Below are 56,109 nucleotides of genomic sequence, written 5' to 3' on the forward strand. Positions count from 1 at the left end.
CCGGATGAAGTGACCCTTCCGCGTATCCGCCGACGGCCGGCTCCCCGCCCGGGGAGCCGGCCGTCAGTGTCGCGGCGGTGACCGGGACGGACCTCAGCCGGTCGCGGTGAGCACCCGGACGGCCTCGTGGACGTCGTCGGTGAGGTGGATGCTGGCGGACAGGTCACCGGCCGGCGACCCGGCGAACAGTGGGCGCAGCAGCGACTCGATCGGCAACTCCCGGGTCCAGTACGCCTGGTCGAGGAAGACGTACGCCCCGCTCGCGCCGTCCGTGCCGTAGTACGTCTTCGTCGCCGCCTGGAACACCTCCTGCACGGTGCCGGCCCGGCCGGGCGCGAAGACGATCCCGCCCCGGGCCAGCCGCAGGATAGTGTCCTCCCGGATGGCGTTGGAGAAGTACTTGGCGATCCGCCCGGCGAACAGGTTCGCCGGCTCGTGCCCGTACAACCAGGTGGGGATGGCCAGCCCGCCGGAGCGGGCCCAGTCCAGGCCGGGGCCGCGCTGCTGCGGCACGGTGGCGACGTAACGGTCCCGCACCGCCAACGCGGCGGCCGTGTACCGGTCGTGATCGGTGAAGTCGGGGGCCACCGCCAGCAGGTCGATCGCGGTGTCCAACTCCCGCGCCGGCCAGGCCGCCAGGAACGCGCCCAGGTTGGCCGCCTCCATCACCCCGGGGCCGCCGCCGGTCACCACCAGCCGGTCGGCCCGCGCCAGCTCCCAGCCCAGCACCGCCGCCATCCGGTACGGCACACTGCCGCGCGGCACCGCGTGCCCACCCATCACCCCCACCACCGACTGCGGCCCGTGGGTGGCGAGCCAGGTCCGGGTCGCGTCGGCCAGGGCGTTGTCCACCCCGTGGTCGTGCAACCGCTGCCCGAGCGCCTCCTTCACGTCCGGCAGCGCGCCACCGTGGGCGCGGAAGTGCTCGTAGACCCGGGTGTCGTACATCCCGGCGAACCCGCCGTCGGCGAACCCCTCGGCCAGGTCGGTCGGGGTGTACAGGTGGGCCGGCTGGGTCGGGTAGGGCAGACCGGAGAAGGGCGGCACCACGTTCGCCCCGCGCCGGACCAGGTCCGCGCCGACCTCCCGGCCGGCGAACCGGCAACCCACGAAGAGGGTCCCGGTCACCTCCGTGGCGGTCAGGTCGGGAACCGGATCGAGGTCGAGGCGCAGCCCCTGCACGGTCAACCCGGCGAGGCTGCCGGCGACCAGGTGCCGGTCGAACTCGGCCCGGGTCTCGATCTCGTCATGACTGGTGTCGTGCGGCGCGATGACGTCCGCGGGAGGTGGGGTCGGCACCCCGCCATCCTGCCTCCACCCCGCCACCCCCGCGCGGCGGCCGGGCCTGGCATCCGGCGGGGGCCGGGGCGTCCGCCGCGCGGCGGCCGGGGCACCGACGACAGGAGCCCGGCGACCGAGGTCGCCGGGCTCCTGCGTAACCGGGTCCTGGGGAGGCTCCGGACCAATAGTTGTAGTGGAAAATATCTTCGTGCGGCATGGGCCGCAGGGCCGACCGGCACGACCGCTGGGGTGGATCATCCGGGCCGCGCGGGTCGCCGGCACGACCGCAGGGCCGGTACGGTCGGCCGAGGGTTCACCCGACAGGGTCCCGGGCGTGACGTAGACCTCCACCGTTCAGCCACCGTATGCGTCCGACCCCCTCGCGCGGTGCAGGGCGAAGCGGGTTGAATGGGGCGATGCAGAACCTGTTGCCTGAGCCTCCGGCCACCCTCCTGCCCGCGCACGACGACGCGGACGCCGCGCTGGCCACCGCCGCCGAGCACGGCACCGACGAGGCGTACGCCGAGGTCGCGGCCCGCTTTCCCACCCACAGCGCGGCCTGGGCGGCCCTGGCCACCCGTGCCCTCGACGGCGGTCAGGTGATCGCCGCGTACGCGTACGCCCGCACCGGCTACCACCGTGGCCTGGACCAGTTGCGGCGCAGCGGCTGGAAGGGGCACGGCCCGGTCCCGTGGTCGCACGCCCCGAACCAGGGCTTCCTGCGCTGCCTCTACGTCCTGTCCCGGGCCGCCGGGGAGATCGGCGAGGCGGACGAGGCCGCCCGGTGCGCCCAGTTCCTCCGCGACTGCGACCCGGCGGCCGGGGACGCCCTCGCCAGCGCCTGACCGGCCGGTCGACGCCGGCCCGCCCCCGACAAGTCCGTTCGGGGTGGGCCGGTGCCGACGGTTACGGGCCGCTCAGAGCCCCTCGGCCACCGCTGCCGCGATCTTCAGCCAGGCGTCCCGGGTGGCCGAGGAGAGCCCGCCGTACCGGATCGGCTCACCGGTGTCGATCAGCCGCTCGTACGGTGCGAGCAGCACCGCCCTGGTCCGGGCGGCGAAGTGTTCCTGGATGGCCGGCAGGTCGATCTCCTTGCGTGACGGGGGCATCGACACCACCGTCACCGCCTGCCGGACGAGCCGGTGCCGGCCGCTCTGTTCCAGGTGGTCGAGCATCCGGGCGGCCGTCTCCGCCGAGTCGTTCCGGGCCGACATGGTGACCACCAACTGGTCGGTGGCGTCCATCGCGGCCTGCCAGTTCTGCGCCCGGACATTGTTCCCGGTGTCCACGAAGATCAGCTTGTAGAACCGGCTCACCACCTCGCGGATCTCGGCGAACGCCGCCGCCGTCAGCATCTCGCCCCCGGTGGCCGACTCGTCCGAGGCGAGCACGTCGAACATCCCCTCGCCCTGCGAGCGGACGTACTGCGACAGGTCCCCGATCCGGCCGTGCGGCCCCTGGAACTGCCCGAGGTCACGCAGCATGTCCCGGACCGTACGGGAGTGGAAGTCCTGCTGCGCCCGCATCCCCAGGGTGCCCTGGGTCTCGTTGTTGTCCCAGGCCAGCACGTAACCCCCGCGCTTCTGCCCGAAGGTCATCGCGAGCAGCAGGATGGCCACCGTCTTCCCGGCGCCGCCCTTGGGGTTGACCACGGTCACCTGGCGCAGCCCGCCGAAGTTGCGGCGCACCATCTCGATGTCCCGCTTCACCTCCTGCTCGTGCTGCCCCGGCGGGAGTTTCACCAGGCCGATCCGGTTGACCACGGCCCGCACGCCCATCGTGGCGATCGGGTCGGCCGGCCGGATCTGCCGACGGCGGGCGAAGTCCTCGGCGGTCGGCGCGATCCCGCTGTCCGGTGACCAGCCCAGCTCCGGGTAGCCCACCGGGTCGGGATAGGCCGCCGGGGGCCCGGCGGCCGGTGCCGTCCCGGCCGGCGGGGGCTGCTCCGGCCACGACGACCGGTGCCAGCCGCCGGGCACCTGCGGTCCGGGCAGCAGGCCGGATTCCCCGGGACCCGTCACCCCGGGCCGGGCCGGTCCGGGAGTTGCGGGTCCGGTCGGTTCGGGGCCGTGGGTGGCGGGTCCGGGAGTTGCGGGCCCGGTCGGTCCGGGGCCGTGGGCGGCCGGGCCGGTCGACCCTGGGCCGTGGGCGGCCGGTCCGGGCGTGGCCGGCGCGGAGGCGGTCGGGTCGAGCGCGTCCGGTCCGGCCTCGTCCGCCGCGTGGCGCTCCGGCCCGAGGCGTTCCGGGCCGGGATAGGTCGGGCCGGGATGGGTCGGGCTGAGGTGCTCCGGGTCGGGGTGGGCCGGATCGGATGCGGCGGTGTGGCCGGGTCCGGGTCCGGCGGGGCCGAGATCCGCGTCGGGGGCGGTGGGCCTCGGTGGCGGTCCGGCAGCGGTCGGGGCCGACTCCTCGACGCCGGCCGCGAGTCGCTGGGGCGGCAGCGCCCAGGGCGACTCGCCTCGGCCTGCGGGCTGTGCCGGCGCCGCCGCCACGACTGCCGCCGCCTCCGGTCCGGGCTCCTGGACCGGGGCGGATCTCGGCCGCTGGAGGGGCCCGAACCTGCCGAGATTCCACTCGGTCGGGTCAGTGCCGTGGGCCACGACGGTCGCGTTACGCGCAGGGGACGGCGGGGCGGGGTGGGGTGGGCCGTCGGGCGGGTCCGTGGGCGCCGACGGAGCAGCCCCCCGGGCCGGGCCGGGCGCCGGCACCGGTGGGCCGGCGAGCGACGGATCCAGCGAGAAGGGCAGGTCGATGTCCACCCGCCCGGCCCGGCCCGTCGCCGCCCGCCCGGGTGGGACGTCATACCTCGGTGGGTCGTACCCCGGGGGGACGTCGTACCCCGGGGGGAGGGCGGGGGTGGGGGTCGGTTCCGGGTGGGTGGGCGTCCAACCGTCGCCGGGTGGGGCCCAACCACCGTCGGCCGGCGTCGGCGTCACCTCCGCCGCGAGCGACGGGTACGCCGTCGGCGGGAAGACCGGCGGGGGTTCACCGGCCCAGTGCGGCACCGGCTCGGTCGGGTCGGGCGGCCAGAGCGGTTCGATGTCCCGCTCCGGCACCGGCGGCTGGCCGGGCAGTCCTGCCCGGTCGGCGTTGTCGTCCACCACGGCTCCTCCCCATTCCTCCCGCCGAGGATAGGCCGTCCCGTTGCCGTCACGCCGGGTGACGGACGCGGGTGGGTGGTCAGCCCGTGAAAACCGCCCAGGCCCCGGGCTCGGTCCACCAGGAACGCTTCCGGCTCAACTCGCCCTCGACCCCGTCGTCGAGGAACGGCACCCGTTCGTCACGGGGGATCACGGCCACCGCCCGGCCCCGGGCCCGACGTACCTCGTAGCGGATCTTCTTCTTCCTACCCAACGTGGAGCGGGTCGGCACGGGAACGGCCACCGCGACCTCCACCAGACCGTCGGTCGGGTCGCCGGCGGTGAGCAACGGCAGCGAGTCGAGGGTCGCGTACCCGCCGGCGTTGCCGATCGCGCAGGCCAGGATCGGGTCCGCGCCGTCGGTGAGCACCGCGTCGTCCACCTCCACCCGGCCACGCCAGTGCAGCGGCCGGCCCGCGTCGTCGGCAGCGCCGAGCAACGCACCGTCCAGGGTCACCGAGCCGCCGTCGTTGCGCAGCAGGTCGAGGCGGCGCACCCCGCCGTCGAGCACGGCCGCCGCCACCGCCGCCGGGTCCCGGGGCAGGCCGAGCTGCCCGGCCAGATCCCGGTGCGGGCCACCCCGGGCCGGATCGAGCGGGAGTACGCCGATCGGCGGCAGATCGGGCACCGTACGGTTGCCGGCCAGTTCGGCGGGGCGACGGCTCGGCGGTGGGGCGTACCGGCGGACCAGGCGGCGCACGACGGCGCGCAACTGGGCGTCGGTGGCGGTGGCGACGACCAGCCGGACCTTGCTGTCCGGGTCGGGCCAGGTGAGGCCGTCGGGGCGGGCCGGGGCGTCCAGCCGGGCCAGCACCTCGTCGACCTCGGCTTCGGAGCGGGCGACGACCGTCTCCACCCGGGCCCCCCGGGCGGTCAACGCGTCCGCACAGGCCAGCACCGGCACCCGGGGCGTCTCGCAACGCCCCTGATCCGTCCCGTGCCCCTCGGCCCCGGCCTGCTCGTGCCCACCGCCCCCGGCCTGCTCGTGCCCACCGGTCGGACGGCCCGTGGGGGTCTGCCCGGCGGTCGGGTCGGTCCGTTCTCCGGCCGGTTGCCCGGCGGCCTGCGGAGCACCCCCGCAGCAGCCGTCGCCGCTGCCGCAGCCCCCACCGGGAGCGTCCCGCTCCGAGCCGAGGGTGAGCAGCACCACGTCGTACAAACCGGGCCTCCTGACCTTCGACGCGAACCCCTGCTGGCCACGCCGTTCCTACTTGTTAGCCTGACACCCCGGGCTCGCCAACCGGTCGCCACCTGGCACCCGAGCCTTCTGGAGGCGGAAAAGATGCCAGCGATCGTGCTCATCGGCGCTCAGTGGGGCGACGAGGGCAAGGGCAAGGTTACCGACCTGCTGGGTGAGCGGGTCGACTACGTCGTGCGCTACTCCGGCGGCAACAACGCCGGCCACACCGTGATCACCCCGGACGGGCAGAAGTACGCGCTGCACCTGATGCCGTCAGGTGCGCTCTCCCCGAGCGCGATGATCGTCATCGGCAACGGGGTGGTGGTCGACCCGAAGGTGCTGCTCGCCGAGATCGACGGGCTCGCCGAGCGGGGGGTGGACGTGTCCCGGCTGCGGATCTCCGGCGACGCGCACCTGATCATGCCGCACCACCGGGCGCTGGACCGGGTGGTGGAGCGCTACCTCGGCTCGGCCCGGATCGGCACCACCGGGCGCGGCATCGGCCCGGCGTACGGCGACAAGGTCGCCCGGATGGGCATCCGGCTCCAGGACCTGCTCGACCCGGGCATCCTGCGCAAGAAGCTGGAACTCGCGCTGCGCGAGAAGAACCAGCTGCTGTTCAAGGTCTACAACCGCAAGGCGATCGACGTCGAGGAGACCGTCGAGGAGTACCTGCGGTACGCGGAGCGGCTGCGGCCGTACATCGCCGAGACCCGGGTGATGCTCTGGGACGCCCTCGACCGGGGCGAGACGGTGCTGCTGGAGGGTGCCCAGGCCACCATGCTCGACATGGACCACGGCACGTACCCCTTCGTGACCTCGTCGAACCCGACGGCCGGTGGGGCGTGCGTGGGTGCGGGCATCCCGCCGACCGCGATCACCGGGGTCATCGCGGTGAGCAAGGCGTACACCACCCGGGTGGGGTCCGGCCCGTTCCCGACCGAGCTGTTCGACGACAACGGCCAGCACCTGCGCAAGGTCGGCCACGAGTACGGCACCACCACCGGCCGGGAACGCCGCTGCGGCTGGTTCGACGCCGTCGTCGCCCGGTACTCGTGCCGCCTCAACGGCGTCACCGACCTGGTGATCACCAAGCTGGACGTGCTCACCGGCCTGCCCAAGGTCCCGCTCTGCATCGGGTACGAGATCAACGGCGAACGCTTCGACGACATGCCGATGACGCAGACCGACTTCCACCACGCCACCCCCATCTACGAAGAGCACGACGGTTGGTGGGAGGACATCAGTAAGGCCCGCACCGAGGACGAGCTGCCGGACAACGCCCGCCGCTACATCGCCCGCATCGAGGAACTCACCGGCACCCGCGTCAGCGTCGTAGGCGTAGGCCCTGGCCGCGAAGAAAACGTAGTCCGCCACCCCCTCCTCCCCTAACCCCGCCCCCTCCCTCCCCCCGTCGCGGTCCCGCTCTGCCCCCGGTGATCAAGAGGTTTGCGTCACGAATTGGCCTTTCGTTGACGTAAAGCTCTTGATCACCTGTGGAAACCCGGGGGTTGTCCACAGGGTTATCCACAGGGGTGGAAGTGGGGGTGGGTGGGGCGTGAGGGTGGCGGGGTGATGCCGCTCGAAACTCTCCGTCGGATCGCCTTCAGGCAGGACGGGATGGTCACCACGACGCAGGCCCTCGCGGCCGGGCTGACCCGGGACCATGTCCGGCAGCTCTGCCGCTCCGGCCGGTGGACGCGGCTGTCCCGTGGCTGCTACGCGCCCACCGGGCGGCCACCGGACGCGGTCGCCCGGCGGGCCCGCATCCGGGCGGCAGTGACGAGCCTCGGCCCCGACGCCTTCGCCGTCCTCGACAGCGCCCTCCTGCTGCACGACATCGCCGGGCCACGCCGACCCGCGGTCCACGTCTCGGTGCCGGTGGACCGACCCCGACCGCAACGGCACACCGACCCCACGCTCGTCGTCCACCAGTTCACTGTGGCCCCGGGCGACCTCGCCGAGGTGGATGGCATCCTCACGACCTCGCCGTTGCGCACCGTGACGGACATGATTCTCCGGCTCGACCGGTACCCGGCGGTGTCCGTGCTCGACTCGGCACTGAACCGCGGACTCGTCACCCCGGAGGACCTGGCCAGCGCGCCGACGCTCATCCGGGGCCGGCGAGGTGCCCCGGCGGCCCGCAGTCACCTCGCCGAGGTGGACGGACGCGCCCAGTCACCACTGGAGACCTGGTCACGCTTGCGTTGCGTGGACGGTGGAGTCCCGCCCGACACCCTGCAACAGGAGGTCCGGGACGAGGACGGGCACCTGCTCGGCATCGGTGACCTCGGCTGGCGGGCCGCGCGGCTGATCGCCGAGGCCGACGGTGCCGCCCCGCACGGCACCCCCGAGGCACTCTTCGCCGACCGTCGCCGGCAGAACCGTCTGATCAACGCGGGGTGGCGGATCCTCCGCTTCACCTGGTCCGACGCGCTCCGCCCGGACTACATTCCCCACACCGTCCGCCAGGCCATGTCCCTCACCCGCACCCCGCCCCACCCCGAATCCCCACACTGACCCCGCTCCACCCCGGATTCCACCCACCCCGGATTCCACCAACCCCGCCGAGCCCCACTCCGGATCCACACCTCCCTCCACCCCACCGAGCCACACCCCGTCGAGCCCTCACCCCATCGAGCCCTCACCCCATCGAGCCCCCACCCCGTCGAGCCCCAACCCACCCCGCTGCCCTCACCCCAAACCCTCACCCGCCCTACCCGCCCTAGCCGGTGATCAAGAGGTTTGCGTCAGCCGATCAAGAGGTTTGCGTCAAAGTTGATCTCTAATCTGACGCAAACCTCTTGATCACCGGGGCGAGGTGGGGGCGGGGCGGGGGCGGGGCGGGGCCGGGGTGGGGGCGAGGCACGGTGGGGTGGGGGAGGGGTGGGTAGGATTCGTCGCCGTGCGCGTACTTCTTCTGGGTGGTGGCGGGCGGGAGCATGCGCTCGCGCTGGGGTTGGTCGAGGATCCGGCTGTGGAGGTCCTGTTCGCGGCGCCCGGTAACCCGGGGATCGCGGGTGTGGCGGAGCTGCTGCAGGTCGATGCCGTCGATCCCGTCGCGGTGGCCGAGTTGGCGGTGGAGGTCGGTGCCGACCTGGTGGTGATCGGGCCGGAGGCACCGCTTGTCGCCGGGGTGGCCGACGCGGTAAGCGCCAAGGGCGTCCCCGTGTTCGGTCCGTCGGCCGAGGCGGCCCGGCTGGAGGGTTCCAAGACCTTCGCCAAGGAGATCATGACGGCGGCCGGGGTGCCGACCGCCCGCGCGTACACCTGCACGGATGCGGAGAGCGTCGGGCGGGCGCTGGACGAGTTCGGCACGCCGTACGTGGTGAAGAACGACGGGCTGGCCGCCGGCAAGGGCGTGGTGGTCACCGACGACCGGGACGTCGCGTTGCGGCACGCGCAGGAGTGCGGCCGGGTGGTGATCGAGGAGTACCTGTCCGGGCCCGAGGTCTCCCTGTTCGTGGTGACCGACGGTGAGGCGGCCCTGCCGTTGTTGCCGGCGCAGGATTTCAAGCGGGTCGGCGACGGCGATGCCGGCCCGAACACCGGCGGCATGGGGGCGTACGCGCCGCTGCCGTGGGCACCGCCGGGCCTGGTCGACGAGGTGCTGGCGGACGTGGTCCACCCGACGCTTGCCGAGATGCGCCGCCGGGGTACCCCGTTCGCCGGCCTGCTCTATGTCGGGTTGGCGCTGACCGCCGCCGGCCCCCGGGTGATCGAGTTCAACGCCCGCTTCGGTGACCCGGAGACCCAGGTGGTGCTGGCGTTGCTGGAGACCCCGCTCGGTGGGCTGTTGCACGCCGCCGCGACGGGCACGCTGGCCGCGCACCCGCCGCTGCGGTGGCGGGACGGTGCGGCCGTCACCGTGGTGGTGGCCGCCGAGGGTTACCCGGCGACCCCGCGTACCGGTGACGTGATCACCGGTGCCGACCACCCGGGCGTCATCCACGCCGGCACCGCCCGCCGGGCCGCCGACGGCGCGTTGGTCTCCGCCGGCGGCCGGGTCCTCTGCGGTACGGCCACCGGCCCGGACCTGACCGCCGCCCGCGATGCCGCCTACGCCCTGGTACGCGGCATCGAGTTGGCCGGCTCGCACCACCGTAACGACATCGCCGCCACCGCGATCGACGGCCGGATCACCGTCCCGGACTGATTTGCGGCCCGGGCGGTGGCCGGGGAGCCCGCCCGACGCTGAGCGCGGCGGATCGCTCCCGGGGCGGTGGTCGGCTCACCGCCCGACGCCAGACCGACGCCAGTGCGGCGACCAGTTCGCTGTCCCGGACCGACCGCCGCCAGTGAGGCGGCCCGGTCACCGTTGAGGGCGGCCCGTTCCCCGGCAGCGGCCGTCCCCGGACAGCAGCTGTTCCCGACCGGCGGCCGCCCCCTGGCAGCGCCGTCCCCGGACAGCAGCTGTTCCCGACCGGCGGCCGTCCCCAGGCAGCAGCTGTTCCCGACCGGCGGCCGTTCCCGAGCAGCGGTCGGTTCACCGTTGCGGCGAGGGGCCGTCGCCGGCGCAGTGGGCGGTCGCCGGGGCCACCGGGTTGTCCTGCGGGTCGGCCGTCAGAGCAGGGACAGGGCGGCGGCGATGACCCGTTGGGCGGTGGCGCTGAGTTCCTCGCCCTTGGCGTCGGTGCTGGTGATCGAGTATTCCACCCGGAAGCGGCCGTCCCGGGTGGAGGCGGTCCCGGCGAGGTAGCCGTACCGGGAGCCGGTCTTGATCCACAGGGTTTCGCCGTCGGGCAGCGGGAACGCGGTGAGCCCGGCGCTGTAGCGGGCCGGCCCACCGCTCACGTCCGGCACGCCGGGCAGGGTGAACATCGTGCTGAGCTGGGCCGCCGGCACCACCCGACCGGCGAAGAGCGCGGTGAGGAAGGTGTCCAGGTCGGTGAGACTGGAGATGATGTTGCCGGCGGCCGGGGTGAAGGTCTGGCTCCAGGTGGTCACGTCCACCAGTTCCGTCCGGCCGTCCCGGTCGACTGCCTGGTAGCCGTGGGCGTGCGGGCCCCGGATGTGGGGGTCGTCGCCCGGTGCGTAGGTGTCGCGCAGGCCGAGCGGTCGGGCGATGCGCCGGTCCAGTTCCGTCGCGTACGGGTGGCCGGTGACCTTCTCGATGAGCAGCCCGGCGACGATGTAGCCCATGTTGGTGTAGTGCTGCCTCGTGCCGGGGTCGAACTCGCGGGGGTTGTCGAGGCCGAGCCGGACCAGCTGTTGCGGGGTCCACCTGTCGTACCGGTGGGCGAGTTGCCACTCGATGTCGTCCGGCACGCTGGGGCTGGGTAGGCCGCTGGTGTGGTCGAGCAGCTGCCGGACGCTGACCGTCGGGTAGTCGGCGGGGAGCAGCCCCGGCAGGAGCCGCTGCACCGACGCGTCGAGGTCGAGCCGGCGTTCGGCCACGAGTTGCAGCACCATGGCCGCGGTGAAGGTCTTGGTGACGCTGCCGACCCGGAACCGGGCGTGTGGCGGTACGGGTTGCTGGCTGCGCAGGTCCCGTACGCCGGTGGTGCCGGTCCAGCAGCCGTCCGGCGTGGTGATCCTGACCTGGGCGCTGGTGGCGTCGGCGTCGGGCAGCCCGGCTATCGCCTGCCGGACGGGGGTCGGGTCGAGGGTGCCGGGCCGGCAGTCCGGAGCTGCGCGCCGGTCACCGACGGTGGAGGTGGGAGCGGCGAAGGCGAGCGTCCCGGGTGCCGTAACGCCGAGCAGGGCGCCGAGCGTGGTGGCGACGAGGACCGTACGCCGATTCATGATCTTCATGGTGTCGAGCCTGCCGGTCACGGGGAGCGACGGCATCGGGGACAGCCCCCCACGGCACCCGGATCGTCGGCTCGGGGAGACCACCCCGGGGCCGACGGCCCGCCGAGCGTCCACCGTGCCCGTGCCCGCGCCCGGAACCCGCCCGGCACCCAGGTCGACCCTGCCCGCAGACCGTCGCCCGACGAGGTCAGGGACAGGTCAGCCGTAGTAGCGGCGGAGTTCCCGGGTGAGCACCTTGCCGGTGGCGTTGCGCGGCAGGTACTTCACGAAGATCACATCCCGGGGTACGGAGAACCGGGCCAGGTAGTGCCGGACGTACTCGCGTACCGCCTCGGGGTCGAGGGTCTCGCCGGGGTGCAGGGCGAGGAACGCGGCGAGCCGTTGCCCGTACTCCGGATCGGGTACGCCGAGCACGGCGGCCTCGCGGACCTGCGGTAGCCGGGCGAGCAGGTCCTCCAACTCGGACGGGAACACGTTCTCCCCACCGGAGACGATCATGTCGTCGGCCCGGCCGTCGACGAAGACCAGCCCGTCGGCGTTGACCCGGCCGAGGTCGCCGGTGTCGAGCAGCCCGTCGTGGATCTCCCGGCGGGCCCCCGAGGTGTAGCCCTCGAACAGCATCTCGTTGCCGACGAAGATCCGGCCGACCCGCCCGGCCGGCACCGGCTTCCCGTCGTCGCCGAGGAGTTCCAGTCGGGTGCCGTGCGGGGGGCGACCGGCGGTGGTGGGTGCCTGGCGCAGCTCGGCGGGGCCGGCGATGGCGGCCCAGGAGACCTCCGTCGAGCCGTACAGGTTGTAGAGGACGTCGCCGTAGGTGTCCATGAACCGGGTGGTGAGGTTGCCGGGCAGCGCCGAGCCGCTGACCGCGACCACCTTCAGCGCCGGCCGGGGCTCCGGTGGCGGCACGTCGAGCAGGCGTTGCAGCATCACCGGTACGGCGAACAGCGCCTGGCACCGGTGGGTCACGAGCGCGTCCAGCGTGGCGGCCGGGTCGAACCGGCGGTGCAGCACGATGGTGGCGCGCAGCGCGAAGGCGACCTGGAGTGCCGCGTACCCCCAGGTGTGGAAGATCGGGGCGGCGATCAGCACGGTGTCGTGGGTGTGCAGCGGGATGCGGTCGATGATGGACACCAGCGGGCCGAAGCCGGTCGGGACGGGCCGGCGGGCGCCCTTGGGTGTGCCGGTGGTGCCGGAGGTCAGCACGATGGTCCGGCCGTCGTGGGCGGGCGGGGTGAGCCGGTCGGCGGGGAGCGCGGCGGCGATCAGGGCGTCGAGGCCGGCTTCGTCGACCCGGTGCACCTCGGCGGGGACGCCGAGGACCCGCTCGGCGAACTCGGTGTCGTGCACCAGCAGCCGCAGCCGTTGCTCGTCGGCGACGGTGGCGAGTTGCGCGGCGGACAGTCCGCTGTTGACCAGCACCGCGTCGGCGCCGAGCAGGGTGGCCGCGACGATGCCCTCGATGAGCCCGTGGTGGTTGCGGCACAGCAATCCGACCCGGTCCCCGGCCTGTACGCCGAGCACGCTGCGCATCGACCGGGCCAGTCGTTCGGCCCGGTCGAGCAGTTCCCGGTAGGTGAGTTCGTGGCCGTGCTCGTCGACGACGGCGACCCGGCCCGGGTCGCGGGCGGCGGCCTGCCGCAGTTCGCCGGCCATGCCCCAGCCCCACTGGCGCAGTGCGGCGAGTTGCGAGGCGACCCGGACGGGGTGCCCGGGGGTGAGCAGTCCCCGCCTGGTCAGTGTGGCCACGATGAACGGCAGGTCCATCCGGCGACCTCCTTCGGGGTACGACGTGGGGCCGGCCGGGGCCCTCACCAGGGATTCCTTTCCGATCATGCGTCGTCGCCGGCCGACCGCCCAGTCGACGTCGCCCGTGGTGGACGGGCGGTGACGGGGCGGTCGACCGGTGGCGACGGTCAGCGGATCTGGATGCCGGAGATGGCGCGGGAGATGACCAGCCGTTGGATCTCGGAGGTGCCCTCGAAGATGGTGTAGATCTTGGCGTCCCGGTACCAGCGTTCGACCGGGTGGTCGCGCAGGAAGCCGGCCCCGCCGAGGAGCTGCACGGCCCGGTCGGTCACCGAGACGGCCACCTCACCCGCCTTGAGTTTGGACATCGAGCCTTCGCCGGCGGTGAACGGCCGGTTGTTGCGGCCCATCCAGGAGGCCCGCCAGACCAGCAGCCGGGCGGCGTCGATCTCCATCTTCATGTCGGCCAGGGCGAACGCGACGGCCTGGTTGGCGATGATCGGCCGGCCGAACTGGACCCGGTCCTTGGCGTAGTCGAGGGCGTACTCGTAGGCGGCGCGGGCGACGCCGAGCGCCTGCGCGCCGACGGTCGGCCGGGACAGCTCGAAGGTGCGCATCGCGGCCTGGCCGCTGGACCGCTGGCCGGACCGGGCCCGCGCCAGCCGCTCGTCCAGCGCGTCCTTCCCGCCGAGCAGGCAGCGCCCCGGCACCCGGACGTCGTCGAGGAAGACGTCGGCGGTGTGCGAGGCGCGCAGGCCCAGTTTCTTGAGCTTGCGGGTCGCGTGCAGCCCGGCCGTCCCCGGCGGTACGACGAACGCGGCCTGCCCACGGGAGCCCAGCTCGGGGTCGACGGAGGCGGTGACCACGTGCACCCCGGCGATCCCGCCGTTGGTGGCGTACGCCTTCTGCCCGGTCAGCACCCACTCGTCGGTGGCCTCGTCGTAGACGGCTCTGCTGCGCATGGCGGAGACGTCGGAGCCGGCCTCCGGTTCGGTGGTGCAGAACGCGGCGACGGCGGGGGCGTCGACGGTGCCGAAGCACTGCGGCACCCATTCGACCATCTGGTCGGGGGTGCCGGTGCCGTAGATGGCGGCGACGGCGAGTGAACTGCCGAAGATGCTCAGCCCGATGCCGGCGTCGCCCCAGAAGAGTTCCTCACTGGCGATCGGCAGGGACAGCCCGGTGGGGTCGGCCCAGCAGGTGGCGAGGAACTCGAAGCCGTACAGGCCGATCTTCGCCGCCTCCTGGATGATCGGCCAGGGGGTCTCCTCCCGGGCGTCCCACTCGGCGGCGGCCGGGCGCACGACCTCGGCGGCGAAGCCGTGCACCCAGTCCCGCAGATCCCGCTGTTCCTCGTTCAGGTCGAGCGAGAACTCGGTCATCGTCAGGCCTTGGGGATGTCGAACAGGTTGGCGATGTTGGCGGCCAGGCCCAGGTCGCCCTTGGCCTTCAGCTTGCCGGTCATGAACATCATCACCGGGTTGGCCCCACCGGAGACGATCCTCAGGAACTCGACCGGGCCCATGGTGAGGGCGAGCTTGGGGTCGTGCTGCGGCGGCTCGTTGACGGTGCAGGTGCCGTCGGCGATGACGATCTCGTAGGTGTCGGTGCCACCGTCGGGCCGGCCGGTGATGTTCCAGTGGATGACGGCGCTGGTGGTGCCGGCGCGGTCGGCGCGGAAAATCTGCGGCATCCGACCGAAGACCTCGCTGAGCACCTTGCCGCGCAGGTCGCCGGACATCACCTCGGCGATCTTGTCGTCCGGGGTGGACTTGACCAGCTGGGCGAACTCCTTGGGGCCGAAGTTGGCGAAGTTGGCCGGGTCGAAGTCAGTCATGGGAGTGGCACCTCTCGGGGCGGACGATTTCGGTTACTCAAGCGTAACCTTACGCACGAGTAGGTATGCTCGCAAGAGTGTCCAGCACACCCAGCTTCAAGCGCCTCCCCCGGGCCGTACGCGAGCAGCAGATGCTCGACGCGGCCGTCAAGGTCTTCTCCCGACGCGGCTTCCACGCCGCCAGCATGGACGAGATCGCCGAGGACGCGGGCATCTCCAAGCCGATGGTCTACGCCTACCTCGGCACCAAGGAGGAGCTGTTCATCGCCTGCCTGCACCGGGAGACCGCCCGGATGATGCTGGCCATCGCGGGGGCCGCCGCCCCCGACCTCCCGCCCGACCAGCGGCTCTGGCGTGGGCTGCGGGCCTTCTTCGGCTTCGTCGGGGCGCACCGCGACGGCTGGGCGGTGCTCTACCGGCAGGCCCGGGGCTCCCAACCGTTCGCCACCGAACTGGCCGCGATGCGCGCCCGGCTGGTCGAGGTGGTCGCCGGGATGCTCGACCACGCGCTGCGCGCCCGGGGCCGGGAGGTCGCCGCGACCGAGCTGGAGGTCGTCGCGTACGCCCTGGTCGGCGCGAGCGAGTCGCTTGCCGACTGGCTGGCCGACCACCCCGAGGCCGAGCCGGAGAAGACCGCCACCCGGATGATGAACGTCGCCTGGCTCGGTGCGGCCCAACTCCTCGACGGCGTCACCTGGCGGCCCCCGACGGACTGACCGCCCCACCCGCCCACCCCGGACCCCCGGACTGACCGCCCCACCCGCCGACCCCGGACGCCTGGACCGACCGCCCCACCCGCCGGCCCCGGGCCGGTGCGTGGCCCGTTCCCGGCCCCACCTGGCCGGACTGGTCAGTGGTGGCCGGCGGCGCGGCGGCGGGCCCGCAGGCGCAACCAGCGGGCCAGCTCCATCAACCCGGTCACGGCCAGGGAGAGGCCGATGCCGACGATCAGCCCCCGGACCGGATCGCGTTCGAAGGCCAGCCCGCCGAAATAGCCGAGCAGCCCGCAGTACAGGCTCCAGATGACGGCGGCGACGGCGTCGAAGACCAGGAACCGGGAGAGCGGATACCGGACGGCACCCATGGTCAGGGTGACGGCGGTCCGGCCGCCGGGGACGAAGCGGGAGGTGGTGAGGATCGAGCCGCCCCGCCGGTCCACCGCCCGCCGGGCCCAGTCCGAGCCGCTCCGGCGGCGGCTGCCGTCGGGCAGCCGGGACAGCCGGTGCGCGCCGCCACCCCGACCGATGCCGTACGAGACGTGGTCGCCGCTGAGCGCGCCGAGGGCCGCCACCGCGATCACGGCGGTCAGGTTCGGCTCGCCGCTGGCCGCGAACACCCCGGCGGTGATCAGGACGGTCTCGCCGGGCACCGCCGGGAAGAAGGCGTCGACCGCGGTCACCACGAAGATCACCAGGTACACCCAGGGTGAGGTGACGGTGTGGTGGAGCAGGTCGAGCACCGACTGCATGCCCTCATGCTCGACGCTGCGCCGCCGGCCCGGGGCGGAGTCGCCGGATCAGGGCCGCCGGGCCGGGGCGGAGTCGCCTGGATCGGGCCGCCGGGCCGGGGCGGAGTTGCTGGATCAGGGCCGCCGGGCCGGGGCGGAGTCGCCTGGATCGGGCCGCCGGGTTGGTCCGGTGGATCAGGTCTTCTGCGGGACCTGGTCGCTGGTCGGGGCCGGGAGCGGATCGCCGGACGGCGGGGTGTGCTCCCGCTTGTCGGCGGCGGTGGGACCGTGCGAGGTGAGCACCACCGGGGCGGCCAGCGCCCCGGCCACCGCCGCCGGCCAGTCGGTGGGCGTGGGGTCGTACACCGGGCGGGTCCGCAGCAGACGGGCGGTGAGGGCCGCCTGCCGGTCCAGGTCGCCGGGTGGGCCGGGGTGCAACCGGTCGACACCGTCGTAGCGGCGGCAGATCCGCAGCGCCGGGCGGGTCGGGTCGGGGTGGGTCAGGTCGAGGTGGGTGAGGGCGAGGCCGTCCACCCCACCGGCCACGTCCAGGGCGTACCGGTGGGCGACGGCGTCGAAGTGGCCGAAGCGGAACCGGCCCTGCCACGGGTTGGTCGGGTTGTGCGGATCGGTCAACGGCAGGGCCCGGTCCTCGGTGACCAGCGGACCGGGCCCGTGCCGGGTGGTGACCGTCCGCACCACCCCCAGCCGGTACGCCGACCCGGCCGCCCCCGCCTCGGCGAGCAGCGCCTCGGCGTTGGCGAAGGTGGTGGTGCTCCACGTGGTGTACGGGTGGAAGCCGTGCCACTCGTCCAGCAGCACCCCCTGTGCCCCCTCGAAGACGCAGGTCCCCGCCCGCAGCACCCCGGCCAGGTATGACCGGTCGACGATCGCCACCCGGTCGGCGAAGCCGGTGAACGCCGGCAGGCAGTCCGCCACCGGTGGGGCGTCCAGCGGACCGAGTTCGGCGGTCAGCCGGTCCCGCAGCACGGTGAGCCGGCGGCGCAGCAGTTCCGGGTCCCGGCAGTCGGCCACCCGGGGCGCCTCGTCGGGGTGGGCGAGCCCGTACCGGACGGACTCGCCCACCCCCAGCCCGCAGGAGCCGTGCCGGGCGGCCCCCCGGGCGATCTCCCGGAGCCGGTTGGCGGCCCGGTGGTACGGCGTGGCCAGCAACGCCTCCCCGTCGACGGTGAGCCGGTCGAGGGCGTCGGGCACCCCGACCGAGGCGAGGTGGTCGGCCTCGGCGGCCAGCGCCAGCGGGTCCACCACCTGCTGCCGGGCCAGGTGGGTGCGTACCCCCGGGTGGAACGTCCCCGCCCCGAACTGGGCGAACGTGTGGTGCCGGCCGTCGGGCAGCACCACGTTGTGGGCGGCCTGCGCACCCCCGTTGAACCGCACCACGGTGTGCACGTGGCGGGTCGCGCAGAGCCAGTCCACGACGGTGCCCTTGCCGGCGTCGCCGTAACCGAGGTCGACCACGATCACGTGCCGGCCCGGTCCGGTCCCGTTCGGTCCCGACGGGACCGGACCCGGCCGCCGGGTCGCGGGGGCGGGGACGTCGGTCACAGCCGGGTCACCCCACCGGCGTGGCGCGACCCGGTCGGGGCCGGCAGCGTGGAGACCTCGGTACGCCGGCCGCCGGCCAGCGGGGCCAGCGCCTTCGACACCGTGCCGCCGGCGGTGGAGCCGGCCCGGTCCAGGTCGCGCAGCCCCTCGTCGAGGTCGATGGCCTGCTCGCCGAGGCCGACGGTGAGCGCGATGGTCTCGCAGACCGCGTCCAGGTCGTCGAGGACGACGGCGCGCTGCCCGAGCAGGTCCCGCCAGAAGTCGAGCACCTTGGCGTTGCCGGCGTAGTGGCTGCCGGCGGGGAGCAGGTAGTAGGTGTCCCAGCGGCGGGTCACCTCGTCGACGATCTGCCGCAGCGGCACGTCCTCGCCGAGGTCGTCGCCGATCAGCCGGCGCACCTCCCGCCGGCTCACCCGGGGGTACGCCAGCTCGTCGCCGATGATGAACAGGTAGCCGCGCCGCCCGCGCTTCTCCCAACTGTCGGTGACCGTGTGCCGGGCCATGAAGTACATCGCCAGCTCGTACGACTCGGTCATCTGACCGCCGCCGCCGCCCTCCAGCACGATCCGGCCGAGGTCGGCGTCCATCCGGTTGTCCGACTCGAACTGCCCCACCTGCAACGGCACCCGGTCGCAGGTGGCGTCGCCGATCGCGCCGAACATCACCTGCGGGTCGCGGGCGTAGCCCTGGCGCAGCAGCAGCCCGAGCAGCTGCGGCAGCTTGGCCTGGAGGGTACGGGGCACGTGCCCCATCGAGCCGGTCACGTCGAACAGCACCGCGATGGGTGTCGACTGCGGGTGCTCGGCGTTGTCGCGGCTCTCCCGCAGGGCGTCGCGCGGGTCGAGCGCCGGGTGCACGGTGCGGGCCCCGCTGTCGCTGTAGGAGAACGCGCTGGTGCCCTTCTTCTTCCGGTAGCGGTCGGCGGCGTCGTACACGTCGGTGGACCAGATTCCGCTGCCCATGGCAGCCTCCCTAGGGGTTGAGGGTGAACGGTCGGAAGGTGCGTGGCCCGTAGAGCCGGTCGAGCACCTCGTCGAGTTCGCCCAGCAGTCGCCAGGCGTCGTCGGGTCGGGCGGCCAGCGCCGGGCGGCGGCAACCGTCGGCGAAGGCGCGTAGTTCACGGGGGGCACGGTCGCCCATCAGCCAGCTCATGCATGCCGCGGCCATCGCCAGGTCGGTGCCGGGGCCGGCGGGCCGCCGCGCGGTGACCTCCGGCGGGTACCAGTCCTCGTGCCCGGGGACCAGCGCCGGGACGGTGCCGCCGTCGACGGCGGAGAAGCACCAGTCGACGATCACCACGCCGTGCGCGTCCGGCTCGATCAGCACGTGCCGGGGGAGCACCGCGCCGTGCACCACGCCGGCCCGGTGGGCCAGGCCGAGGGCGACCAGCAGCCGCCGCCACATCCAGGCCGCGTCCCGGGCGTCCAACCCGTCGGGGTACGCCCGGCGTACCGCGTCGAGGTCGTGCAGCCCGGGTACGGCGGCGAGCACGGTGATCCGGCGTTCGGCCCCGTTGGCGGCGTCCCGGTGTCGGAAGGTGTCGACCAGTCGGGGCACGTACGGCAGGTGGCGCGGGTCGCCGCGTTCCTCGATCTGCCGCAGGGCGTGCGCCTCGCGGGCCAGCAGGTCGTTGTCGGCCGGGTCGCGGGGCAGCTTGAGCAGGCGGTCGGCCCCCACGTCGTAGAGGTCGGCGAGGTCACCGACGTGGGCGAGCGCCCCGAGCCGGTATCCCCCGAGCACGACGGTGGCCGGGTCGGTGGCGGCGCGGCCGTCCGGTGCCTGTCGGCCGGCGGTGGCCGTCGGGTCGCCGGGGGTGCCGGTCGGGTCGCCGGGTGCCGGGGTCCGGGTGGCCTGCCAGCGGGTGGTGACCTGGATGAACGCGTCGGTGGCGGCGGCGCGTACCTGATGGTCGAGCGCGCCCAGCCGGTCGGGGTGCAGGGCCGCGACCAGCTCGCGGTAGCGCTGCGCCGGGGTGTCGACGCCGAACAGGTCGGCGTCGGTGCGGGCCGCCGTGACCAGCCGGATCGCCTCGTCGGTCCTCACCGGACGGTCTCCTCCCGGGCGGGGCGCAGCAGCGCCGGGTGCAGCAGCCGGGCGTCGCCGGCCCGGTAGAGCCGGGCCCGGGGGCCGCCCCGGGCGCCGCCGCGTTCGGTGTTGCCGCCGGTGCTCTCGACGAAGCCGGGGACGGAGAGCACCTTGCGGTGGAAGTTGCCGGCGTGCAGCGGGTGCCCCCAGACCGTCTCGTAGACGCCGCGCAGCTCGGCGATGGTGAACTCGGGGCCGAGGAAGCGGGTGGCCAGCGGGGTGTATTCGAGCTTGGAGCGGGCCCGTTCCAGCCCGTCGTCGACGATCCGGGCGTGGTCGAAGGCGAGCTGCCGGCTGGGCAGGGCGGTGACCGGCAGCCACCCGGCCTCGTCGGCGTCGCTGTCGGCGACCGGGTCGGGCAGGTCGGGGGCGAAGGCGAGGTGGGCGACGGAGACGATCCGCATCCGGGGGTCCCGGTCGGGGGCACCGTAGCTGGCGAGTTGTTCCAGGTGGACCCGGCGCAGCCGGTCGCCACCGAGGCCGGTCTCCTCGGCGAGTTCGCGGCGGGCCCCGGTGGTGAGGTCCTCGTCGGGCTGGACGAAGCCGCCGGGCAGCGCCCAATGCCCCTGGTAGGGGGGTTGGCCACGCCGGATCAGCAGCAGGTGCAGCGCGCCCTCGCGGATGGTCAGCGCCACCACGTCCACGGTGATCGCGGTCGAGGGGTAGGCGCTGGGGTCGTATCCGGCGAGGAAGTCCTGCTCGTTCACGGCGTCCCTCTCAGGTTGAGAATTACTCGATCTGAGAACAACCTAGCTCACGAAACGGCGGTGGGCAACCGCCGTGCGTCGTTCAGCGGACGGTGCCCACCAGGTGCGGGCGGCCGGTCCGGGTGTCGTGCAGGGCGAAGTCCCAGCCCGGGGCGGCGCTGAACGCCACCGTCGACGGCAGCGGCACCGGCAGCTTGAACCCCACCTCCACGGTGTACGCCTCCGGCAGCCGGCTCTCCAGGGCGGCCAGGCAGCGCGCCTTGCTCCACATGCCGTGCGCGATCGGCCGGGGGAACCCGAACAGCCGCGCCCCCAGCCGGGAGGTGTGGATCGGGTTGTGGTCCCCGGAGACCCGGGCGTACTCCGTACCGACGCGGGGGGTGAGCCGCCAGTGCGCGGTGGCGGCCGGCGGCGCGGGGCGCCCACCCGGGTCACGCCCGGCACCCCCGCCGGCCCCGCGCTTCCGACCGAGGTACGTCGACACCCCGCGCCACACCTCCTCGCCACCGACCGAGCCGACCAGGACGACGTCGACCTGCCGCCCCCGGGCGTGCGGCCGGAGATTCTCGGCGTACGCGACGAAGTCCCACGGTTCGTCGGTCCGGACCGGGCGGTGCACGGTGATCCGGTTGCCCACGTGCACCACCCCGGCCAGCGGGAACGGGAACTCCGGCAGGGTCATCAACCGCAACGCCAGCGGGAACCCCAGCACGTGCGGGTAGGTCGCCGGCAGCGTGTCGGCCAGCCGGAAACCGCACACCCGGTCGTACCCGGCGAGGTGGGCCCGGTCGACGGTGACCCCGGCGACGGCCAACTCGACCGGGGGTGCGGCGTCCGGCCGGCGGGACCTGCCGATGCCGGGCAGCGCGTCGCGCAACGCCCGCCGGTAGAGCGCGCCCGGTCGGGGCAGACCGGGCAACTCCACCCGGGCCCGCCCGGCCCGCGCCGCCAGGTCCCCGTCGGCGTGCCCCGCGGTCGGACCCGCCGGACCCCCGGTGGCGTACGCCGACAGGTCCGTGGTGGCGGGTGTCGTCGGATCCTCGGGTGCCGGCGGACCCCCGGAGGCGTACGCCGACAGGTCGTGGGTCTCGTCGACGCTGCGGTCGGGTCCCGGGCCGGCGGCGCGGGCGGCGGCCAGCGCGGCCGGTGAGATGACCTCCGTCGGCCCCTCGATCAGGTCGCCGACCGACAGTTCGCCGTCGCCGGACTCCTCGGGTCGGTTCCTGCGCCGCGCCATCACGCCCCCAGCAGACTCTGGCCGCAGACCCGGACCACGTTGCCGCTGACCGCGCCCGAGGCCGGCCAGGCCAGCCAGCCGATCGTCTCGGCGACGTCCACCGGCAGGCCGCCCTGCGCCAGGCTGTTCATCCGGCGACCCGCCTCCCGGACCACCAGCGGGATACGGGCGGTCAGCCGGGTCTCGATGAAGCCGGGGGCGACCGCGTTGACGCTGATCCCCCGCCCGGCCAGTGCCGGGGCGAGCGAGTCGACCAGGCCGATCACCCCGGCCTTGCTGGTCGCATAGTTGGTCTGGCCCCGGTTGCCGGCGATCCCGGCGATCGACGAGACGGCGACCAGCCGGCCGCCCTCGGGGATCAACTCCCGTTCCAACAGCACGTCGTTGATCCGTTCCTGACTGGAGAGGTTGACGTCGAGCACCGCGTCCCACCGGTCGGCGTCCATCCGACCCAGCGTCTTGTCGCGGGTGATGCCGGCATTGTGCACCACCACGTCGACCCGGCCGTGCCGCTCGGCCAGGTGGTCGGCGAGCCGGGTGGGGGCGTCCGCCGTGGTGAGATCGAGCTGTACGGCGGTGCCGCCGATCTCGTTGACGACCGCCGCGAGGGCGTCCCCGGCCGCCGGGACGTCCAGCGCGACGACCTGCGCGCCGTCGCGGGCGAGTACCCGGGCGACCGCCGCGCCGATGCCCCGGGCCGCGCCGGTGACCAGTACCACCTGCCCGGCCAGCGGCCGGTTCCAGTCCGCCGGTACGACGGCCGGCCCGGTGCCGACCCGGACCACCTGCCCCGAGACGTACGCGGAGCGGCCGGAGAGCAGGAACCGCAGGGTCGCCTCCAGGCTGGTCGGGGTGCCGGCGTCACCGGTCGCGGTGACGTGGACCAGTTGCGCGGTGACGCCCCGACCGAACTCCTTGCCGATGCTGCGGGTCAGCCCCTCCAGGGCCCGCTGGGCGGTGGCCTCCCGGGGTGAGCCGCACTCGGCCGGCGGGGTGCCCAGCACGATCACCCGACCGCTGGGCAGCACCGCACGGGCCTGCGGGTGGAAGAAGTCGTAGAGCTGGCGCAGGCCGGTGGAGTCGGTGATGCCGGTGGCGTCGTAGACCAGGGCCCCGAACCGGGCGGACGTCCCGCCCCCGGCCGGTGCGCCGCCGTTCCCCGCCCGCTCGTCCCGGCCTGCGGGTCCGTCGGCTGCGGCGGCGGCGTCGTCGTGCCCGGCGGTCGGCCCGTCGGCTGCGGCGGAGTCGTCGCGCCCGGCGGCGGGTGGGGCGGTGCCGGTGCCGGTGCGTACGTCGACCCCGGCGGCGGTGAGGATGGCGGCGACCGGGTCGGCGAGTCGGCCGCCGGTGGCCGCGCCGAGCAGGACCGGGCCGGGCAGCAGCGGGTCGCCGGGGCTGTGCCGGCGCAGTCGCGGTGGATCGGGCAGCCCGAGGCGCTTGACCAGCGCGCGGCCGGCCCCCGATTGGACGAAGCTCGCGTACCTGTCGGTCATGGGCGTAGCCTACTGGCCAGTAGGTTGTGGGCAAGTCCTGAAACGGAGGCGGGATCGTGCAGAGCATCCGGCGGGTCGCGGTCATCGGCGGCAACCGCATCCCCTTCGCCCGGTCCAACTCCCGGTACGCCAGCGCGTCCAACGCGGACCTGCTCGGCGCGGCGCTGGACGGGCTGATCGCCCGGTTCGGGCTGGCCGGGCAGCGGGTCGGTGAGGTGGTCGCCGGGGCGGTCCTCAAGCACTCGAAGGACTTCAACCTGACCCGCGAGGTGGTACTCGGCTCGAAGCTCGACCCGCACACCCCCGCGTACGACATCCAGCAGGCGTGCGGCACCGGCCTGGAGGCGGCGATCCTGGTCGCCAACAAGATCGCCCTCGGGCAGCTCGACGTGGGCATCGCCGGGGGCGTCGACACCACCTCCGACGCGCCGCTGGCGATCAACGAGGACATGCGCCGCACCCTGCTGAAGCTCAACAGCGCCCGAACCCTCGGCGAGCGGCTGAAGATCGCCGCGAAGCTCCGCCCGCACCAGCCGTTCCGGCCCGAGCTGCCGCGTAACGCCGAGCCCCGCACCGGGCTGTCGATGGGCGAGCACGCCGCCCGGACGGCGCTGCGCTGGCAGATCGACCGGCGCTCCCAGGACGAGTTGGCGCTGCGCTCGCACCAGCGCCTCGCCGCCGCGTACGACAGGGGCTTCTTCGACGACCTGATGACCCCCTATCTGGGGCTGACCCGGGACCAGAACCTCCGCCCCGACACCAGCCTGGAGAAGCTCGGCGCGCTCCGGCCGGTCTTCGGCACCCGGGGCCCGGACGCCGAACAGGCCACCATGACCGCCGGCAACTCGTCCCCGCTGACCGACGGCGCGTCCACCGTGCTGCTCGCCTCCGAGCAGTGGGCGCGCGAGCACCAACTGCCCGTACTGGCCTGGTTCTCCTGGTCGGAGACGGCGGCGGTGGACTTCGTGCACGGCGACGAGGGACTGCTGATGGCCCCCGCGTACGCGGTGCCCCGGATGCTGGACCGGGCCGGGCTGACCCTCCAGGACTTCGACTTCTATGAGATCCACGAGGCGTTCGCGTCGCAGGTGCTGGCCACCCTGACGGCCTGGGAGTCGGCGGAGTTCGGCAAGGACCGGTTGGGGCGGGACGCCCCGCTGGGCGCGATCGACCGGGACCGGCTCAACGTCACCGGCTCGTCGCTGGCCGCCGGGCACCCGTTCGCCGCCACCGGTGGCCGGATCGTGGCGACGCTGGCGAAGTTGCTCGCCGAGAAGGGCGGCGGTCGGGGACTGATCTCGATCTGCGCGGCCGGCGGGCAGGGCGTGACCGCCATCCTGGAGCGCTGACCGCAGGCTCCACCACCCGGCCGGGCCGCGGGATCGCCGCCGGGGCGGGACACGCACCCCATCGGGGGACGAACCACCCGAAGGCTCACTTTTACGTGCTGACCTCCGCAGGATGAGGGCGCTACTCGTCCCGTTCCAGGAGGTTTGTGGTGAAACGTAGCCGTTGGCTTCTCGCCGTGCTCTCCAGCGCGGCCCTGGCCCTCCTCCCCGGGGCCGCCCCGTCGGCCGGTACGCCGGGCGGCGCGGCCCGGACCGCCACGCTTGTCGACGACGCCTCCCGAGGGCCGGACGGCAACCGATCCGGCCACGGCGGGCAGCCCGCCACCCGCGCCGAGCAGCCCACCGCGCGCGCCGAGCACAGCCGGCCCCGCACCCCGCAGCCGCCGCCTGACACACCGGGCCTGTGCCGGCCCGGCCTGCCGCCGGACGCCCCGCAGACCACCCGGTTCTATGACGACAACCGGCTGCTCGGGCCGGCCGTACTGCCGACACAGTCCCCGGTCGGCCCGCTGCTCGCCGGCTACCGACGGTTCGGCGCGCAGAGCGAGTCCCAGTGGATCTCGAACTACACCCTCAACGGGGCCGGGACCACGCTGGTCTTCCCGCCGGAGAACGGTTTCTTCCTCGGCCCGGACGGCAAGCCGGTGAAGCAGCGGCAGACCATGCTGCCCGGTTACCGCCTCGACCGCTTCGGCTTCACCGGTGGCGCCTTCCTGGCCCCGCTCGGCACCCCGTTCAACTCCCGCTCCCTCGCCCCGCAGAGCCTGAACACCCCGCCCACGCCGCCGGCCACCACGCCGGCCGCACCGCTGGCGAACTACCACACCTACTGCGTACTCAAGCCGTTCGACGTCGACTCCGGCCCGATCGCCCCCTGGTTCGCGCAGCCCGGCATGGGCACCCAGTTCCAGCTCAACCCGGAGTACGTGCCGCAGGCCGGCAAGCTGCTGACCGTGCAGTGGTTGCTCGACCACCACGTCATCGTCGAGGAGTATCTGGGTGGGGACACCCCGCCCTGCCCGACCGACGCCGTGCCGCGTCAGGGTGGGGCGGGCGGCGGGCTGCGTGCCGCACCGGTCTGCTGATCCGTTGCCGTCCCTTCCCCGCCCCCTGGAGGTCACCGTGGACCGGCACGAGTTGCGTAACGCCCTCTTCGCGACCGGGATCTCCCCGGACGCCTTCGAGCTGGAGGGGGTGCACGAGCACGTTCCCCTGCCACCCGACTTCTGGTTCCTGCGCCGGTCCGCCGACGGGCGGTGGGAGATCGGGGCGTACGAACGCGGGGTGTACGACGTCCGCCTGGCCTACGACACCGAGCCGGAGGCGTGCGCGGGGCTGTGGCGGGCACTGACCGGTCGTCCCACCCCACCCTGACGTGCCGCCCGGCCCCGGCCTGGCCGGGGTGATCCCCTCATCGGGGGCGGAACAGCGGTGTACCGGCCCGCGCGATACCGCTGTTCCGCCTCGCGGGAGTCGATCAGTCCGCCCCGCTGGGATCGATCAGGTCGATCTCAGCGGACCGTGTTGTCGGGGCTTCCTACCGTGGTGTCAGCCCGCCCGGACGTCCTGGTGGCGGTGTCCCGTCGAGGAGTGTCATGCCCGGTCGTGCCCTGCTGCGTACCGCTGCCGTTGCCGTTGCCGTCGTGCTCGCGGCCGGCGGTTGTGCCCCCACCACGAGGGATGTCGAGGGACCCCCGGCGGTCGGGGCGGCCGGCGGCCCGGCGGGGTCGGGCCACGGGAGGACCGGCTCCGGCGACACCGGCACGGTCACCGACGGCGGGGCCCCGGGCGTGGGGATCAAGGAGGCCGACCCCACCGCCGGCCCTTCGACCGGCGGTCCCACCGGCAGCCCTTCGACCGGCGGTGGCGGGGACAGCGACGGCGTCAAGTCCGGTACGAAGGCGAACGGCCCCACCATCAGCTACTTCCGGGTCACCGACAAGCCGCGCTGCCCGGCCGGCACCACCGTCAATCCGATCGCCGGCGGCGGCGTGCTGATGGAGTGGCGGGTCGGCAACGTGACCTCGGTGGCCCTGTCGGTCGACGGCCCCGGCATCTACCGCGACGACTACCCGTCGGCCGGCAGCGAGGAGTTCACCTTTCCCTGCTCGGGCCGGGAGGGCGACATCCAGCGGCACACCTACACGTTGACGGCGCGCAACGCGTACGGCAAGCAGACCAAGACCATCGTGGTCACCGCACCGGTGCACGACATCCCGAAGGTCTGACGCTGATTTCCGTGGACCACGCGGCCCGGCCGGCTCCGCCCGCCGGAAAGGTACGGCCGAGGCGGCGACGCCGCTGGTAAAGTCCGGTCCGCACAGACCTTCATTGAGACACGTATTCCGACGGGGGAGTGGAGATGCGCCGACAGTCCGGAGCACCAGACGGGACGGTCATGTCGGCTATCTACCCCAGGGTGGCGTTCATCAATGGGCTCCCTCAATATCGGGATCGTCGCGCATGTTGATGCGGGAAAGACGAGCCTGACCGAGCGGCTTCTTCAGCACACCGGTGTCATCGACCAGGTCGGAAGCGTCGACGCCGGTAGCACCCAGACCGACTCCATGGAGATGGAGCGGCGTCGTGGGATCACCATCCGGTCGGCGGTGGTGTCGTTCACCGTTGACGGTCTTCCGGTCAATCTGATCGACACACCCGGGCATCCCGATTTCATCGCCGAGGTGGAGCGGGCGCTACGGGTGCTCGACGGCGCGATTCTGGTGGTCTCGGCCGTCGAGGGGGTGCAGGCCCAGACCCGGATTCTCATGCGGACGCTGGCCCGCCTGCGGATTCCCGTCCTCGCCTTCGCCAACAAGATCGACCGCGTCGGTGCCCGCTACCAGGAGTTGCTGGACGGCATCGGGGAGAAACTGACCCCTCGCCGGCTCGCGATGAGCACGGTGACCGGTCCCGGCACCGCCGGGGCGCGGGCGCTGCCCCTGCCGTTGTCCGCTGGCGGGCGGGCCGCGTCGGTGGCCGACCTGCTGGCCGAGGGGAGCGACGCGTTCCTTGAGTCCTACCTCGATGACACGACGCACCTCACCGAGGGCGACTACCGCGCGGAGCTGACCCGCCAGGTGCGGCAGGCGCGGGTGGTGCCGGTGTACTTCGGCTCGGCCATCACCGGCGAGGGCGTGGGCGAACTGCTGCGGGCCGTCCGGGAGTTCCTCCCACCGTCGGTCGGCGACCCGGTGGCGCGGTTGCGGGCGAGCATCTTCAAGATCGACTGGGCGCCCGGCGGCGAGAAGGTCGCCTACGCGCGGGTGTACTCCGGCCGGCTCACGGCCCGCGAACCGGTGGACACCTACCGCCGTGGCCGCACCGGCGAGGTGATCGGGGGAAACGGCAAGGTGACGTCGGTACGGGTCTTCGCCCAGGGCACCACCACCCACGAGACTTCCGCCGGGCCCGGCGACATCGCCAAGGTGTACGGGCTGGCACACGTGCAGGTCGGCGACCAGCTCGGTGCACCCGAAGGACTGCCATCCGGTGGCTTCTTCGCGCCGCCCAGCCTGGAGACCGTCGTCCGGGCCGCCCGACCCGCACAGAACGCGCAGTTCTACCAGCGCCTGCAACGGCTGGCCGAGGAGGACCCGCTGATCAACGTACGCCGCAACGAGGCGGACCGGACCGTCTCGGTGGCGCTCTACGGCGAGGTGCAACGCGAGGTCATCAAGGACCTGATGCTGGACCGGTACGGCATCGAGGTGGTCTTCGAGGAGACCACGACGGTGTACGTCGAGAAGGTGGTGGGCGTCGGCCACGGGCTGGAGGTGATCTGGCAGAACGAGTTCGCCGCCACCGTCGGCCTGCGGATCGCACCGGGCCCCACCGGCAGCGGAGTGCGGTACCGGATCGAGGTCGAGCCCGGTGGGCTGCCCGCCGCCTTCCACAGGGCGATCGAGGAGACCGTCCGGCAGACGTTGCAGCAGGGGTTGCACGGCTGGGAGGTCGTCGACTGCGTGGTCACGTTGACCGACACCGCGTACTGCAGCCCGATCACCTCGGCCGGCGACTTCCGCAAGCTCACCCCGCTGGTGCTGATGACGGCGCTGAGCGCGGCGGGGACAACGGTGCACGAGCCGGTCAACCAGTTCGAGGTGGAGGTGCCCGACGACTCGGTCCGCGCGGTCATGTCCCGGCTGACCGCCGCGCGGGCGATCGTGGACCAGTGCGACACCCACGGCCCGGTCAGCCGCCTGCACGGCACGATCCCCGCGAGCAGCGTCCACGACATCGAGCGGCAACTACCGGGCCTGTCCCACGGCGAGGGCGTCTTCGTCTCCGCGCTGAGCGGCCACCGCCGCACCACCGGCACCCCGCCGACCCGACGGCGCACCGACGGCAACCCGCTGCACCGCAGGGAGTACCTGGCACACGTACTCAAACGGGGGTGACCGGTCGCCCGGCTCGACGCGGACACCGGGTGGCACGCGACCGCCGCCCTGGTCGGCCCGACCAGGGCGGCGGTCGTCGGGTAGGCGAGAATGAGGTACGTGACGACGATCCCGAACGTGCTCGCCCACCGGTACGCCTCACCCGAACTGGTCGCCCTCTGGTCCCCGCAGGAGAAGGTCCGGATGGAGCGGCGGCTCTGGCTCGCCGTGCTCCGCGCCCAGCGGGACCTCGGCGTGGCGGTGCCCGACGGCGTGGTCGAGGCGTACGAGCGGGTGGTCGACCAGGTCGACCTGGCGTCGATCGCCGAGCGGGAGCGGGTCACCCGGCACGACGTGAAGGCCCGGATCGAGGAGTTCAGCGCGCTCGCCGGGCACGAGCACGTGCACAAGGGGATGACCTCCCGCGACCTGACCGAGAACGTCGAGCAGCTCCAGGTGCGCGCCTCGCTGGAGCTGATCCGCGACCGGGTGGTCGCGGCGCTGGCCCGGCTGGCCCGGCTCGCCCACGAGCACTCCGGCCTGGTGCTGACCGGTCGCTCGCACAACGTCGCCGCGCAGGCCACCACCCTGGGCAAGCGCTTCGCCTCGGCTGCCGAGGAACTGCTCATCGCGTACGAGCGGCTGGAAGACCTGATCGAGCGGTACCCGTTGCGCGGCATCAAGGGCCCGGTCGGCACCGCCGCCGACCAGCTCGACCTCTTCGACGGGGACGCGGAGAAGGTCGCCGAGCTGGAGCGTCGGGTCGCCGGTCACCTCGGTTTCGCCCGGGTGCTGGACAGCGTCGGGCAGGTCTACCCGCGTTCGCTGGACTTCGACGTGCTGTCCGCCCTGGCGCAGGTGGCTGCCGCGCCGTCGTCGCTGGCCACCACGATCCGGCTGATGGTCGGTCAGGAGTTGGCCACCGAGGGCTTCAAGCCGGGCCAGGTCGGCTCCAGCGCGATGCCGCACAAGATGAACACCCGGTCGTCGGAGCGGGTGAACGGCTTCGCGGTGATCATCCGGGGTTACCTGTCGATGGTCGGCGAGCTGGCCGGCGACCAGTGGAACGAGGGGGACGTCTCCTGCTCGGTGGTCCGCCGGGTGGCCCTGCCGGACGCCTTCTTCGCCGCCGACGGGTTGTTCCAGACCTTCCTCACCGTGCTCGACGAGTTCGGGGCGTACCCGGCGGTGATCAGCCGGGAGCTGGAGCGCTTCCTGCCCTTCCTGGCCACCACCAAGATCCTCGTCGCGGCGGTGCGCCGGGGCGTCGGCCGGGAGGTCGCCCACGAGGTGATCAAGGAGCACGCGGTCGCGGTCGCCCTCGCCATGCGGGAGAAGGGCGCCCCGGACAACGACCTGTTCGACCGGCTGGCCGCCGACTCCCGCCTCGGCCTCACCCGCAGCGAGATCGACACCCTCGTCGCCGACCCCGCCACCTTCACCGGTGCCGCCCAGGCCCAGGTGGACGCGATCACCCGCCGCATCACCACGGTCGTCACCGCCCACCCCGAAGCCGCCACCTACTCCCCACCCCCCATCCTCTAACCCCCCTTCCCCCTCCCCGCCCACCCCCCTTCCCCGCCCACCCGCCCTCCCCGCCCGCCTTCCCCGGTGATCAAGAGCTTTGCGTCACCAATAAAGATCAACCAGCCCCAAACCTCTTGATCACGCTCTCCGGGCCTGGCCAGGCGTCGGCTCTCCCCGGTGATCAAGAGGTTTGCGTCACTAATGGAGATCGAATTGGCGTAAACCTCTTGATCACCGGGGCGAAGGGGCGGGGCCGAGGGGGTGGGGGCAAGGGGGTGGGTTAGGGGGTGGGGGTTTCGGGGGCGGAGGTGAGGTTGGGGGCGCTCGCCGGTTCGGCGATGCCGCCGGGGGCTTCGGTGAAGCCGGGGTCGTGGGCGGTCTCGGCGGCGATGAGGGGCTGGTCGTGCGGCATCACGTCGGGGACCTTGGGTGCCACGATCACCGCGGTGCCGTAGGCGCAGATCTCCATCCACATCTCGCCGCAGTCGCGGCTGTCGAAGCGCATTCCCACCACGGCGTTCGCGCCGATGCGCAGGGCCTCCTCGCCGAGCCGGGCCACCGAGTCGGTACGCCAGCGGGTGAGGTTGTCGGGGGCCATCGGGTCGTACGCGCCGCCGCGCAGGTTCTTGACCCCCTCGCGGTACGGGTTCCGGGTCCGCGCCATCGACGACACCACTTCGCCGAGGATCTGGCGGATCTCGTAGCCGGGCAGTTGATCCGTCGTCACGACCAGCACGGTTCCGATGCTGTCAGTAGTCGCAGAGCGTCGGAGCGTGCCGTGTGTGGCTGGTCGGATGCTGCAAAACGAGGCGGCGCGGACGGCCGGCACGCGACCGGCCATCCGCACCGCCCGGGGTGGTAACCGTCAGACACCGGCCGTCGAGGTGATCCAGGCCCGGTTGTACGCGACGCTGCCGTAGTTCTGGATGCTGGACCCGTCGGCGGTGGAGGCGACGCCGACCTGCCTGCCGTCGTAGAACTGGGGGCCGCCGGAGTCGCCGCGCCACGCGTTGCCGTTGACCCGGGTGCTGCGGATCGCTTGGCCGCCGTACGCGTCGCTGGCGTTGGTGCTGGTCACCCGCACCGAGGCGGTCTTGAGCTGGCTGGACGCCCCGCAGCCGCTGTAGCAGGTCATGCCCCAGCCGTAGATGGTGTTGGTGGAGCCGACGGGCGGGTTGCTGCCGGCCAGGCTGACCGGGGTGTTGGTGACGGTGCTGGCGAGCCGCAGCAGGGCGAGGTCGTTGCGGGTGTAGGAGGCGCTGACCGTACGGGTGGTGCCGCCGGAGGCGTAGTAGACGCTGCCGACCCGGACGGACATGGTGCCGCTGACGCAGTGCCGCGCGGTGAGTACCCACTGGGCGGCGATGACGCTGCCGGAGCAGGTGAACGACCCGTTGCTGAAGACGGCGGCGGCCCAGGGGGCGGAGGAGACGGTGCTGCCGCCGATGATCGGCTGTGGGCCGGCCGGGGCGGCGGTGGCCCCGGAGGCGGCGACGAGGACACCGGCGAGGGCGGTGGTCAGCACCGCGAGCGTGGAGCGGAGGCGCATGTCGGGGGACTCCTTCGGCTCGGGCCCGGGATCGCCGGGCCGGGTCGGCCGCCGGGGCGGGGGTGGCCCGCCGGTACGGCGACCATGCATCGACACTTGGCGATAGAGGTTAGGGGTGGCCCGGCTCGTTCACAAGATTCTGATCTGGATCGGTCGATGTGACAGAGCTGACCCACGACGCGCTCGTCCCTGTTTGTCGGATACCGGTCGCAAATCTGGCGTTGGACCACGTATTGCCTGCTCAGGACGGGTGTGTGGAGGCGACGCGTCGACAATCGGCAACAAAACCGCATCAGAGCGGCAACGAACGGATCTCGGCCGCCCGTCCGGACGACCGGTAACGTCGATCACTGCCTGAACTGCGCCCGGCCGGTGCGTCCGGACCGGAATCTGCCAGGTACGCTGGCCTCGCTCGCCCGTAGTGGGCCGGCACCCAACTGCGTACACAGTCAGGAGTGCCCAGTGCCTCGCGTCGTCGTCGACGTCATGCTCAAGCCCGAGATCCTCGATCCTCAGGGCCAGGCCGTCGCAAACGCGCTGCCGCGGCTCGGCGTCAGTGACGTCGCCTCCGTCCGGATCGGCAGGCGGATCGAGATCGAGTTCACCGGCGAACCGGACCTGGACCGGGCCCGGGAGATCGCCGACAAGCTGCTCGCCAACCCCGTCATCGAGGACTTCACGGTCCGGGTCGAGGCCGACGAGACCGCGGACGCGCACTCGTGACCGCCCGGGTCGGAGTGGTGACCTTCCCCGGCTCGCTGGACGACGGGGACGCCGCCCGCGCCGTGCGGATCGCCGGCGCGGAGCCGGTCCGGCTCTGGCACGGTGACCCGGAGCTGCACGGGGTGGACGCCGTCGTCCTCCCGGGTGGCTTCTCCTACGGCGACTACCTGCGTTGCGGGGCCATCGCCCGGTTCGCCCCGGTGATGGAGACCCTGGTCGACGCCGCCCGGGGCGGCCTGCCGGTGCTCGGCATCTGCAACGGCTTCCAGATCCTCTGCGAGGCCCACCTGCTGCCCGGCGCGCTCACCCGCAACCAGCACCTGCACTTCCGCAACCGGGACCAGGTCCTCCGGATCGAGGCGGTCGGCACCGCCTGGACGAACACCTTCCAGTCCGGCCAGGAGATCCTCATCCCGGTCAAGAACGGCGAGGGCTGCTACGTCGCGGACACCGCCACCCTCGACGCACTGGAGGCCGAGGGGCGGGTCGTCGCCCGTTACGTCGGCGGCAACCCGAACGGTTCGCAGCGGGACATCGCCGCGATCACCAACGCTGCCGGCAACGTGGTCGGCATCATGCCCCATCCGGAGCACGCGGTCGAGGCGCTCACCGGCCCCTCGCTGGACGGCCTCGGCTTCTTCACCTCCGTGCTCAAGCACCTGGTGGGGACGCCGGCGTGACGGTGCGCGGCGGGAACATCGGTCGGCTCCACCGCCCCACGGGCGGGTACGAGCGCAGCGAGGAGAGGTCATGACCACCCACCAGGACCCGGCCGTTCGGGCAGCCGCGGGCTCCGGCCCGGCGGAGCCGCACGCGGCTGTCGCGCCCCCGGCCGGCACAGCCGCAGCCGGCCGGCACAGCGGTCCGGCACCGGCCATCGACTGGACGGACGGCGTGGACACCGTGCAGCGGGCCACCACCACCGGCGACGAGCTCCAGCCGTACGCCGAGCTCGGCCTGCGCGACGACGAGTACGACCGGATCCGGCACATCCTCGGCCGCCGCCCCACCCAGGCCGAGCTGGCCATGTACTCGATCATGTGGAGCGAGCACTGCTCCTACAAGTCGAGCAAGGTGCACCTGCGCCAGTTCGGCGAGAAGGCCCCGCCCAGCGACCGGCTGCTCGCCGGCATCGGGGAGAACGCGGGCGTCGTCCGGGTCTCCGACACGCTGGCCGTCACCTTCAAGGTCGAGTCGCACAACCACCCGAGCTTCGTCGAGCCCTACCAGGGTGCGGCGACCGGTGTCGGTGGCATCGTCCGGGACATCCTGGCGATGGGCGCCCGCCCGGTCGCGGTGATGGACCCGCTGCGCTTCGGCGCGGCCGACCACCCGGACACCGCCCGGGTACTGCCCGGCGTGGTGGCCGGCGTCGGCGGCTACGGCAACTGCCTCGGCCTGCCCAACATCGGCGGTGAGCTGGTCTTCGACCCCTGCTACCAGGGCAACCCGCTGCTCAACGCGCTCTGCCTGGGCGTGCTGCCGGTCGACCGGTTGCAGAAGAAGGACGCCGCCGGCCCCGGCAACATCGTGGTGCTGCTCGGCGCGAAGACCGGCCGGGACGGCATCGGCGGCGTGTCGGTGCTGGCCAGCGCCACCTTCGACGAGGGCAGCGAGCAGCGCCGCCCGTCGGTGCAGGTCGGTGACCCGTTCATCGAGAAGCTGCTGATCGAGGCGTGCCTGGAGCTGTACGACGCCGAGCTGGTCGTCGGCATCCAGGATCTCGGCGGCGCGGGCCTGACCTGCGCGCTCACCGAGACCGCCGCGTCGGCCGGCACCGGGATGCGGGTCTGGCTGGAGCGGGTCCCGCTGCGCGAGCCGTCGATGGAGCCGCACGAGATCCTGGCCAGCGAGTCCCAGGAGCGGATGCTGCTGGTCGTCACGCCGGACAAGCTGGAGCCGGTGCTCAAGACCGCCGAGAAGTGGGGCGTGCTCGCCACCGCGATCGGCGAGGTCACCGCCCCCGCTCCCGACGGCCGGCCGGGCCGGCTGCTGGTCACCTGGAACGACCACGTGGTGGTCGACGTGCCGCCGGGCTCGCTGGTCGACGACGGTCCGGTCTACGCCCGCCCGATGCGGGAGCCGGCCGACCTGATCCTGCTCCAGGCCGACCGGGCCGAGACGCTGCCCCGGCCGAGCACCCCGGAGGCGCTGCGGGAGACCCTGCTGCGCATGATCGCCTCGCCGAACCTGGCCGACAAGACCTGGGTCACCGAGCAGTACGACAGGTACGTGCTGGGCAACACCGTGCTGGCCCAGCCCGAGGACTCCGGCGTGATCCGGATCGACGAGCAGAGCGGCCTCGGGGTCGCCCTCTCCGTCGACGGCAACGGCCGGTACGCCCGCCTGAACCCGTACCAGGGGACGAAGCTCGCGCTCGCCGAGGCGTACCGGAACGTGGCGGTGACCGGTGCGAAGCCGATCGCCGTGACCAACTGCCTCAACTTCGGCTCGCCGGAGGACCCGGGCGTGATGTGGCAGTTCGCCGAGGCCGTCCGTGGCCTGGCCGACGGCTGCCTGGAGCTGGGCATCCCGGTGACCGGCGGCAACGTCAGCTTCTACAACCAGACCGGTGCCGCCGCGATCCACCCGACCCCGGTGGTGGGTGTGCTGGGGGTGCTGGACAACGTGGCCGACCGGGTGCCGATGGGCTTCGTCCCGCGTACCGGCGGCGACCACGACCAGTTGTTCCTGCTGGGCGACACGCACGTGGAGCTGTCCGGCTCGGAGTGGGCCTGGGTGACGCACGAGCACCTGGGCGGGATGCCGCCGCAGGTCGACCTGGGCCGGGAGCGCCAGCTCGCCGAGCTGATGGCCGAGGCCGCCCGGGTGGGTCACCTCAGCTCCGCACACGACCTGTCCGACGGCGGTCTCGCCCAGAGCCTGGTGGAGTCCTGCCTGCGTCGGGGGGTCGGGGCCCGGATCGGGGTGCCGGAGCGCTTCGCCGACGGTTCGCTGCCGTTCGTCTTCCTCTTCAGCGAGTCCGCCGGCCGGGTGCTGGTGACCGTCCCGCGCGGGCACGAGAAGGCGTTCACCGCCCTCTGCGACGAGCGGGCCGTGCCGTGGGAGCAGATCGGCGTGACCGACCCGGCGAGCGGCGCCCTGGACGTGCACGGCCAGTTCCGGATCGGTCTGGACGAGCTGCGGGCCGCGCACACCGCGACCCTGCCCCGGCTCTTCGGCGGGCCGGAAGCGGCCCAGGTGCAGGTCGAGGCGGTCCGGACGGGCACCACCACGATCGCGCCGGCCACCGCCGGGCAGCCGGTGGACGTGCCGGACCGGCAGCAGCCGGCGGACGCGGACGACCCGGCCGGCGAGGTCGTGGCCGCCCCGACGACCGCCGCGCCGGTCTCGGGTGGCCCGGTGCCGGGTGGTCCGGAGACCGGTACCGCACCGGACGCCTCCGCTGACTCCACGCCGGCACCGGACGCCCCGACGGGCACCACCCCGGCGGATGCCCCCTCCGGGGCGGACGACGCGCCGACGGCCGGTGGACAGGGCACCGACGTACCGGCGGCGGGGCCCACCCCGCAGGCCGGCGCGGACGACGCCGCAGCCTCCGGGGCCGGTGACGGCGACGGGCAGCGTCCGACACCCGACCAGCGCTGAGGCGGTGGCCTCGGTCGTCCACGCCCAGCCCGGATCGGGTGCCCGGTTCGACTGGGGGCTGACCGGGGCGGCGGAACTCGGCCGGGTCTGCGCGGTACTGGTGGTGGTGGACGTGCTGTCGTTCACCACCGCCGTCGAGGTGGCGGTGGCCCGGGGGATGCGGGTCCACCCGTTCCCCTGGGGCGAGCAGGCAGCCGACTACGCGGTGCGGGTCGGCGCGGTGGCCGCGGTGGGTCGCCGGCAGACGAGCGCGGAGCACCCGTGGTCGCTCTCCCCGGCGGCCCTGGGCAGCGCACCGCTCGTCGCCGACCTGGTGCTGCCGTCACCGAACGGTTCCGCGATCAGCGCCGCCGCCAGTGCCACCGGGCGGCCGGTGGTCGCTGCCTGCCTGCGCAACGCCCGCGCCGTCGGGCATTGGCTGCTCCGCCACGGGTACGGCGGGACGGACGCACCGGTGGGGGTGGTGGCCGCCGGTGAACGCTGGCCGGACGGCACGCTGCGCCCCTCGGTGGAGGATCAGTTGGGCGCGGCCAGCGTGCTGGACGCGATCTCCGGGGTGCCCGGGGGACTCTCGGTGGAGGCGGCGGTGGCGCTCGCCGCCCTGGCCAGCACCCCCGACATACCGGCGGCGGTACGCGGGTGCGTCTCCGGTCGGGAGTTGATCGAGGCGGGCTTCGCCGGTGACGTCGAGGTCGCCGTGCAACGGGACGTCTCGACCGTGGTGCCGGTGCTCCGCCAGGGCGTCTTCTCAGCCGGCTGAAGCGGCCCCGGCCGGCGCGGACCGGTCCGCTGCCGGTGGCTGCCCCGCCGCGACACCCGGGCCGAAGCCGGCCGTCGACCTGGGCCGTCGGGCGTTCCCGGCCTGACCGTCGGTCGCCCTGGTGTGGGTCACAGCGACTGCGGGCCGCCCGGTGTGTCGGGCGGCCCGCAGTCGTCGGTGTCGTCGGTGGGTCAGTCGTCCAACCAGTCGAGGCGGCGTCCGCCGCGCTCCGGAGCCGGCCCGTCCGGCCGGGCCCGTCCGGCCGGGGGCTGGTCGCGGCCGGCCTGTGGCTGGTCGCCGTAGTATCCACCCTGCTGCTGGTCGTAACCCTGCTGGTCGTACCCGCCGGTGCGCTGCGGCGGCGGCTCCTGACCGTATCCGCCCGGTGACTGTTCGGCACCGTAACCACCGGTCTGGCCGTACCCTCCCTGCGGGGAGCCGTAGCCGGGTTGCTGGTCGTAGCCCGGGCCCTGCTGGTCGTACCCGGCGGGCTGGTCGTAACCACCCTGGTGGGCCCCACCACGCTGCTCGTAGCCGCCGTGCTGACCGCCGCCACGAGGGTCGTAGCCGCCCTGGTGGGCACCCCCGCCCTGGTGGCCCCCGGTGGGCTGGTCGTACCCGCCGTGCTGGCCGCCGTAGCCCTGGGCCGGACCGGAGTCGTAGCCGGCCTGCTGGCCGTAGCCGCCGCCGGGGTAACCGCCGGTCGGCTCCCCGCCCCGGCCGTAGCCGCCCTGCTCGGGCTGGCCGTAACCGGCCGCGCCGGACTGGCCGTAGGCGTCCGGCTCCGGCTGGTAGGTGCTGGTCGGGTAGGGGTCGGCCGCCGGGGCGTACGAGGTGCTGTCGCCGGTGTACCGGCCGGTGGGCTCGTCGTAGCGGTCGCCGCCGTAACCGCCGGCCTGCTCCTGCGCCGGATAGCCGGCGGCACCGGCCGTCGCGCCGTAGTCGCGACCACCGTAGCCACCGCCCGAGGCGGGGGCGTTGCCGTAACCGCCGCCGGAGGCGGGGGCGTTGCCGTAGCCGGCACCCGAGGCGGGGGCGTTGCCGTAGCCGGCACCCGAGGCCGGGGCGTTGCCGTAGCCACCAGCCGGTGCGGGCGACGCACCGTAGGCACCCGCCGCGCCGGCAGCTCCTGCCGCACCGGCTGCGCCGTAGCCACCACCGGAGGCGGGCGCGTTACCGTAGCCGCCCGGCTGGCCGTAGCCGGCCTGGCCGGCGGGCTCCTCGCCGTAGCCGCCGGCACCGGCCCAGTTGTCCTGCGGTGCGCCGTAGGGCTGCGGCGGGGCCGCGTACGGGTCCGGCGGGACGTCGTCGACGACCGGTCGTTGCAGCATCGTCGGCGCGTCGCTCAGCGCGGAACTGCCGACCATCGTCGGGTCGGGGCCGGCACCGACCCGGTTGACGACCCGGGTCTGGTCGTCGGTGCCGCGTGGGCTGCGGGGACCGGGGACGCCGCCTGCCGCTCCGGCACCGGCCGGACCGTCGCCGTCGTCGGCGTTCTTGCGACGGATCCAGAGCAGCACGATGGTGCCGACACCGGCCGCCACCAGCAGGCCGCCGAGCAGGATGATCAGGAAGGAGCCGAAGCCGCTGTCGTCGTCCTGGGACGCCGCCTGCTGCTGCCCACCGGTCGGTTCGGTGGTCTCCTCGGCGGTGGTGTCCCCGGTCGTCTCGTCCGTCGGCGTCGCCTCAGCCGTGGTCGACGGGGTGGCGCTCGGGCTCACCTCGACCTTCAGGGCCAGGCTGATCCGCTGGTTGCTCAGGCTCTGCCCGGCCCCCGCGCTGATCGGCTTGGTGGCGACGATGCCGTCCTTGCTGGCACCGAGGACCATCGAGCCGGGCGCGATCGGGTTCGCACTGGACCCGGTGATCCGGAAGTTGCCGCTGCCGTCGCTGGTGGTGTTGAACTGCTTGCCGGTGGAATCCTCCAGGCCCACCACCGCGTTGGGCACCGCGTCTCCGGTGGCCGTCACGACCACCTTGCCGGAGATCGACTTGACCGTCGGCTTGTCCTGCGGCGCGGTGGTCTGCGGCGCGGCCTTGGCAACCAGGGTCACGGTCGTGCTGGCCGAGTTCTCGGCACCGTTGGCGTCGACGGCCTTGACGGTGATGGTGGCGGAGCCGTTCGACGCGTCGTCGGCGAGGCTGAAGGTGGCGCTGGACCCGCCGCTCTGGTCGACCTTGGTGCGACCGCAACCGTCCACGCAGCGGAGCTTGCCGTTGCTGGAGGTGACAGAGACGTCGACCGGGGAGTCGTCACCCACGGTGAGCGAGTAGTTGACCCGGGTGGACTTCCCGGCCTCGACGGAGCTCGGGGACGCCGACACGTTGGTGACGCTCGGAGCGGCGAAAGCGGGTGTGGCGGGGACGGTGAGCAGGGCGCCGGCCACCAGCGCTACGACCACACCGGCCCGCTGCGTCCAGGCACGTCGGTGTGTTGACACGTCAACCGCCTTCCGGTCTGACCTCCCCGGCGGGGGCCGGGGATCATCACGGTACGAATACGCCGTCGGCAACTATGCCTTGTCTGACCGGATCGGCGCGACCCAGGGGCCAGCGTGGCATCCGAGAGTCAGGGGTCGTATCGTCCCGTCGTGTCCTCTCCGCACATTAAGTCCGCCGCGGTGCTGACGGCGCTGACGGCTCTCGATGAGGGGCGTACGCCCGAACGACCGGTGTATCGGGAGGCGGTCCGTACCCTTCTGACCGTCCTCGCGGAGCGTGCCCCCGGCCGATCGGTGGAGGTGCGTGTCCCACCTTACGGTGCAGTTCAGTGCGTAGCGGGTCCGCGACACACGCGGGGCACCCCGCCGAACGTGGTGGAGATGGCGCCGGACACCTGGTTGGCGCTCGCTACCGGTCGGTTGTCGTGGGCGCAGGCGGTCACGGACGGTCGCGTACAGGTGAGCGGAAACCGGGCGGACCTCACCGACCATCTGCCGCTCTAGCTGCACCGTTAGGCGCGGGCGGGTGACTGGGTGGAGGGGGATCGTGACTTTCTGTATTGACTCGTGTTCGCGTACACTGTCAGGCGACGACAGTGGTCCAGGGCCGAAAGGCGCGGAGCAGCCCCCGGCTCCGCCAGGCCAGTCCAGACCAGCATGAGGGAGCGGCAGTGCCCCGAGGCGATGGCCGGCTGAGCCACGACCTTGACCCCCAGCGACCCGGCCCCCAGGACGCCTGTGGCGTCTTCGGCGTCTGGGCCCCGGGTGAAGAGGTTGCCAATCTCACCTATTTCGGTCTGTACGCCCTCCAGCACCGCGGCCAGGAGGCCGCCGGCATCGCGGTGAGCGACGGATCGGGTGTGGTGGTCTACAAGGACCTGGGTCTGGTGGCCCAGGTGTTCGACGAGCCGACGCTGAAGAGCCTGCGGGGCCATCTGGCGATCGGGCATGCGCGTTACTCCACCACCGGTGGCTCGACCTGGGAAAATGCCCAGCCGACGATCCGTTCGACCACCTCCGGCACCACGATCGCCCTGGCGCACAACGGCAACCTGGTCAACACCGCCGAGCTGCAGAAGGAGGTCGCCGAGCGCGGCCTGCTCGACGACGGGGCCACCAACGACACCTCACTGGTGACCATGCTGCTGGCCAGCCGCCCCGACCTGTCGGTGGAGGCCGCCGCGCTGGAGGTGCTGCCGCAGCTGCGCGGCGCGTTCAGCTTCGTCTTCATGGACGAGTCGACCCTCTACGCCGCCCGTGACCCGCACGGCGTCCGCCCGCTGGTGCTCGGCCGGTTGGAACGCGGCTGGGTGGTGGCCAGCGAGACCGCCGCGCTGGACATCGTCGGCGCGAGCGTGGTGCGCGAGGTCGAGCCGGGTGAGCTGATCGCGATCGACGAGGAGGGGCTGCGGTCCAGCCGGTTCGCCGCGCCGGAGCCCAAGGGCTGCCTCTTCGAGTACGTCTACATCGCCCGCCCGGACGCCACCATCGCCGGCCGCAACGTGCACGCCGCCCGGGTGCAGATCGGCCGGCAACTCGCCAAGGAGCACCCGGTCGAGGCGGACCTGGTGATCCCGGTGCCCGAGTCGGGCACGCCGGCCGCCATCGGTTACGCCGAGGCGTCCGGCATCACCTACGGCGCCGGCCTGATGAAGAACCCGTACGTCGGGCGTACCTTCATCCAGCCGTCGCAGACCCTGCGTCAGCTCGGCGTACGACTCAAGCTGAACCCGCTGCGGGAGAACGTGCGGGGCAAGCGGCTGGTCGTGGTCGACGACTCGATCGTGCGCGGCAACACCCAGCGGGCGATCGTGCGGATGCTCCGCGAGGCGGGTGCGCTGGAGGTCCACGTCCGGATCTCCTCCCCGCCGGTGAACTGGCCGTGCTTCTACGGCATCGACTTCGCCACCCGGGCCGAACTGCTGGCCAACGGGCTGGACAACGAGGGCATCCGGCGGTCGATCGGTGCCGACACCCTCGGTTACGTCTCGCTCCCCGGTCTCATCGCCGCGACCGAACAACCCCGCAGCCGGCTCTGCCGGGCCTGCTTCGACGGGGAGTACCCGATCGACCTGCCGGCCGGGAACCTGATCGGCAAGCACGTGCTCGAAGGGGTGGGCCGGCGGGTCGCCGACGCCCCGGACGCCTCCTCCGAGCACCACACACCGCTCGTCGCCACTCCGGGCGGCGCGACCGCCCACCGCCCGTAGTACACCGGGGCCGTCCGGCCACCGTCGGCGCGGCACCGAGAACCACAAAGGGGAGAACCGTGACCTACGTGTCCGAGCGCAGCGGCGCAGGAAGTAGCCCGAGCGGCGCCGGTGGCGACCGCCAGCCCTGGACGGCGGGCACCAGCCGCACCAGCCGCAAACGCTCGGTCTCGTACGCCGACGCCGGGGTGTCGATCGAGGCGGGCGACCGGGCGGTGGAGCTGCTCAAGTCCAAGGTGAGGGAGACCCGGCGGCCGGAGGTCATGGGTGACCTGGGCGGCTTCGCGGGCCTGTTCCGGCTGGACACCAAGAAGTACAAGAACCCGATCCTGGCGTCCTCCACGGACGGCGTGGGCACCAAGCTGGTCATCGCCCAGCAGCTCGACATCCACGACACGATCGGCATCGACCTGGTCGCGATGGTCGTGGACGACCTGGTGGCGTGCGGGGCCGAGCCGCTGTTCCTGCTCGACTACATCGCCACCGGCGAGGTCGTGCCGGACCGGGTCGCCGAGATCGGCGCGGGCATCGCCGACGGCTGCCGGTACGCCGGCTGCGCGCTGCTCGGTGGCGAGACCGCCGAGCACCCGGGCGTGCTGCGTCCCGACGAGTACGACGTCTCCGCCACCGGGGTGGGTGTGGTCGAGGAGAGCGAGATCCTCAGCCCGGACCGGGTCGAGGTGGGCGACGTGGTGATCGCGATGCGTTCGTCCGGGCTGCACTCCAACGGCTACTCGCTGGTGCGGCACGTGCTGCTCGGGGCCGGCCGGATGCGGTTGGACGTGGTGATCGACGACTTCGGTCGGCAGCGCACCCTGGGCGAGGAGCTGCTCACCCCGACCAAGATCTACGCGCAGGACTGCCTGAAGCTGATCACCGAGGCGGAGGTGCGCTCGATCGCCCACGTCACCGGCGGCGGCATCCCCGGCAACCTGGTCCGGGTGCTGCCCGAGCACGTCGACGCGGTGGTCAACCGGGCCACCTGGAAGCCGCAGCCGATCTTCGACCTGATCCAGTCCAAGGGCCGGATCGAGGACCCGGAGATGGAGTCGACGTTCAACATGGGCATCGGCATGTTCGCCATCGTCTCCGCCGAGGACGCCGACCGTGCGCTGGCCACCCTGGCCGGCCGGGGGGTGGACGCCTGGCAGGCCGGCGAGATCATCGAGGGCACCGGCAACGTCCAGATGATCGGCCAGCACACCCGGGGCTGATCGTCGGGGTTGATCGGACGGACACTGGTCGGGGGTTCACCCGAGCGGCCGTCGCCGCCTAGCCTGAAGGACACTTCGGGCAAGCGGGAGGAGGGTCGATGACTGCTCGGGCCCCGGCCGTGACGGGTATGCGGGGCGTCGCGACGATCCCGTCGTACGTGGTGATGCAGCCGACGACGCTGTGCAACCTCGACTGCGCGTACTGCTATCTGCCGTACCGGGCGGTCGACCGGCGGATGCCGGTGGCGGTGGCCGAGGCGGTGGCTGCCGCGGTGGCCCCCTGGGCGGCGCAGGGCCGGTTCTCGGTGGTCTGGCACGGCGGGGAGCCGCTCGCCGCCGGGCGGGAGCATCTGGCCGCGCTGATCGCCCCGTTCCCCGCCGGGGTCGAGCACCATGTGCAGACCAACGCCACGTTGATCGACGACGCCTGGTGCGCGTTCTTCGTCGAGCACGGGGTGCGGGTCAGTGTGAGCGTGGACGGCCCACCCGACCGCAACGGGGAGCGGGTGACCCGGGCCGGCCGGCCGGCGTACGACCGGATCGTCCGGGGGATCGCCGCGTTGCGTCGGCACGGTCTGCCGTTCTCGGCGCTGGCGGTGGTGAGCCGGCCGACGCCGGGGCTCGCCACGGAGCTGTACGACTACTTCCTCGACCTGGGTTGTGACGTCCTCGGCCTGAACATCGAGGAGACCGAGGGGGTCAACACCCGCAGCAACGCCTACGACGCGGCGACGGTGACCGCGTTCTGGGCGGAGCTGGTGTCGGCCTGGCGGCGGACACCGCGGCTGCACCTGCGGGAGGTGGAGTGGTCGTTGCGGTACGCGGCGGCGGTGCTCGACGGCGCGGAGGGTGACCTGCTGCCCCGGCAGCTCGACCCGATCCCGACGATCGGGCACGACGGCTCGGTGACCGTGCTCTCCCCCGAGCTGGCCGGCTTCTCCGACGCCCGCTACGGCGACTTCAGCAGCGGCAACGTGCTGGCCACCCCACTGGCCGAGATCCTGGCCGGGGCGGCGGGCACGGACTGGGTGGGTGAGTTCCTCACCGGTGTCGAGGCGTGCCGGTCGTCCTGCCCGTACTTCGGCTTCTGCGGCGGTGGCCATGCGGCCAACCGCTACTTCGAGCAGGGGCGGTTCGACGGTACGGAGACCGAGCACTGCCGCAACAGCAAGATCCGCCTATTGGAGGGAGTGTTGGAGCATGCCCGAGACCACGAGTCACCGGTCGCCTGAGCGCGTCGGGGCTGGCACGGACCAGGTCGCCGACCGGGTGCGGGAGGCTGCTGGGGAGATCTCCGCCCTGCTCCACGAGGCTGACGCCGCGCGTCGTTCCCGGTCGGAGGCGTCGGGCGGGGAGGGTGCCGGCGCGGTGTGCGCCTGGAACCACTTCGAGAACATCCCGACCTTCTACAACTGGAACAACCGACCGCGTTGAGCCCGGCGACGACGGTTCACCGCACCGGCCGGGTAGCGGTGGCCGCCGGGATCAGGGACCGCGCCGATCGGCCGGAGCGTGCTCCGGGACGGCGGGGTCCCTGATCGTCGGTGGTAGCGCCGCTCTGGTCGGGCACATGCGTGAGCACGCGGAGAGTTGCCGCGTGCTCAATGTGACCGGAGGTCAGCGGGTCGCCGGAGCCCAGGGGTCCGGATCGTCGCCCGCATGATCCTCGTCGTCGTCGTCGACATACTCTTTGTAGTCGTCGTCGAAGTGCTGTTCGGACTTCCCACCAGCACTCGCCAATTCGCGCTGCAAGGCGGTGAGGTCGGTGTTCGGGGAGTGGTACTTCAACTCCCGGGCCACCTTTGTCTGCTTGGCCTTAGCACGGCCGCGCCCCATGGCTCGACCCCCTCGCACAGAATGCGGGGCAGCCCGAAGGCGGGCCCCGATGACGTCAGGCATCTCTCGTGGCTCTTACGGTACATGGGGATGCCACCGTTCGGCACCTCGGGTTACCGTCTGCCGGCCCTGCGCGTCGCAGTCACCCGGCCGTCACCGATTGTACCGGGTAAGGGGTGATCGCCGGAGCTGCCCATGACGCCGGTCAAACCATCCCAAAAGCCACGTAATCCCCATGCTGTCGAGCGGGTGTCCCTACCCCGGCGGCGGTCGGGCCGGGACCCGGTGGGCCGCCGGGGGCGGTGTCCCGGGCGCGGCCGGCCGCCAGGCCCGGGACGGGCGCTCACCGCAGGTGGATGGCGCGCAGCCGGCCCACCTCGGCCATCCGACGCTCGGCCAGCCGGTCGGCCGCCACGGCCGGCGGCACCCCCTCGTCGTCGGCCAGCCGCAGGATCTGCCGGGTGGTGTCGAAGATCCGGGTGGCCCGCAGCTTCGCCCGGTCGAAGTTGAAGCCCTCGATCTCGTCCGCGACCTGGATCACACCGCCGGCGTTGACCACGTAGTCGGGGGCGTAGAGGACCCCCCGGTCGGCGAGCTGCTTCTCGATGCCCGGATGGGCGAGCTGGTTGTTGGCCGCCCCGGCGACCACCCGGGCCCGCAGCGCCGGCACGGTGTCGTCGTTGAGCGCCCCGCCCAGGGCGCACGGGGCGTACACGTCGATGTCGGCGGCGACCAGCGCGGAGGTGTCGTCGACCAGGGTGACGCCGGGATGGTTGGTCCGCGCCCACGCCAGTGCCCTCGGGTCGACGTCGGTCGCCACCACCTCGGCCCCGTCATCGACCAGGTGACCGGTCAGGTGCCGGCCGACCTTGCCGAGCCCGGCCACCCCGACCCGACGCCCGCGCAGGCTCGGGGTGCCCCACACGTGCTCGGCGGCGGCCCGCATCCCCTGGAAGACCCCCCAGGCGGTGAGGACCGACGAGTCGCCCGCGCCGCCGTGCTCCACGCTGCGGCCGGTCACGTAGCGCGTCTCCCGCGCGATCACGTCCATGTCCGCCACGAAGGTGCCGACGTCGCAGGCGGTGTAGTAGCGCCCACCCAGGGACTGCACGAACCGGCCGTACGCGCGCAGCAGCGACTCGCTCTTGAGCTGGTCCGGGTCACCCCAGATGACCGCCTTGCCGCCGCCCAGGTCCAGCCCGGCCAGGGCGTTCTTGTACGCCATCCCCCGGGACAGGTCCAGCACGTCGGCCAGTGCCGCCGCTTCGCTGGCGTACGGGTAGAACCGGGTGCCGCCGAGCGCGGGGCCCAGCGCGGTCGAGTAGATACCGATGATCGCCCTGAGGCCGCTCTGCCTGTCCTGACAGAAGACGACCTGCTCGTGACCGGCTGATCCCGGGTCGTCGGTGCTCGCGAATACGCCCATGACACGCTCCTGTGTCGGTGTGCGCCCTCGTGGGGCGCGGACCTGGTCGGCTGCCGGCGGGGATGGTGCCGGCCCCTGACCAGCCTAGTGGCGGTCGGAGACCGTGCCGTAGCCCGACGGGCCCGGCACCGGGTCGTCCGCCGCCGACCGGCCCCGGTCCGGCCGGGCCACCCGGCACCGGGTCACCTGCCGCCCGCCGGGCACCGGCCCGGCCGGGCACGACGGCGGCGGCACCGGCACCGGGTTTCGTGGGAGGATCGCGCGGTGCCGTCGCTCTTCGCTTCTTACCTGCGCGTGTACGAGCCGCTGACCGCCTTCGACCGGGACCGTCAGTCGTACTGGCGGCGCTACGTGCGGGAAGGGCGGGCGGTGGCCCCGTTGGAGGGGCCGGGCCGGCAACGGACCTCGGTCATCGCGGCGCTCGGCGCGGGCTGGACCCGGCTGCCCGACCTGCCCGACGAGGCGTACGTGCTGGAGATCGACGATGCCCTGCTGGTCTGCCCCTGGAACCTGCGGGTCCGGGTCGCCGAGGCGGCGTTGAGCGCCCGCGAAGGGGTGCCGTCGGTGATCGCCGACGCGTTCGTCCCGCCGATCCTGGCCGGGCAGGCCAAGTCGGTGGTGGAGGACTGGCGCAGCGGTGCCCGGGTGCTGGAGCACGGGGTGCCCCGGCTGCACGAGCAGATCGCCACCTGGGGCGTACCGCTGCGGTGGTTCGTGCTCTTCGAGGGGGGCGAGCGGGACCTGGTCACCCGGCCGGGGCGGCGGGCGTTGCGTTACCGGACGGAGATCTCCAGGGCCCGGCGGCGGGCCTCCCGGGCGCTGTCGGTGCTGAAGAAGTCGATCGGTGAGGCGCCGATCACCGAGGCGGTGGAGGAGGCCGCCCGGTGGTTGGAGGAGTTCCACCCGCGCTCGGTGGTCGAGCTGGACTACGGCGGTCTCGTGCAGTTGCTCTCCGACGAGACGCTGGCGGGGGACGACTCGCCGGAGCTGGTGGCGACGGGTCTGGCCGGGCTCTCCCGGGGCGAGGCGGACGAGGCGTCGGCGGCCTATGACCAGCTGGTTGCCAGGTGGCGGGCGATCCAGTTGCTGGAGCGGTGCAATTAGCCATAAAACGCCCAGTAACAACGCCAACCATGAGACAGTCTCGTAGTTGACGCATCACGAACCGTGATCATGAGTCCGAATAAGGTACTTTCTGCCGTGTAAAAGTCAGATAAATCGGGCATGGTTCATCCGTCCGTCTAGGGACCTTCGGCCGTTCGGCCCATGTCGGACATCGGGGACTAGCCGGACCATGGGAGACGCGTCGGCCGGCGGGACCCCGGCCGATGTCTATCCATGTGGAGGAGTGACCGATGGCATCGCGAACGCACGAACCAGAGCCGCTACTCACGCCGGCCGAGGTGGCGTCGATGTTCCGTGTCGACCCGAAGACGGTGACCCGGTGGGCCAAGGCGGGGAAGCTCAGCGCGATCCGAACCCTGGGCGGACACCGTCGGTACCGTGAGTCGGAGGTGCGGGCGTTGCTACAGGGACAGATCCCCCAGCAGCGCCAGGGGGACTGACCCGGTCAGAGCGTTTCGACCTCAGGGGCGGGCGGACGTCGCGGCAAGCGGCGACCGACCGCCCCTGAGTCATGTACGTGGTCGGTGCGGTCACCGGCCGGGCCGACGGTCACGGCCCGACGGTGACCCGGATACCGATGGTGCCCGCCTCGCCCCGGCGCAGCCGGCTGCCGAGCAGGGTCAACCGGCCCAGCAGCCGGTACTTGCGCTTGAGCAGGTCACGCACCCGGCTGCTCTCCTGCGGCCCACAGAGCACCGCGTGGCCCGGCACCGCCTCGCCCAGCGGACGGCCGCGCACGTCACAGGGGGCCACCGTCACCGTGCCGTCCCGCCGGATCCGCTTGACCTTGCCCGAGTCGGCGACCGTCCAGATCGCCAGGGTGTCGTCGTCACGGACCGCCCAGACCGGGGTGGACACCGCACGACCGTCCTTGCGGAACGTCGTCAGCAGGACGTACTTCTCCGCCGCCAGGCGGTCCAGATCGGTCACGCCGCCCAGGATACGGCGACCGCTCCCGGATAACGTGCAGGTCGTGACCGGAGAACCTCGGCTGGGCGACGTGTTCGGAGAACTGCTGCGCGACGCGTACGCGGTGCACACCGGGATCGGCCCCCGGCCGTTGGTCGGCGGACGGCTGCCCCGACCGGTCATCGAGATCATCGAACGGGACGACGGACTGGTCAACGGGGCCCCCGCCGCGCACTACCTCGACGGGCCGGAGCACTGGCAGCCGTACGACCACCGGGCCGTGGACCGGACCCGGGGGGCCACCCTGGACGTCGGCGTCGGGGGCGGGCGGATCGCGCTGGTGCTCCAGGAGCGCGGGGTGCCGGTCACCGGGCTGGACACCTCACCGGGGGCGCTGCGGGTCAGCCGGCACCGGGGGGTCCGCGACCTCGTCCTCGGCACCGTCGACGAGCACGTCGCCGATGGCCGCCGCTACGACACGTTCCTGCTGCTCGGCAACAACCTGGGGCTGATCGAGGGACGGGAGCGGGCCCCGGCGTTCCTCGCCGCGCTCGCCGCGCTGGCCCGGCCCGGCGCGCAGGTCATCGCGCACGGCACCGACCCGTACGGCACCACCGACCCGGTGCACACCGGCTACCACGAGTGGAACCGGCAGCGGGGGCGCCTCGGCGGGCAACTACGGTTGCGGCTGCGCTACCGCGAACTCGGAACCGAGTGGTTCGACTACCTGGTCTGCTCCGCCGAGGAGTTGGCCGAACTGGTCCGGGGCACCCCGTGGCGGCTGACCGACGTGGACGACCGCGACGCCCCGTACTACCTGGCCACCCTGCGGCTGGCGGGGCCCGGCGGGTGGTGAGCGGGGCCGGCTGGCGGGGCCCGGCGGGTGGTGAGCGGGCCCCGGGGACGGGTGGGCCGTGAGCGGGGGCCCGGTCGGGCCCCCGCGTCCGGATCAGACCTGGACGGTCGGGGGAAGCGGCTCCGGGGGGAGGCCACCGTCGCCGTCGACCACCTCGTCCGGGGTGCCGTCCTCGTCGATGTCGACCATGGTGATGTCGACCTTGCCGTCGCCGTCGGTGTCGAACTGGAACAGGTCCGCCCGGCCGTCGCCGTCGGTGTCCACCACCCACACGTCGGTCTTGCCGTCGTTGTTGGTGTCGGCGCGGAGCAGGTCGACGCGCTCGTTGCCGCGCGTCTCCACGATCGCCGTGCCGTCGGTGGTGCCGCTGCCGTCCACGGTCTCCGGTGCCTGGCTCATGTCGACTGGTTCCTTCCCTTGACGTTGGCCCGTCTGTACCCGGTGCGGCGATCCCCCACGCATACCGCCGGGAACGGTGCTGCATAGGGTCGCACCCATGAGCGAGCGAAGCGAGCGGTCGGGCGTGCCGGAGACCCCGCACGTCACCGTGCGCAGTGAGGGAGCTTCCATGAGTCGTCTTGTCGTCGTCGGGGCCGGCACGATGGGGCTCGGCATCGCCTACGTGGCGGCCGGCGCGGGCTACGCCGTCGAGTTGGTGGAGGTGGACCGGGGGCGGGCCGAGGCCGCCGCCGTCCGCCTCGACGAGCTGTGCGCGCGGGCGGTGCAGCGGGGCAAGGCCGGTGCCGACGAGGCCGCCGCGCAGCGGGCCCGGATCACCCTGCGGGGCGCGCTCGCCGAGGTCGCCCCGGCACCGGAGGTGATCGTCGAGGCGGTGCCGGAGCGACCGGAGCTGAAGCGGTCGGTGCTCGCCGAGGCGGAGCGGCTGCGCCCGGCGCTGCTGGGCAGCAACACCTCCAGCATCCCCATCGGCGAGTTGGCCGGGGGCCTGGCCCGACCGGAGTCCTTCCTCGGGCTGCACTTCTTCAACCCGGTCTGGGCGATGGCCCTGCTGGAGGTGGTGGTCGGCGCGGCCACCGCGCCGGAGACCACCGCGGCGGCCGTCGCGCTCGCCGGCCGGCTGGGCAAGGACCCCGTCGTGGTACGCGACCTGCCCGGGTTCGCCACCTCCCGGCTCGGGGTGACCCTCGGCCTGGAGGCGATCCGGATGGTGGCCGACGGGGTGGCCGACCCGGCCGACGTGGACAAGGCGATGGTGCTCGGCTACCGGCACCCGGTCGGCCCGCTGGAGCTGACCGACCTGGTCGGGCTGGACGTGCGGCTGGACATCGCCCGCACCCTCCAGGCCGCCTACGGTGACCGGTTCGCCCCGCCACCGCTGCTGGTCGAGATGGTCGCCGCCGGGAAGCTCGGCAAGAAGTCCGGCCAGGGCTTCTACGCGTGGAAGGACGGTCGCCGGCAATGAGCGGACTGCGGGTGGAGGAGCTGCCCGACCGGGTGGTGGTGACCCTGGACCGGCCGGAGAAACGCAACGCCATCGACGCCGACCTGATCGGTGCGCTGCACGACGTCTGCGCCGCGCTGGAGGCCCGGCCGCGGCTGCTGCTGCTCACCGGCGGCACCGACGGGCTCTTCGCCGGCGGGGCCGACATCGGTCAACTGCGCGAGCGGGGCCGGCTGGACGCCCTCGCCGCGATCAACTCGGCGGCCTTCGCCCGGCTCCGGGCCCTGCCCATGCCGAGCGTGGCCGCCGTCGACGGCCCCGCGTTGGGCGGCGGCGCGGAGCTGGCGTACGCCTGCGACCTGCGGGTGTGCACGGCGCGGGCGGTCTTCGGCCAGCCGGAGGTGCGGTTGGGCATCCTGGCCGGCGCGGGGGCGACCCACCGGTTGCCGGCGCTGGTCGGCGAGGGGCGGGCCAAGGAGCTGCTGTTCACCGGCCGGCGGGTCGACGCCGACGAGGCGCTGCGGATCGGCCTGGTCAACCGGGTGGTGGCCGAACCGGCGGAGCTGCTGCCCACCGCGCACGGACTGCTCGACGAGATGGCGAAGGGTTCCGCGTTGGCGTTGCGGCTGACCAAACTGGCGGTGGACGCCCCGCCCGCCGCCCACCCGCAGCTGGACCTGGTCAGCCAGGCGGTGCTCTTCGAAGACGAGGAGAAGCACCGTCGGATGACGGACTTCCTGGAACGTCGGCGACCCCGCTGAACGGCGGTGGGGCGGCACCACACCCGGTGCCGCCCCCACCCACGTCGCGTCAGTGCCGGATCGGTACGCCCGCGTCGGCCAGCGCCTTGATCAGCCCGGCGGACTCACCGAAGCCGATGACCAGCACCGCCTCCGGCTTGTAGTTCTTGATCTCGCCGGCCAGGCTGCCGAAGTCGACGGGCGGGGCCTTGGCGTCGGCCGGCGGCTCGTAGGTGAACAGCTTCACCCGGTCGGTGCCGAAGCCGGCCCGCTCCAGCTCGGCGCGGACGGTCTCCTGGAGGCCCTCGCCGTAGGAGTCCTTGCGGGCCACCACCACGATCTTGTGCGGTCCGTCGCGGAGGATCACGTCGGCCAGGGCCCGGCCCTGGAGGCTGTCCGGCGGGGCGGTCCGGAAGTAGAGGCCCTTGTCGTCGGCCTGGCTCAACCCGGAGTCGGTGTTGGACGGCGAAAAGAGGATCTTGCCGGCCGCCACCACGTCCGGCAGCACCGCGCTGGAGATGCCGGAGGCGGCGGCCCCGATGATGACCTGGACCTTGTCCTTGACGTGCGAGGCCACGGTGGCCTTGGCGACGGCCGGGTTGGTGCCGTCGTCACCGTCGATCCACGTCACCGGGTCGCCGAGCACCCCACCGGCGGCGTTGATCTCCTTGAGTGCCAGCGCCACACCGGCCGCCAACGGGGGGTTGGCCAGGGCCAGGTCACCGGTCTTGGGCAGCAGGCCACCCAGGATCAGCGGGGAGCCGTCGCTGCTGTCGTTGCGCCCGCCCCGCTGCTTCTTGGGCTTGGGGGCGGCCTTGGTGCTCACCCCGGACTCGTCCCCCGCACCGACGAACTCGGTCTTCGCGTCGTTGATCTTCTGGTTGTCGAAGTGCAGGGTCGCGTAGCTGGCGGTGGCCGGCTCCCCGAGGTCGGTGAAGCCGGCGCGGGTCAGCGACGGGCCGCGGTACTCGATGTCCTGGGCGTCGCGGGCCAGGGACAGGCAGCTCGCCGCGTCGGTGCAGCGCTGACCGTTGGTGGTCACCCCGACGATCTGCTTGGCGATGTCGGCCGGATCGGTGCTGCCCGCCAACTGGGCGGCCAGCGCACTGATCATGACCGCGTCGTACGACTCCGCCGCGTAGAGGTAGTCGGTCAACTTCGGGTCGATGGAACGTAGCCGCTGCTTGAAGTCGTCGGTGAGCGGCGTGAGCGGGGTGGTGCCCTTCATGCCGTCGACGAGATCCGCCCGGTCCTTCAGCTCGGCGGCGAAGGAGTTGAGCATGTTGCCGTCGGTGCCGTACAGGCGTACCTGCGGGGCAGCCGTCTCCTCGGGCTTGTCGGTCGTCCCGCAGGCGCTGGTGACGAGCAGGAACGACGCGCAGGCCGCCAGGATGGCCGCGCGCGGGCCGCGTGTAACGAGCATGGTCGTCCTTCCTCCGGCGCAGGTCCGGTGGGCACCATAGCGTGCCGACGACAACCGTGGGACCAGGGAGGCTGCCCTGGTCGCCGGCCCGACAGCGGACCGCACGCTCTGTCACGTCGGCTCAGCGGGTGGTCACCATCTCGGCGCTGTCTTCGCTTGACCTGGCGTCCTACTGTGCCGCAGGTGACCGACGTACCGGATCAGACGCTGGCCGACGCTACCGCCGTGCTCCATTCGGCGCTGACCGGGGACGGCGCCGCGGTGGCCGGCACCTTCGACGCCGTGGTGGACCGGTCCGGCCTCGCCGGTGCCTACACGGTCGCCTGGACGCTGGCCGCCACCATGGTCGGCGACCCGCCACCGCCGGGCACCTGCGCGTTGGACTTCCCGGGCATCGACGACGCGGGGTACGACACCCGCTGGGTGGCCCGCTTCGTCAGCGCGTACGCCAACCACGACGCCGACACCGGTGAGGCGCTGTTCGGGGCGGCGGTCGCCGACGGGCAGCTGCCGGACTGCCTGCTCACCCTCGCCGGTTCGACCGTGGCGACCCTGCGCAGTCGGGCCGGTTGACGGCGCGACGCCCGTGCGGACGCCGCGCCGGCCGGCTCAGTACGCGTGGTACGCCACCAGCGGCTCGTACTCGTAGCGCAGGTTGGTGAAGCGGACCTTGAAGTTCGCGCCGTCGCGCACGTTGGTGGCGACGGTGATCCAGTCGGACTTCGCCGGCAGGTAGGTCAGGTAGTTGCACTTGTTGGTCTTGTCGATGAAGACCACACACGCCTCGGTACCGAACTCGCTGCTGTTCTTGACGTTGACGTCCTTGCACCGGGTGCTGGCCTTGTACGGCCCGGCGTCCCCGCCCCAGCCACCGACCTGGAAGTACGACCGGACCGCCCCGCCATAGCAGGTGGCAGCCGATGCGGAGAGGTTCGTCTCCGCGGCGGCCTGGGCGGGTGCGCCGAACCACAGCAGGGGCAGGGCGGCGACGATTGCGGTCAGTCGGGCGGTCCGGGATGCCATGGTGGTGCCTCCAGGGAAGAGGGGCGGACCCTGCGTCGTGCACAGGGTGCGGTGAGTGGCGATGATATCTGTCGATCTCTGATCCCGCTGTGACACAACCGTGAACCTTTTGTGGTACCTGTGACCCATGTCCGAGGCGATGCTCAGCAAGGTGCGGAAGCTGTTGGCCCAGGCAGAGGACGCCGCCTGCACCCCCGCCGAAGCGGCCGCCTTCACCGCCAAGGCCACCGAACTGATCGCCCGCTACGGCGTCGACCGCGCCCTGCTGGCCGCCCGCGACCCCACCACCGACCCGGTCGGCGACCGGCTGGTCGACGTCGTCGCCCCGTACGCCCGGGACAAGGCCGGGCTGCTCGCGGCGGTGGCCGACCCGCTGCGCTGCCGCTGCATACGCCGACCCGCCGGCACCGGCTTCGCGCTGCACCTGTTCGGCTTCGCCAGCGACCTGGAACGGGTCGACCTGCTCTTCACCTCGCTGCTGGTGCAGGCCGCGCACGGCCTCGCCGGCACCGTGGTCCCACCCGGCGAACACCCGGCGGCGTTCCGGCGCTCCTGGCTGGCCGGCTTCGCCCGGGTGATCGCCGAACGGCTCCGGGCCGCCGAGGCGGGCGCGGTGGCGCAAGACGGCACCCCGTCGGTCGCGCTGGTGCTGGCCGACCGTTCCGACCGGGTGGCCCGCCGGGTCACCGAGGTCTATCCCCGGCTGCGGACCGCGCCCACCCGCCGGCTCGCCGGCTCCGGGTTCGGCGCGGGGGAGGCGGCCGGCCAACGGGCCGACCTCGGCGGGCCCGACGCGGTGCACGCCCCGACCACCCCACCCCACCCCGGACTCCCCGGACGGTGAACACCGGTGGGGTCAGTGCGGGCCCGGGGCGGCGCCGGTGAGGGTGGCGAGATAACGGCCGAGCAACTCGTGCCAGCCGGCCGTCAACGCCGCACGGTAGCCCTCGGCGGCCTCACCGTGCCGGTCGAAGTGCCGGTGCTCCAGCTCGATGCGGGTGCGCCCCGACTCGTCCGGCAGGAACAGCACCTCCACCTCGCTGGCGCGCGCCGGGTCGGGCACCGGGAGCCGGTCGGGGCCGAGTTGCCAGGTGAAGACGAGCCGCCGTGGCGGGTCCCAGGTGAGCACCCGGCCCCAGTCGCCCCGGAAGCCGTACGGGCCGATCTCGTAGAGCATGCCGCCGGCCCGGGGCTCCATCCCCAGCTCGGCGAGCGCCGCCGGGCCGGACCAGGTGTACTCCCGGACCCACCAGTCGGCCAGCGAGCCGGTGAAGACCGCGAAGGCCTGCTCGGCGGTGGCGGGGACGAGGAGCGTGGAGCGCAACGAATACCGGTCGACGTCCTGATGGACGCCCTCCGGATTCGCCTTCTCCTGCCCCATAGGCCCGGACCATACCGGCTGATGAGGCGCTCTGCAGCCTCGCGTACTGGCCCCTTCCGGACAATGGACATGGACCGGGCGCGGTTGGGCATCACCGGGCGGGAACGGGCTCAGGTGACGGCCACCGTGCAGCCGCCAAGCGGACGGCCCGCGACTGCGCGACAGGGACACCGTGCCCGGCGGCTACCGGGGCGCGGTGGTCGCGAGGGGAGGTCTCGATCGGCACAGGGCCAGGTCGCGGGTGCAGCTACCCGTGGCCGGGGCGGCGGTGGGCTGCCAGTGGGCATTCCGGCCGGAACGGGGGCAGGCCGGGGGGACGCCACATCTGGGTCGGATACACGAAAACGGTGACCGCGTTTCCGCAGGTCACCGCTCTCTGTAGCCCGGCGAAAGGCTATGTGGCCAGGGGCGGGGTCGAACCGCCGACCTTCCGATTTTCAGTCGGACGCTCGTACCAACTGAGCTACCTGGCCTGGTGCTTCGGGACATGTTACCCGGAGGGCGGGGTCTCCGCCGACAGGGTGACACGTCCCGATACGCAGAACGCCGCGCAATGGTGCACGCGGCGTCGGCGCTGGCGGTCCTGACGGGACTTGAACCCGCGACCTCCGCCTTGACAGGGCGGCGAGCACTCCAACTGCTCCACAGGACCTAGCTTTGTTGCCTCCGGCTGGGCCGGATCGTGCCCCCAACGGGATTCGAACCCGTGCTACCGCCTTGAAAGGGCGGCGTCCTGGGCCGCTAGACGATGAGG

52 protein-coding genes and 3 tRNA genes (2 of these 55 running past the window's edge) are annotated in these 56,109 nt (G+C 73.0%); 28 read left to right on the top strand and 27 right to left on the bottom strand.

Annotated elements, in window-relative coordinates; translation table 11 throughout:
* A protein-coding gene (gene fbaA / locus AB0B63_RS10875) for a class II fructose-bisphosphate aldolase (RefSeq protein ID WP_208565316.1) crosses the window boundary here: on the top strand, positions 1-13 show its end. Its footprint begins 1,010 nt before the window's first position; 13 of the gene's 1,023 nt are visible here — the last part of the coding sequence; its start codon lies off the left edge, out of view; the stop codon is at positions 11-13.
* An 80-nt stretch (positions 14-93) separates the two neighbouring features.
* Here the strand turns inward: fbaA and AB0B63_RS10880 are convergent, their stop codons facing one another.
* Positions 94-1,299 carry a hypothetical protein gene (locus tag AB0B63_RS10880; protein ID WP_208565317.1) on the bottom strand — a complete coding sequence of 402 codons (1,206 nt, stop codon included), beginning with the start codon at positions 1,297-1,299 and terminating at the stop codon, positions 94-96.
* 398 nt (positions 1,300-1,697) lie between these two features.
* Between AB0B63_RS10880 and AB0B63_RS10885 the strand changes: the two genes are divergently transcribed.
* Positions 1,698-2,126, top strand: coding sequence for a DUF3151 domain-containing protein (locus tag AB0B63_RS10885; RefSeq protein WP_208565318.1), 429 nt, complete (start codon positions 1,698-1,700; stop codon positions 2,124-2,126).
* Between the two features lie 72 nt (positions 2,127-2,198).
* Here AB0B63_RS10885 and AB0B63_RS10890 read toward each other — a convergent pair whose 3' ends face one another.
* Together AB0B63_RS10890 and AB0B63_RS10895 are read right to left on the bottom strand one after the other, a co-directional pair.
* A complete protein-coding gene (locus AB0B63_RS10890) occupies positions 2,199-4,385 on the bottom strand; it encodes a chromosome partitioning protein (RefSeq protein WP_357016851.1) in 2,187 nt (728 codons plus the stop codon).
* Between the two features lie 76 nt (positions 4,386-4,461).
* Positions 4,462-5,580, bottom strand: a complete 1,119-nt coding sequence (locus tag AB0B63_RS10895; RefSeq protein WP_357016854.1) for a hypothetical protein — start codon at positions 5,578-5,580, stop codon at positions 4,462-4,464.
* Between the two features lie 123 nt (positions 5,581-5,703).
* Between AB0B63_RS10895 and AB0B63_RS10900 the strand changes: the two genes are divergently transcribed.
* The 3 genes from AB0B63_RS10900 to purD all read left to right on the top strand — a co-directional run bounded on the left by AB0B63_RS10900 (position 5,704) and on the right by purD (position 9,757).
* Positions 5,704-6,993 carry an adenylosuccinate synthase gene (locus AB0B63_RS10900; RefSeq protein WP_208565321.1) on the top strand — a complete coding sequence of 430 codons (1,290 nt, stop codon included), beginning with the start codon at positions 5,704-5,706 and terminating at the stop codon, positions 6,991-6,993.
* Between the two features lie 183 nt (positions 6,994-7,176).
* Positions 7,177-8,121, top strand: a complete 945-nt coding sequence (locus tag AB0B63_RS10905) for a type IV toxin-antitoxin system AbiEi family antitoxin domain-containing protein (RefSeq protein WP_357016858.1) — start codon at positions 7,177-7,179, stop codon at positions 8,119-8,121.
* Between the two features lie 385 nt (positions 8,122-8,506).
* Positions 8,507-9,757 carry a phosphoribosylamine--glycine ligase gene (gene purD / locus AB0B63_RS10910; RefSeq protein WP_357016861.1) on the top strand — a complete coding sequence of 417 codons (1,251 nt, stop codon included), beginning with the start codon at positions 8,507-8,509 and terminating at the stop codon, positions 9,755-9,757.
* 407 nt (positions 9,758-10,164) lie between these two features.
* On the opposite strand, the gene AB0B63_RS10915 is transcribed toward purD, so the two are convergent.
* The 4 genes from AB0B63_RS10915 to AB0B63_RS10930 form a co-directional block, all read right to left on the bottom strand.
* Positions 10,165-11,355 (bottom strand): serine hydrolase domain-containing protein, encoded by a 1,191-nt coding sequence (locus AB0B63_RS10915; RefSeq protein ID WP_357016863.1) that lies wholly within the window; start codon positions 11,353-11,355, stop codon positions 10,165-10,167.
* 198 nt (positions 11,356-11,553) lie between these two features.
* The gene (locus AB0B63_RS10920; protein ID WP_357016866.1) at positions 11,554-13,119 is read right to left on the bottom strand and encodes an AMP-binding protein; all 1,566 of its coding nucleotides are present in this window, start codon (positions 13,117-13,119) and stop codon (positions 11,554-11,556) included.
* Between the two features lie 149 nt (positions 13,120-13,268).
* Positions 13,269-14,483 (bottom strand): acyl-CoA dehydrogenase family protein, encoded by a 1,215-nt coding sequence (locus AB0B63_RS10925; protein WP_357016869.1) that lies wholly within the window; start codon positions 14,481-14,483, stop codon positions 13,269-13,271.
* 2 nt (positions 14,484-14,485) lie between these two features.
* Complete coding sequence (locus AB0B63_RS10930; RefSeq protein WP_208565327.1) at positions 14,486-14,938, bottom strand: SCP2 sterol-binding domain-containing protein; 453 nt, start codon at positions 14,936-14,938, stop codon at positions 14,486-14,488.
* A gap of 77 nt (positions 14,939-15,015) precedes the next feature.
* Between AB0B63_RS10930 and AB0B63_RS10935 the strand changes: the two genes are divergently transcribed.
* On the top strand, positions 15,016-15,654 hold the full coding sequence (locus AB0B63_RS10935) for a TetR/AcrR family transcriptional regulator (protein ID WP_208565328.1): 639 nt from the start codon (positions 15,016-15,018) through the stop codon (positions 15,652-15,654).
* Positions 15,655-15,788: 134 nt separating this feature from the next.
* On the opposite strand, the gene AB0B63_RS10940 is transcribed toward AB0B63_RS10935, so the two are convergent.
* The 7 genes from AB0B63_RS10940 to AB0B63_RS10970 all read right to left on the bottom strand — a co-directional run bounded on the left by AB0B63_RS10940 (position 15,789) and on the right by AB0B63_RS10970 (position 23,473).
* Entirely contained in the window at positions 15,789-16,406 is a 618-nt protein-coding gene (locus AB0B63_RS10940; RefSeq protein WP_357016874.1) for a DedA family protein, read from the bottom strand.
* 174 nt (positions 16,407-16,580) lie between these two features.
* Complete coding sequence (locus AB0B63_RS10945; RefSeq protein ID WP_357017115.1) at positions 16,581-17,867, bottom strand: adenylosuccinate synthetase; 1,287 nt, start codon at positions 17,865-17,867, stop codon at positions 16,581-16,583.
* A gap of 80 nt (positions 17,868-17,947) precedes the next feature.
* Complete coding sequence (locus AB0B63_RS10950) at positions 17,948-18,913, bottom strand: hypothetical protein (protein ID WP_357016877.1); 966 nt, start codon at positions 18,911-18,913, stop codon at positions 17,948-17,950.
* A 10-nt stretch (positions 18,914-18,923) separates the two neighbouring features.
* Positions 18,924-19,994: a serine/threonine protein kinase gene (locus AB0B63_RS10955; protein ID WP_357016880.1), complete on the bottom strand. Its 1,071-nt coding sequence runs from the start codon at positions 19,992-19,994 to the stop codon at positions 18,924-18,926.
* Entirely contained in the window at positions 19,991-20,743 is a 753-nt protein-coding gene (locus tag AB0B63_RS10960; protein WP_208565336.1) for an NUDIX domain-containing protein, read from the bottom strand. Before AB0B63_RS10960 ends, AB0B63_RS10955 begins: the two co-directional genes overlap by 4 nt.
* Positions 20,744-20,825: 82 nt before the next feature.
* Positions 20,826-21,695: a MaoC/PaaZ C-terminal domain-containing protein gene (locus tag AB0B63_RS10965; RefSeq protein WP_357017118.1), complete on the bottom strand. Its 870-nt coding sequence runs from the start codon at positions 21,693-21,695 to the stop codon at positions 20,826-20,828.
* A gap of 284 nt (positions 21,696-21,979) precedes the next feature.
* Entirely contained in the window at positions 21,980-23,473 is a 1,494-nt protein-coding gene (locus tag AB0B63_RS10970; RefSeq protein ID WP_357016884.1) for a 3-oxoacyl-ACP reductase, read from the bottom strand.
* Positions 23,474-23,529: 56 nt separating this feature from the next.
* Here AB0B63_RS10970 and AB0B63_RS10975 point away from each other — a divergent pair, with 56 nt between their 5' ends.
* From AB0B63_RS10975 to purB, 6 genes are all read left to right on the top strand, one after another.
* Positions 23,530-24,822: an acetyl-CoA C-acetyltransferase gene (locus AB0B63_RS10975; RefSeq protein WP_357016887.1), complete on the top strand. Its 1,293-nt coding sequence runs from the start codon at positions 23,530-23,532 to the stop codon at positions 24,820-24,822.
* A gap of 149 nt (positions 24,823-24,971) precedes the next feature.
* Positions 24,972-25,907: a TNT domain-containing protein gene (locus tag AB0B63_RS10980; protein WP_357016890.1), complete on the top strand. Its 936-nt coding sequence runs from the start codon at positions 24,972-24,974 to the stop codon at positions 25,905-25,907.
* Between the two features lie 4 nt (positions 25,908-25,911).
* Positions 25,912-26,196: a hypothetical protein gene (locus tag AB0B63_RS10985; protein ID WP_357016893.1), complete on the top strand. Its 285-nt coding sequence runs from the start codon at positions 25,912-25,914 to the stop codon at positions 26,194-26,196.
* A gap of 221 nt (positions 26,197-26,417) precedes the next feature.
* The gene (locus AB0B63_RS10990; RefSeq protein ID WP_357016895.1) at positions 26,418-27,050 is read left to right on the top strand and encodes a hypothetical protein; all 633 of its coding nucleotides are present in this window, start codon (positions 26,418-26,420) and stop codon (positions 27,048-27,050) included.
* 204 nt (positions 27,051-27,254) lie between these two features.
* Positions 27,255-29,222, top strand: a complete 1,968-nt coding sequence (locus AB0B63_RS10995) for a translation factor GTPase family protein (RefSeq protein WP_357016898.1) — start codon at positions 27,255-27,257, stop codon at positions 29,220-29,222.
* Positions 29,223-29,321: 99 nt separating this feature from the next.
* Positions 29,322-30,746 (top strand): adenylosuccinate lyase, encoded by a 1,425-nt coding sequence (gene purB, locus AB0B63_RS11000; RefSeq protein ID WP_357016901.1) that lies wholly within the window; start codon positions 29,322-29,324, stop codon positions 30,744-30,746.
* Between the two features lie 262 nt (positions 30,747-31,008).
* Here purB and AB0B63_RS11005 read toward each other — a convergent pair whose 3' ends face one another.
* Together AB0B63_RS11005 and AB0B63_RS11010 are read right to left on the bottom strand one after the other, a co-directional pair.
* A complete protein-coding gene (locus tag AB0B63_RS11005) occupies positions 31,009-31,569 on the bottom strand; it encodes a YbjQ family protein (RefSeq protein ID WP_357016904.1) in 561 nt (186 codons plus the stop codon).
* A gap of 24 nt (positions 31,570-31,593) precedes the next feature.
* On the bottom strand, positions 31,594-32,277 hold the full coding sequence (locus tag AB0B63_RS11010) for a DUF1986 domain-containing protein (protein ID WP_219465576.1): 684 nt from the start codon (positions 32,275-32,277) through the stop codon (positions 31,594-31,596).
* Between the two features lie 462 nt (positions 32,278-32,739).
* On the opposite strand from AB0B63_RS11010, the gene purS reads away from it, so the two are divergent.
* The 4 genes from purS (at position 32,740) to AB0B63_RS11030 (ending at position 37,369) form a co-directional block, all read left to right on the top strand.
* Positions 32,740-33,000, top strand: a complete 261-nt coding sequence (purS, locus tag AB0B63_RS11015; RefSeq protein WP_208565347.1) for a phosphoribosylformylglycinamidine synthase subunit PurS — start codon at positions 32,740-32,742, stop codon at positions 32,998-33,000.
* Entirely contained in the window at positions 32,997-33,680 is a 684-nt protein-coding gene (gene purQ / locus AB0B63_RS11020) for a phosphoribosylformylglycinamidine synthase subunit PurQ (protein WP_357016908.1), read from the top strand. The genes purS and purQ overlap by 4 nt, the downstream gene beginning before the upstream one ends.
* A 70-nt stretch (positions 33,681-33,750) precedes the next feature.
* Entirely contained in the window at positions 33,751-36,609 is a 2,859-nt protein-coding gene (purL, locus tag AB0B63_RS11025) for a phosphoribosylformylglycinamidine synthase subunit PurL (protein ID WP_357016911.1), read from the top strand.
* A 4-nt stretch (positions 36,610-36,613) separates the two neighbouring features.
* Complete coding sequence (locus tag AB0B63_RS11030; RefSeq protein ID WP_357016914.1) at positions 36,614-37,369, top strand: 2-phosphosulfolactate phosphatase; 756 nt, start codon at positions 36,614-36,616, stop codon at positions 37,367-37,369.
* Positions 37,370-37,560: 191 nt separating this feature from the next.
* Here AB0B63_RS11030 and AB0B63_RS11035 read toward each other — a convergent pair whose 3' ends face one another.
* On the bottom strand, positions 37,561-39,810 hold the full coding sequence (locus AB0B63_RS11035; RefSeq protein ID WP_357016917.1) for a carboxypeptidase regulatory-like domain-containing protein: 2,250 nt from the start codon (positions 39,808-39,810) through the stop codon (positions 37,561-37,563).
* 150 nt (positions 39,811-39,960) lie between these two features.
* Between AB0B63_RS11035 and AB0B63_RS11040 the strand changes: the two genes are divergently transcribed.
* The 5 genes from AB0B63_RS11040 (at position 39,961) to amcA (ending at position 44,668) form a co-directional block, all read left to right on the top strand.
* Positions 39,961-40,314, top strand: a complete 354-nt coding sequence (locus AB0B63_RS11040) for a sterol carrier family protein (RefSeq protein WP_357016920.1) — start codon at positions 39,961-39,963, stop codon at positions 40,312-40,314.
* A gap of 167 nt (positions 40,315-40,481) precedes the next feature.
* Positions 40,482-42,020, top strand: coding sequence for an amidophosphoribosyltransferase (gene purF, locus AB0B63_RS11045; RefSeq protein ID WP_208565351.1), 1,539 nt, complete (start codon positions 40,482-40,484; stop codon positions 42,018-42,020).
* 59 nt (positions 42,021-42,079) lie between these two features.
* Positions 42,080-43,234, top strand: coding sequence for a phosphoribosylformylglycinamidine cyclo-ligase (gene purM / locus AB0B63_RS11050; protein ID WP_357016923.1), 1,155 nt, complete (start codon positions 42,080-42,082; stop codon positions 43,232-43,234).
* Between the two features lie 128 nt (positions 43,235-43,362).
* Entirely contained in the window at positions 43,363-44,466 is a 1,104-nt protein-coding gene (gene amcB, locus AB0B63_RS11055; protein ID WP_357017121.1) for a cyclophane-forming radical SAM peptide maturase AmcB, read from the top strand.
* Entirely contained in the window at positions 44,435-44,668 is a 234-nt protein-coding gene (gene amcA, locus AB0B63_RS11060; protein WP_208565354.1) for a multiple cyclophane-containing RiPP AmcA, read from the top strand. The genes amcB and amcA overlap by 32 nt, the downstream gene beginning before the upstream one ends.
* Positions 44,669-44,851: 183 nt before the next feature.
* Here amcA and AB0B63_RS11065 read toward each other — a convergent pair whose 3' ends face one another.
* Both AB0B63_RS11065 and AB0B63_RS11070 read right to left on the bottom strand, forming a co-directional pair.
* Positions 44,852-45,070: a DUF3073 domain-containing protein gene (locus tag AB0B63_RS11065; RefSeq protein ID WP_208565355.1), complete on the bottom strand. Its 219-nt coding sequence runs from the start codon at positions 45,068-45,070 to the stop codon at positions 44,852-44,854.
* A 343-nt stretch (positions 45,071-45,413) separates the two neighbouring features.
* Positions 45,414-46,496 (bottom strand): Glu/Leu/Phe/Val dehydrogenase, encoded by a 1,083-nt coding sequence (locus AB0B63_RS11070; RefSeq protein WP_208565356.1) that lies wholly within the window; start codon positions 46,494-46,496, stop codon positions 45,414-45,416.
* A 264-nt stretch (positions 46,497-46,760) separates the two neighbouring features.
* Between AB0B63_RS11070 and AB0B63_RS11075 the strand changes: the two genes are divergently transcribed.
* Positions 46,761-47,600 (top strand): hypothetical protein, encoded by an 840-nt coding sequence (locus tag AB0B63_RS11075; protein ID WP_208565357.1) that lies wholly within the window; start codon positions 46,761-46,763, stop codon positions 47,598-47,600.
* 251 nt (positions 47,601-47,851) lie between these two features.
* Complete coding sequence (locus AB0B63_RS11080; RefSeq protein WP_007073996.1) at positions 47,852-48,061, top strand: BldC family transcriptional regulator; 210 nt, start codon at positions 47,852-47,854, stop codon at positions 48,059-48,061.
* 109 nt (positions 48,062-48,170) lie between these two features.
* Here AB0B63_RS11080 and AB0B63_RS11085 read toward each other — a convergent pair whose 3' ends face one another.
* Positions 48,171-48,551 (bottom strand): PPOX class F420-dependent oxidoreductase, encoded by a 381-nt coding sequence (locus AB0B63_RS11085; protein WP_208565358.1) that lies wholly within the window; start codon positions 48,549-48,551, stop codon positions 48,171-48,173.
* 43 nt (positions 48,552-48,594) lie between these two features.
* On the opposite strand from AB0B63_RS11085, the gene AB0B63_RS11090 reads away from it, so the two are divergent.
* On the top strand, positions 48,595-49,386 hold the full coding sequence (locus AB0B63_RS11090; protein WP_357016929.1) for a methyltransferase domain-containing protein: 792 nt from the start codon (positions 48,595-48,597) through the stop codon (positions 49,384-49,386).
* A 93-nt stretch (positions 49,387-49,479) separates the two neighbouring features.
* On the opposite strand, the gene AB0B63_RS11095 is transcribed toward AB0B63_RS11090, so the two are convergent.
* Complete coding sequence (locus AB0B63_RS11095; protein ID WP_091252088.1) at positions 49,480-49,785, bottom strand: hypothetical protein; 306 nt, start codon at positions 49,783-49,785, stop codon at positions 49,480-49,482.
* A 169-nt stretch (positions 49,786-49,954) separates the two neighbouring features.
* Here AB0B63_RS11095 and AB0B63_RS11100 point away from each other — a divergent pair, with 169 nt between their 5' ends.
* Positions 49,955-50,809 carry a 3-hydroxyacyl-CoA dehydrogenase family protein gene (locus tag AB0B63_RS11100; RefSeq protein ID WP_357016932.1) on the top strand — a complete coding sequence of 285 codons (855 nt, stop codon included), beginning with the start codon at positions 49,955-49,957 and terminating at the stop codon, positions 50,807-50,809.
* The gene (locus AB0B63_RS11105; protein ID WP_357016935.1) at positions 50,806-51,549 is read left to right on the top strand and encodes an enoyl-CoA hydratase/isomerase family protein; all 744 of its coding nucleotides are present in this window, start codon (positions 50,806-50,808) and stop codon (positions 51,547-51,549) included. Before AB0B63_RS11100 ends, AB0B63_RS11105 begins: the two co-directional genes overlap by 4 nt.
* 49 nt (positions 51,550-51,598) lie before the next feature.
* On the opposite strand, the gene AB0B63_RS11110 is transcribed toward AB0B63_RS11105, so the two are convergent.
* Positions 51,599-52,951 (bottom strand): ABC transporter substrate-binding protein, encoded by a 1,353-nt coding sequence (locus tag AB0B63_RS11110; protein WP_357016938.1) that lies wholly within the window; start codon positions 52,949-52,951, stop codon positions 51,599-51,601.
* A 183-nt stretch (positions 52,952-53,134) separates the two neighbouring features.
* On the opposite strand from AB0B63_RS11110, the gene AB0B63_RS11115 reads away from it, so the two are divergent.
* Positions 53,135-53,524 carry a hypothetical protein gene (locus AB0B63_RS11115; RefSeq protein ID WP_208565363.1) on the top strand — a complete coding sequence of 130 codons (390 nt, stop codon included), beginning with the start codon at positions 53,135-53,137 and terminating at the stop codon, positions 53,522-53,524.
* A gap of 36 nt (positions 53,525-53,560) precedes the next feature.
* On the opposite strand, the gene AB0B63_RS11120 is transcribed toward AB0B63_RS11115, so the two are convergent.
* A complete protein-coding gene (locus tag AB0B63_RS11120) occupies positions 53,561-53,974 on the bottom strand; it encodes a hypothetical protein (RefSeq protein WP_357016941.1) in 414 nt (137 codons plus the stop codon).
* Positions 53,975-54,101: 127 nt separating this feature from the next.
* Here AB0B63_RS11120 and AB0B63_RS11125 point away from each other — a divergent pair, with 127 nt between their 5' ends.
* Positions 54,102-54,818 carry a DUF2786 domain-containing protein gene (locus tag AB0B63_RS11125; protein WP_208565365.1) on the top strand — a complete coding sequence of 239 codons (717 nt, stop codon included), beginning with the start codon at positions 54,102-54,104 and terminating at the stop codon, positions 54,816-54,818.
* A 12-nt stretch (positions 54,819-54,830) separates the two neighbouring features.
* On the opposite strand, the gene AB0B63_RS11130 is transcribed toward AB0B63_RS11125, so the two are convergent.
* The 4 genes from AB0B63_RS11130 to AB0B63_RS11145 all read right to left on the bottom strand — a co-directional run.
* Positions 54,831-55,355, bottom strand: coding sequence for an SRPBCC family protein (locus AB0B63_RS11130; protein WP_208565366.1), 525 nt, complete (start codon positions 55,353-55,355; stop codon positions 54,831-54,833).
* Positions 55,356-55,754: 399 nt separating this feature from the next.
* Positions 55,755-55,828, bottom strand: a tRNA-Phe gene (locus tag AB0B63_RS11135).
* Between the two features lie 102 nt (positions 55,829-55,930).
* Positions 55,931-56,007 (bottom strand) — tRNA-Asp (locus tag AB0B63_RS11140).
* Positions 56,008-56,038: 31 nt separating this feature from the next.
* Positions 56,039-56,109: transfer RNA gene (locus AB0B63_RS11145), tRNA-Glu, on the bottom strand (it continues 2 nt past the right edge of the window).

This window comes from Micromonospora sp. NPDC049081, from assembly GCF_040648835.1.
Classification (GTDB): domain Bacteria; phylum Actinomycetota; class Actinomycetes; order Mycobacteriales; family Micromonosporaceae; genus Micromonospora; species Micromonospora antibiotica.

Excerpts from the sequence above, each read along its gene's own strand:
- AB0B63_RS10885 (WP_208565318.1), top strand. The coding sequence starts at position 1,698 with ATGCAGAACCTGTTGCCTGAGCCTCCGGCCACCCTCCTGCCCGCGCAC.
- AB0B63_RS10900 (WP_208565321.1), top strand. The coding sequence starts at position 5,704 with ATGCCAGCGATCGTGCTCATCGGCGCTCAGTGGGGCGACGAGGGCAAG.
- AB0B63_RS10905 (WP_357016858.1), top strand. The coding sequence starts at position 7,177 with ATGCCGCTCGAAACTCTCCGTCGGATCGCCTTCAGGCAGGACGGGATG.
- AB0B63_RS10915 (WP_357016863.1), bottom strand. The coding sequence starts at position 11,355 with ATGAAGATCATGAATCGGCGTACGGTCCTCGTCGCCACCACGCTCGGC.
- AB0B63_RS10920 (WP_357016866.1), bottom strand. The coding sequence starts at position 13,119 with ATGGACCTGCCGTTCATCGTGGCCACACTGACCAGGCGGGGACTGCTC.
- AB0B63_RS10925 (WP_357016869.1), bottom strand. The coding sequence starts at position 14,483 with ATGACCGAGTTCTCGCTCGACCTGAACGAGGAACAGCGGGATCTGCGG.
- AB0B63_RS10930 (WP_208565327.1), bottom strand. The coding sequence starts at position 14,938 with ATGACTGACTTCGACCCGGCCAACTTCGCCAACTTCGGCCCCAAGGAG.
- AB0B63_RS10940 (WP_357016874.1), bottom strand. The coding sequence starts at position 16,406 with ATGCAGTCGGTGCTCGACCTGCTCCACCACACCGTCACCTCACCCTGG.
- AB0B63_RS10950 (WP_357016877.1), bottom strand. The coding sequence starts at position 18,913 with ATGGGCAGCGGAATCTGGTCCACCGACGTGTACGACGCCGCCGACCGC.
- AB0B63_RS10970 (WP_357016884.1), bottom strand. The coding sequence starts at position 23,473 with ATGACCGACAGGTACGCGAGCTTCGTCCAATCGGGGGCCGGCCGCGCG.
- AB0B63_RS10990 (WP_357016895.1), top strand. The coding sequence starts at position 26,418 with ATGCCCGGTCGTGCCCTGCTGCGTACCGCTGCCGTTGCCGTTGCCGTC.
- AB0B63_RS10995 (WP_357016898.1), top strand. The coding sequence starts at position 27,255 with ATGGGCTCCCTCAATATCGGGATCGTCGCGCATGTTGATGCGGGAAAG.
- AB0B63_RS11005 (WP_357016904.1), bottom strand. The coding sequence starts at position 31,569 with ATGGCCGGTCGCGTGCCGGCCGTCCGCGCCGCCTCGTTTTGCAGCATC.
- AB0B63_RS11010 (WP_219465576.1), bottom strand. The coding sequence starts at position 32,277 with ATGCGCCTCCGCTCCACGCTCGCGGTGCTGACCACCGCCCTCGCCGGT.
- purL (WP_357016911.1), top strand. The coding sequence starts at position 33,751 with ATGACCACCCACCAGGACCCGGCCGTTCGGGCAGCCGCGGGCTCCGGC.
- amcB (WP_357017121.1), top strand. The coding sequence starts at position 43,363 with ATGCGGGGCGTCGCGACGATCCCGTCGTACGTGGTGATGCAGCCGACG.
- amcA (WP_208565354.1), top strand. The coding sequence starts at position 44,435 with ATGCCCGAGACCACGAGTCACCGGTCGCCTGAGCGCGTCGGGGCTGGC.
- AB0B63_RS11065 (WP_208565355.1), bottom strand. The coding sequence starts at position 45,070 with ATGGGGCGCGGCCGTGCTAAGGCCAAGCAGACAAAGGTGGCCCGGGAG.
- AB0B63_RS11070 (WP_208565356.1), bottom strand. The coding sequence starts at position 46,496 with ATGGGCGTATTCGCGAGCACCGACGACCCGGGATCAGCCGGTCACGAG.
- AB0B63_RS11080 (WP_007073996.1), top strand. The coding sequence starts at position 47,852 with ATGGCATCGCGAACGCACGAACCAGAGCCGCTACTCACGCCGGCCGAG.
- AB0B63_RS11095 (WP_091252088.1), bottom strand. The coding sequence starts at position 49,785 with ATGAGCCAGGCACCGGAGACCGTGGACGGCAGCGGCACCACCGACGGC.
- AB0B63_RS11100 (WP_357016932.1), top strand. The coding sequence starts at position 49,955 with ATGAGTCGTCTTGTCGTCGTCGGGGCCGGCACGATGGGGCTCGGCATC.
- AB0B63_RS11105 (WP_357016935.1), top strand. The coding sequence starts at position 50,806 with ATGAGCGGACTGCGGGTGGAGGAGCTGCCCGACCGGGTGGTGGTGACC.
- AB0B63_RS11110 (WP_357016938.1), bottom strand. The coding sequence starts at position 52,951 with ATGCTCGTTACACGCGGCCCGCGCGCGGCCATCCTGGCGGCCTGCGCG.
- AB0B63_RS11120 (WP_357016941.1), bottom strand. The coding sequence starts at position 53,974 with ATGGCATCCCGGACCGCCCGACTGACCGCAATCGTCGCCGCCCTGCCC.
- AB0B63_RS11125 (WP_208565365.1), top strand. The coding sequence starts at position 54,102 with ATGTCCGAGGCGATGCTCAGCAAGGTGCGGAAGCTGTTGGCCCAGGCA.
- AB0B63_RS11130 (WP_208565366.1), bottom strand. The coding sequence starts at position 55,355 with ATGGGGCAGGAGAAGGCGAATCCGGAGGGCGTCCATCAGGACGTCGAC.